The organism is Streptomyces odonnellii (assembly GCF_000981895.1).
In the GTDB taxonomy this organism is placed as follows: Bacteria; Actinomycetota; Actinomycetes; order Streptomycetales; family Streptomycetaceae; genus Streptomyces; species Streptomyces odonnellii.
In genome coordinates this window covers 1-50,484 of record NZ_LATD01000053.1, presented here as the reverse complement: position 1 = coordinate 50,484, position 50,484 = coordinate 1, and the positions used below count along the sequence as shown (strand labels likewise).

Annotated in this window: 38 protein-coding genes, 1 tRNA gene and 2 pseudogenes; 12 read left to right on the top strand and 29 right to left on the bottom strand. The window is 70.5% G+C overall.

All coding sequences use genetic code 11. The features are described from left to right. The 4 genes and pseudogenes from WH07_RS40925 to WH07_RS07030 form a co-directional block, all read right to left on the bottom strand. Positions 1-341: pseudogene (locus WH07_RS40925) on the bottom strand (plasmid mobilization relaxosome protein MobC); the annotation flags it as partial. Positions 342-513: 172 nt separating this feature from the next. Continuing rightward, complete coding sequence (locus tag WH07_RS07040) at positions 514-1,377, bottom strand: DUF2637 domain-containing protein (protein ID WP_046496631.1); 864 nt, start codon at positions 1,375-1,377, stop codon at positions 514-516. Between the two features lie 497 nt (positions 1,378-1,874). After that, entirely contained in the window at positions 1,875-3,188 is a 1,314-nt protein-coding gene (locus WH07_RS07035) for a DUF3631 domain-containing protein (RefSeq protein ID WP_046496629.1), read from the bottom strand. 230 nt (positions 3,189-3,418) lie between these two features. Continuing rightward, positions 3,419-3,664, bottom strand: a complete 246-nt coding sequence (locus WH07_RS07030; RefSeq protein ID WP_198533739.1) for a hypothetical protein — start codon at positions 3,662-3,664, stop codon at positions 3,419-3,421. A gap of 79 nt (positions 3,665-3,743) precedes the next feature. Between WH07_RS07030 and WH07_RS07025 the strand changes: the two genes are divergently transcribed. Beyond that, entirely contained in the window at positions 3,744-4,439 is a 696-nt protein-coding gene (locus tag WH07_RS07025) for a helix-turn-helix domain-containing protein (RefSeq protein ID WP_046496628.1), read from the top strand. Then, positions 4,436-6,049 carry a tyrosine-type recombinase/integrase gene (locus tag WH07_RS07020; RefSeq protein ID WP_046496626.1) on the top strand — a complete coding sequence of 538 codons (1,614 nt, stop codon included), beginning with the start codon at positions 4,436-4,438 and terminating at the stop codon, positions 6,047-6,049. The genes WH07_RS07025 and WH07_RS07020 overlap by 4 nt, the downstream gene beginning before the upstream one ends. A 127-nt stretch (positions 6,050-6,176) precedes the next feature. Here the strand turns inward: WH07_RS07020 and WH07_RS07015 are convergent. From WH07_RS07015 to WH07_RS06965, 11 genes are all read right to left on the bottom strand, one after another. After that, positions 6,177-6,250 (bottom strand) — tRNA-Thr (locus WH07_RS07015). Between the two features lie 97 nt (positions 6,251-6,347). Then, a complete protein-coding gene (locus WH07_RS07010) occupies positions 6,348-7,889 on the bottom strand; it encodes an alpha/beta hydrolase (protein WP_046496623.1) in 1,542 nt (513 codons plus the stop codon). Between the two features lie 133 nt (positions 7,890-8,022). Beyond that, entirely contained in the window at positions 8,023-9,228 is a 1,206-nt protein-coding gene (locus tag WH07_RS07005) for a DNA polymerase III subunit delta' (RefSeq protein WP_046496621.1), read from the bottom strand. Positions 9,229-9,466: 238 nt separating this feature from the next. Further along, the gene (gene tmk, locus WH07_RS07000; protein WP_079023009.1) at positions 9,467-12,913 is read right to left on the bottom strand and encodes a dTMP kinase; all 3,447 of its coding nucleotides are present in this window, start codon (positions 12,911-12,913) and stop codon (positions 9,467-9,469) included. A 296-nt stretch (positions 12,914-13,209) separates the two neighbouring features. Continuing rightward, positions 13,210-16,038, bottom strand: coding sequence for a type I DNA topoisomerase (topA, locus tag WH07_RS06995; RefSeq protein ID WP_046496617.1), 2,829 nt, complete (start codon positions 16,036-16,038; stop codon positions 13,210-13,212). 376 nt (positions 16,039-16,414) lie between these two features. Further along, positions 16,415-16,612 carry a hypothetical protein gene (locus tag WH07_RS06990; RefSeq protein ID WP_046496615.1) on the bottom strand — a complete coding sequence of 66 codons (198 nt, stop codon included), beginning with the start codon at positions 16,610-16,612 and terminating at the stop codon, positions 16,415-16,417. Positions 16,613-17,185: 573 nt separating this feature from the next. Next, the gene (locus tag WH07_RS06985) at positions 17,186-18,691 is read right to left on the bottom strand and encodes a DUF7059 domain-containing protein (RefSeq protein ID WP_046496613.1); all 1,506 of its coding nucleotides are present in this window, start codon (positions 18,689-18,691) and stop codon (positions 17,186-17,188) included. Between the two features lie 284 nt (positions 18,692-18,975). Further along, a complete protein-coding gene (locus WH07_RS06980; RefSeq protein WP_046496611.1) occupies positions 18,976-19,563 on the bottom strand; it encodes a hypothetical protein in 588 nt (195 codons plus the stop codon). A gap of 256 nt (positions 19,564-19,819) precedes the next feature. Then, positions 19,820-22,231, bottom strand: a complete 2,412-nt coding sequence (locus WH07_RS06975) for a sodium-translocating pyrophosphatase (RefSeq protein ID WP_046496609.1) — start codon at positions 22,229-22,231, stop codon at positions 19,820-19,822. 259 nt (positions 22,232-22,490) lie between these two features. Next, on the bottom strand, positions 22,491-22,949 hold the full coding sequence (locus WH07_RS06970; protein ID WP_046496607.1) for an ATP-binding protein: 459 nt from the start codon (positions 22,947-22,949) through the stop codon (positions 22,491-22,493). A gap of 99 nt (positions 22,950-23,048) precedes the next feature. Next, positions 23,049-23,402, bottom strand: coding sequence for an STAS domain-containing protein (locus WH07_RS06965; protein WP_003967428.1), 354 nt, complete (start codon positions 23,400-23,402; stop codon positions 23,049-23,051). 79 nt (positions 23,403-23,481) lie between these two features. Here WH07_RS06965 and WH07_RS06960 point away from each other — a divergent pair, with 79 nt between their 5' ends. Further along, positions 23,482-25,983: a DEAD/DEAH box helicase gene (locus WH07_RS06960; protein ID WP_079023008.1), complete on the top strand. Its 2,502-nt coding sequence runs from the start codon at positions 23,482-23,484 to the stop codon at positions 25,981-25,983. Between the two features lie 28 nt (positions 25,984-26,011). Here the strand turns inward: WH07_RS06960 and WH07_RS06955 are convergent, their stop codons facing one another. From WH07_RS06955 to ssd, 7 genes are all read right to left on the bottom strand, one after another. Further along, entirely contained in the window at positions 26,012-26,377 is a 366-nt protein-coding gene (locus WH07_RS06955) for an Rv3654c family TadE-like protein (RefSeq protein ID WP_046496594.1), read from the bottom strand. Beyond that, entirely contained in the window at positions 26,374-26,781 is a 408-nt protein-coding gene (locus WH07_RS06950; RefSeq protein ID WP_079023007.1) for a TadE family type IV pilus minor pilin, read from the bottom strand. Before WH07_RS06950 ends, WH07_RS06955 begins: the two co-directional genes overlap by 4 nt. After that, positions 26,768-26,905 carry a DUF4244 domain-containing protein gene (locus WH07_RS06945; RefSeq protein ID WP_408645812.1) on the bottom strand — a complete coding sequence of 46 codons (138 nt, stop codon included), beginning with the start codon at positions 26,903-26,905 and terminating at the stop codon, positions 26,768-26,770. The genes WH07_RS06950 and WH07_RS06945 overlap by 14 nt, the downstream gene beginning before the upstream one ends. A 171-nt stretch (positions 26,906-27,076) precedes the next feature. Next, positions 27,077-27,847 carry a type II secretion system F family protein gene (locus tag WH07_RS06940; RefSeq protein ID WP_079023010.1) on the bottom strand — a complete coding sequence of 257 codons (771 nt, stop codon included), beginning with the start codon at positions 27,845-27,847 and terminating at the stop codon, positions 27,077-27,079. Beyond that, a complete protein-coding gene (locus WH07_RS06935) occupies positions 27,844-28,713 on the bottom strand; it encodes a type II secretion system F family protein (RefSeq protein WP_232788751.1) in 870 nt (289 codons plus the stop codon). Before WH07_RS06935 ends, WH07_RS06940 begins: the two co-directional genes overlap by 4 nt. Positions 28,714-28,718: 5 nt before the next feature. Beyond that, entirely contained in the window at positions 28,719-29,882 is a 1,164-nt protein-coding gene (locus WH07_RS06930) for a TadA family conjugal transfer-associated ATPase (protein ID WP_046496588.1), read from the bottom strand. Next, positions 29,879-30,976 (bottom strand): septum site-determining protein Ssd, encoded by a 1,098-nt coding sequence (ssd, locus tag WH07_RS06925; RefSeq protein ID WP_046496586.1) that lies wholly within the window; start codon positions 30,974-30,976, stop codon positions 29,879-29,881. Before ssd ends, WH07_RS06930 begins: the two co-directional genes overlap by 4 nt. Positions 30,977-31,487: 511 nt before the next feature. Here ssd and WH07_RS06920 point away from each other — a divergent pair. Beyond that, positions 31,488-32,324, top strand: coding sequence for an HAD family hydrolase (locus WH07_RS06920; RefSeq protein ID WP_046496584.1), 837 nt, complete (start codon positions 31,488-31,490; stop codon positions 32,322-32,324). A gap of 368 nt (positions 32,325-32,692) precedes the next feature. Here the strand turns inward: WH07_RS06920 and WH07_RS06915 are convergent, their stop codons facing one another. Beyond that, positions 32,693-33,580, bottom strand: coding sequence for a Fic family protein (locus WH07_RS06915; protein ID WP_046496582.1), 888 nt, complete (start codon positions 33,578-33,580; stop codon positions 32,693-32,695). A 102-nt stretch (positions 33,581-33,682) separates the two neighbouring features. Between WH07_RS06915 and WH07_RS06910 the strand changes: the two genes are divergently transcribed. Continuing rightward, on the top strand, positions 33,683-34,669 hold the full coding sequence (locus tag WH07_RS06910; protein ID WP_046496580.1) for an ATP-binding protein: 987 nt from the start codon (positions 33,683-33,685) through the stop codon (positions 34,667-34,669). Between the two features lie 61 nt (positions 34,670-34,730). Here WH07_RS06910 and WH07_RS06905 read toward each other — a convergent pair whose 3' ends face one another. After that, on the bottom strand, positions 34,731-36,011 hold the full coding sequence (locus WH07_RS06905; protein WP_046496578.1) for a polysaccharide deacetylase family protein: 1,281 nt from the start codon (positions 36,009-36,011) through the stop codon (positions 34,731-34,733). Between the two features lie 304 nt (positions 36,012-36,315). On the opposite strand from WH07_RS06905, the gene WH07_RS06900 reads away from it, so the two are divergent. The 6 genes from WH07_RS06900 (at position 36,316) to WH07_RS40920 (ending at position 44,700) form a co-directional block, all read left to right on the top strand. After that, positions 36,316-39,027 carry a bifunctional SulP family inorganic anion transporter/carbonic anhydrase gene (locus WH07_RS06900; RefSeq protein ID WP_106409520.1) on the top strand — a complete coding sequence of 904 codons (2,712 nt, stop codon included), beginning with the start codon at positions 36,316-36,318 and terminating at the stop codon, positions 39,025-39,027. A 205-nt stretch (positions 39,028-39,232) separates the two neighbouring features. Continuing rightward, on the top strand, positions 39,233-41,188 hold the full coding sequence (gene acs / locus WH07_RS06895; RefSeq protein ID WP_046496576.1) for an acetate--CoA ligase: 1,956 nt from the start codon (positions 39,233-39,235) through the stop codon (positions 41,186-41,188). Positions 41,189-41,460: 272 nt separating this feature from the next. Continuing rightward, positions 41,461-42,858 (top strand): Na+/H+ antiporter NhaA, encoded by a 1,398-nt coding sequence (nhaA, locus tag WH07_RS06890; protein WP_198533737.1) that lies wholly within the window; start codon positions 41,461-41,463, stop codon positions 42,856-42,858. 45 nt (positions 42,859-42,903) lie between these two features. Next, positions 42,904-43,398, top strand: coding sequence for a phage holin family protein (locus WH07_RS06885; protein ID WP_079023005.1), 495 nt, complete (start codon positions 42,904-42,906; stop codon positions 43,396-43,398). Beyond that, positions 43,395-44,321 carry an alpha/beta fold hydrolase gene (locus WH07_RS06880; RefSeq protein ID WP_046496574.1) on the top strand — a complete coding sequence of 309 codons (927 nt, stop codon included), beginning with the start codon at positions 43,395-43,397 and terminating at the stop codon, positions 44,319-44,321. The genes WH07_RS06885 and WH07_RS06880 overlap by 4 nt, the downstream gene beginning before the upstream one ends. Positions 44,322-44,520: 199 nt before the next feature. Continuing rightward, positions 44,521-44,700 (top strand): hypothetical protein, encoded by a 180-nt coding sequence (locus WH07_RS40920; protein ID WP_079023004.1) that lies wholly within the window; start codon positions 44,521-44,523, stop codon positions 44,698-44,700. Between the two features lie 137 nt (positions 44,701-44,837). Here WH07_RS40920 and WH07_RS06875 read toward each other — a convergent pair whose 3' ends face one another. From WH07_RS06875 to nth, 3 genes are all read right to left on the bottom strand, one after another. Beyond that, positions 44,838-46,037: a MarP family serine protease gene (locus WH07_RS06875; protein WP_046496572.1), complete on the bottom strand. Its 1,200-nt coding sequence runs from the start codon at positions 46,035-46,037 to the stop codon at positions 44,838-44,840. A 207-nt stretch (positions 46,038-46,244) separates the two neighbouring features. Beyond that, a complete protein-coding gene (locus WH07_RS06870; protein WP_046496569.1) occupies positions 46,245-46,949 on the bottom strand; it encodes an NUDIX hydrolase in 705 nt (234 codons plus the stop codon). A gap of 248 nt (positions 46,950-47,197) precedes the next feature. Next, positions 47,198-48,199 (bottom strand): endonuclease III, encoded by a 1,002-nt coding sequence (gene nth, locus WH07_RS06865; RefSeq protein WP_079023003.1) that lies wholly within the window; start codon positions 48,197-48,199, stop codon positions 47,198-47,200. 284 nt (positions 48,200-48,483) lie between these two features. Between nth and WH07_RS06860 the strand changes: the two genes are divergently transcribed. Further along, the gene (locus WH07_RS06860; protein ID WP_015034542.1) at positions 48,484-49,158 is read left to right on the top strand and encodes a Crp/Fnr family transcriptional regulator; all 675 of its coding nucleotides are present in this window, start codon (positions 48,484-48,486) and stop codon (positions 49,156-49,158) included. Positions 49,159-49,358: 200 nt separating this feature from the next. On the opposite strand, the gene WH07_RS06855 is transcribed toward WH07_RS06860, so the two are convergent. After that, positions 49,359-50,189 carry an MBL fold metallo-hydrolase gene (locus WH07_RS06855; RefSeq protein WP_046496565.1) on the bottom strand — a complete coding sequence of 277 codons (831 nt, stop codon included), beginning with the start codon at positions 50,187-50,189 and terminating at the stop codon, positions 49,359-49,361. Beyond that, positions 50,186-50,484 (bottom strand): annotated as a pseudogene (locus tag WH07_RS40915) (hypothetical protein); the annotation flags it as partial. The gene WH07_RS06855 and the pseudogene WH07_RS40915, both read right to left, overlap by 4 nt.

Below are 50,484 nucleotides of genomic sequence, written 5' to 3'. Positions count from 1 at the left end.
ATCGTGGGCTGCGCGCTCTTCACGGCGGGTTCGCCGGCGGCGGCAACGTCTTCGCGCACGGGGCGGAGGATCTCGCGCTGAACGACGTGGAGCATGTCCTGGTCGGGGCCGCCCTCGGCCCCGACCCCCCGGCCCGGCGCCCCCTGGCGCTGGGTCTCCTCCGCCACCCCCGGGGCGGAGATCCCCGAAAACCGGCCGTGAGTCGGACTCGGGGTACTACTGGCTCCGCCAAGGGCAGCCCGCCCGAACGCACGGCGCCAACGATCCATCAGCGTAGGGGACTTCATCAGCGGCAGCGGCTCGTCGGGGGCGTTCTCGGGGCGGAGCGGATCGTGCGTCATGGGCGGTTCTCCGGAGAGGGGCGGGGAGTGCCTGCGGGTCAACAGGAAAGTCAGATGGAGTTCGGACACTCACCGCCTCATCCACAGGTGTGGACGATCACGAGATGTCTGGGGCGGTGACTGGCAGGCCGGGTGATCGGAAAGGGTTCCGGTCACCCGGCAGGGGTTCCGGTCAGCCGCTGGCCGGATCGGTCTCGGCGGAGGCTTCACGCTCGGCCCGGAGGATGTCCATCACCTCGGTCAGCCGCTTACTGCCGATCGTCAGCCCCTTGTCCTCAACTGCCGTTCGGACGACGGCCCGGGTGAGCTTGTCCTGCTCAGCGGCAGCTGCCCGGCCGATCTCCACGAGTGCCTCAAGCGGGGCGCCGGGTGGACGGCCACCGCGCGGCTTGCCCTCTGCAGCGCCGGAGGACGAATCCGGCGACTGGACGGATACGGCGGCCGGTCGCTCAGTGGCCTGACCGGGCTCAACCAGTAGCTCGGCGGGCCGGACGAGCTCGACCGGAGCCTCCGCAGGCTGGCCGACTGCCGTGGTCGACGGCTCGGTGGTCTGGACGGATGTGGTGGCCGATGGTTCCGGCACCTGCTTGGAGCGTGGGACCGAGTGGTCGACAGGCCGCTCGATGAGCTGGTGGATCTGCCGCATCAGCACGCCGAAGGCGACCATCGCGGCGGCCGGAGGAACCGCGGCGACCACATAGTCAAGGAACGGGACGGTGCTGGCGTTGCCCGTGCCGCTAACCCCGGCGACGTTCAGCGCGATGGAGCCAACCGAACCGATGGCGGTCACGACGATGGCCCATCGGTCGGTGACGCGGCGCAGGCCCGCGCGGAGCATGAGCAGCTCACCCGCGACGATGAACGCATCCAGGGTTGCTGGCCACGCCCAGCGGCGGATCGGTGACGCTCCCAGCCCGTGCTGGCCGGCGACGTCGGCCAGGTGCGCGTAGGAGAGCCAGAACGCTCCGCCGGTCAGGGCGACGATGACCAGGCCAGCCATGATGAGCACGTACCGCTCGGCATCATGCTTCGTCATCGTCGGCCGCCCCTTGCCGGGCCGGTCACTCGGCGGCTGGTGGTGCGGTGGATCAGAGACGGGGAGGGTCCTCAAGCGGGGTACTCCTGTGGTTTCGGTGTGGTGCGTCTTTGCCGTCTTGGCCGTTGCAAGCGCAGGTCGGGGCGGGTACGGCAGCGGCCTCGGTCTTCCGTCTTGGCGGGTGCTGTCGGCGTCTTCGGCCCGGTCGCGAGGGGGCTCAGGCGGTTCGCTGGGCCTGAGCCCGTCTCGGGGTGGCTGCGCCCGAGTCGAGACGGTGGCGTTGCGTCTTCCGTCTCGGCGAGCAGGGCTGTGACCTGAGCTGATACGGCAAGGACGCCTAGGACGTCGCAAGACGGATCGGGACAGCGTCTCGAGCGGGCAACACGCTGGTCATGATCGCGTTGCCGTCTCGGACCCGGTTGCCGTCTTGTCTGTAGGCCGTGTGACCTGCGAGATCACGGCAGGGACGGCACGGACGGCAACCAGGGGCGGCGGGGTCAGCCCTCGCCGGGAGCGGGGTCGGCGTCGACGGGGTGGACGGTGGGGCAGTACCGGCGCCAGGCGTCGAGGAACTTGTTGCGCATGTAGCCCTTGCGCTGGGTCCGGTCGGCCATGCGGACGTTGCCGGATGTAATGCCGAACTCTCGCAACATCCTGCCCAGCTCACGGGCGGTCAGCCCGCTGCGTCCCCACTCGGCCCACGGGCTTTCGGGGTCCTGGCGCAGGTGGTGGAGGAGTTCCTCGGTGGACAGACTGTCCACCTCGCGCTGGGCGACAAAGACCCGACGAATGTCGGCGAGGATCCGCGCACCACTCGGGTGATCCTCCTCGGCCGCCGCCTCTGCGGCGACCATCCGCGCACACGCGACCCGCGCCAACCGGGGCCAGTGCCCACCTACCAGGTCGGCGACGATGACCAGGGGCTCCCAGGTGTCCGCAGCACGGTCCTCGACCGGCATGTCCGGCTCCAAGTTCGCGGCCTCGTCCAGCAGGGGCCAGGCCCACGCGGCGATGCGGTCGCGCAGATCGTGCAGGGCCGGGATGTCGCGGCGGGAGCGGAAGGGCTTGACCTTCTCGCCCTCGGCCCGGCGCCGCATCCGGATCACCACCGCCCGGTCCATGATCGTGTCGGGCAGGTCACCGATTCCCGCGATCGCCGCCATGGCGAAGGTGGCGAACCGGTGTGGGGTGTGGTCGTTGCCGACCACCCGGGTCACGTAGCGGTTGCGCTGGTGACCGGCGTTGAGCAGGCCGCGCATCTCCTCGTTCTTCTCCGCCATCTTCGGCGTACCGAAGATGGTGTCCGCCTCGTCCACCAGCAGAGTGGGCGGCTGCTCCTCGGTTATCGAGCGGAAGATCGCCGCGGGTGTGGTGTTGATGGTCAGCATCGGATCGTGGACCGTCTCGGTCAGCACGTCCAGCAGCCGCGACTTGCCGCACCGCTTCGCCGGTCCCACCACCGCCAGGCGCGGGGCGTGCTGCCAAGCGGACTGCAGGTGCGTCGCCATCACCCACAAGGTGATCGCGTCCAGAGCCTCCTGTGAGGGTGGGATCACGAACTGGGCGAGCTGCGCGCGCAGTTCGCCCAGCAGCTGGGAGCCGTGCGTTGGCTCCGCATCGGGTATCTCCTCCAACCCGCGCGGCGCCTCCGCCTCGTCGGCGCTGCGGGCGTCCACATCGCCGCTCAGACCCGGATCGGCACTGTCAGCCTGTGCGGCGCGCAGGTGGGCGCCGGGCTGGCCGGGGATGGCCGCTGCGGGCCAAATCGCCTGGGCGGGGGCGGAATAGGACTCGGGGTTCTCGGGTTGCACTCGGCGGCTCCTCTGGCGGTTGCGGGCTCGCACGCCCTGGCCGCCGGGTCGGTTCACATGGGACTGGTGGGGCGTCATCGGGCCTCCGGCGTTGCACCGCCGGGGGCTCTCCCCCTTCTCGCGAGCGTTCGGGTACCGCGAGGGAACACGGACAGTACGTCCACGCCCCGCCACAGTCCAGCGTTTCTGTGTCAGCTCAGCGCAGAAGCGTCTGCTACGTACGCGTCTCCTCATGCAGCCAGCCCCAGCAGGGCCAACAGGTCCGCGGTCACCACCCGGTAGGCGTTGCCCAGCCGCAGCACCCTGCACGGGTACTGGCCGCGCTTCGCCAGCTCGTACCCCTTGCTCCGTCCGAGCCCCAACGCCCGATTGCCGGTCTCCAGGTCAACAGCAGCAGGAAGCTCCAACAGCTCCTCGCGACTCATGCCCCTCGCCCGGCCGGCGGGTTCGCTCTCACGCACACGTGCTCCATCCATGACTGAGCCCTCGGCGAACGTGACGATCACGCCCGGCTCCAGGCCACTAAATCCAGGATGGCGAAGCTAATGTGTCCTCATGACACAACACATTCTCGATGCTGGATACGACGACGAGGACGACGTCCCTGAGTGGGCCGACCACGTCATGGCCACCGTGGCCGCTGAGGTCCGACGCCGAAGGAAGGAGTTGCGCATGAGCGCCCAGGACCTCGCCGACCAGTGCGAGGAGCTTGGCCACCCGATCCCCCGCAACGTCATCGCCAATATGGAATCCGGCCGCCGCGCCAACCTGCCCCTGGTCGACGTCATGGTCCTGGCCAAGGCACTGCACACGAACCCGATCTGCCTCATCTACCCAATCGGTTACATCGCCGAGGTCCAGCGGCTCCCGTACGAGCACCGCATTGCTCCGTGGGAGGCCATGTGCTGGTTCACCGCTCAGGACAGCGGCTCCCTGGCCGACCGCGACATGCTCCGCTATCAGCGCGAGCACATCGAGGCCCTCGGCGAGGCGCGCTCCGCGATGGCCAGCGAGAGCTACGCGCAGTACGCCGTCAAGCGGGCCACCAGTGCCACAGGACGGGCGGAGGCCCTGCGCGACCAGGCCGCCTGCCTGGAGCGCATCGACATGGCTAAGCAACGCCTCCGCGTAGCCCGCTCCTTCATCCGCCGCGACCGCGGCCTCCTCCCCTACCTGCCACCCGAACTCGCCGACGTCGACCCACCCGAACCAGGCAGCGACGCCAACTCCACTGAGGAGAATGATCTTTGAAGGGCTCCACCTACCGCCGCTGTTCCTGCCGCGACCCGAAGACCGGCAAGGAACTCGGCACGTCCTGCCCCAAGCGCAACAGCAGGAACCACTGCACCTACTCCATACGCCAGGAGCTGCCGCCGCGTGAGGACGGCAGCCGCAGGTCCTTCGCCCGTGGCGGCTACGACAGCCGCAAGGCCGCCCAGGCCGACCTCGACCACGTCCGCGCTCTTCTGGGCCTGGCCGAGTCCGACGACCCCGAGGGCACGGAACTGATCGCCGCCATGCTGGCGGAAGTCAGCAGCGAGAAGGCTCCCCTGCCCGACGTCGAGGAGACGAGGCGACGCCTCAACGCCGGCCAGGACCTCATCGGCAGCCTGACCGTCGCCGCGTGGCTCGACCGCTGGCTGGCGGGCAAGCGCATACGCAAGTCCGGCCTGAACCGCTACGAGACCGATATCCGCGTGCACTTGAAGCCGCACATCGGGAACCGGCGCCTCGACCGGCTGCGCGTCAGCCACCTCAGCGACATGTTCACCGCCATCCGCGACGCCAACGCCCAGATCCTGGAGGACAACGCCCAACGGCGAGCCGCGATCGACGAGTTGGCGACCGTGCCGTGGAAGGGCACGGAGAACCGTGCCCGCCGCAAGGCGATGAAGGCCGCGATCGACGAGATGCCGCCCTTCCGCCGCATCACCGGTCCCGCCACACGCCTGCACGTCAAGGCCACCCTCCGCGCGGCCCTGAACGACGCGATCGGGCAGCAGGTCATCACGTTCAACCCGGCCGCTCACGTCGAGATCGACCCCGTGCGCAAGCCGAAGGCGCTGGTGTGGACGGACGAGCGGGTCGCCAAGTGGGAGCAGACGGGCGAGAAGCCGTCGCCGGTGATGGTCTGGACGCCCGCACAGACCGGTGCCTTCCTCGACTTCGTCGCCGAGGACCGGCTGTACGCGATGTGGCACCTGATCGCCTTCCGGGGTTTGCGCCGCGGAGAGGCGTGCGGGCAGCCGTGGTCGGAGACGAACCTCGACACTCACTCCCTCACGGTTTCCTCCCAACTCGTGCAGGACGGCTGGGAGATCGAGGCATCCGATCCCAAGACCGACAGCGGCTACCGCGTCGTCGCGCTCGACGACGACACCGTCAACGTCCTGAAGCGGCACCGCGAACAGCAGGACACCGACCGCACGGAGTGGGGCTCGGCCTGGGTCGAGACCGGCCATGTCTTCACCCAGGAAGACGGCTCCTGGCTCCACCCCGGCAAGGTCACCGACCTCTTCGAGCGGCTCGTCGCCGCCTCCGGCCTCCCGCCGATCCGGCTGCACGACCTGCGCCACGGCGCTGCCACCCTCATGCTCGCCGCCGACATCGACATCAAGATCGTGTCGGACACGCTCGGGCACAGCGACACCCGCATCACGCGGGACATTTACCAGAGCGTCTTGCCTCAGGTCGGTAAGAACGCCGCCGAGGCCACCGCCAAGCTGGTTCCGCTCCAGCGCAAGGTGGAAGCCGAAAAGGCCACACGCAAGGCGGAGAAAGCCCGGAAGAAGGCCAAGCGAGCCAAGAAGGCCGAGGCCAAGGGCACGAAGAAGGACCGGCGGAAGAGGCCCAAGAAGTAGGGCCGATCCCCCTCCGCTCACGCACCGCTCACGCAAGCCATCCCACAGCACCCCAGCCGTGTGCCGCGCCATGCCCCGAGCAACAGAAAACCCCAGGTCACGGGCTATGTGACCTGGGGTTTTTCTGAGCCGCCTTCGGGATTCGAACCCGAGACCTACGCATTACGAGTGCGTTGCTCTGGCCAACTGAGCTAAGGCGGCAGGCCGTGTGGACCATAGTGTGGTCTGCGGCGCCGCCAAGTCTACACAGTTTCCGGGGGTGCTCCGTACACCCCTGGGGTGGGGGTCTTTGTGCAGGTCAGGAGCACTTCTTGGCGGGAGGCGGCGGGGTGCCCTCCAGGAGGTACGTGTTGATCGCCGTGTCGATGCAGTCGCTGCCGCGGCCGTAGGCCGTGTGGCCGTCGCCGTCGTAGGTGAGCAGGGTGCCGGAGGAGAGCTGGGTGGCGAGGGACTGGGCCCATTTGTAAGGGGTGGCCGGGTCGCGGGTGGTGCCGACGACGACGATCGGGGCCGCGCCCTTCGCCTCGATGCGGTGGGGGGTGCCGGTGGGCTTGGTGGGCCAGTAGGCGCAGTTCAGGGATGCCCAGGCGAGGCCCTTGCCAAAGACCGGGGAGGCCTGCTCGAAGGCGGGGAGGGCCTGGGTGACCTCTTCGGGGGTGGTGAAGGCGGGCGGGAGGTCCAGGCAGTTCACGGCGGAGTTGGCGTACATCAGATTGGCGTATGAGCCATCGCTTTCGCGCTCGTAGTACGAATCGGCGAGTGCCAGGAGAGCGGAACCGTCGCCTTCCATGGCCGAGGCGAGGGCTTCGCGGAGCTGGGGCCAGGCGGACTCGTCGTACATCGCGGCGATCACACCAGTCGTGGCGAGGGACTCGCCCAGTGGGCGGCTCTCGCCGGTGGGCACCGGTTTGGCGTCCAGCGTCAGGAAGAAGGCCTTCATCCGGGCCGAGACCTCGGCCGCGGTGGTGCTGCCGAGAGGGCAGTCCGGCTGCTGGACGCAGTCCTGGGCGAAGGACTGGAAGGCGGTCTCGAAGCCGGCCGTCTGGTCACGGTTCAGGTCGCGGGCCGGCAGAGATGGGTCCATCGCGCCGTCGAGGACCAGGCGGCCGGCGCGCTGCGGGAACAGTTCGGCGTAGGTCGCGCCCAGGAACGTGCCGTACGAGGCGCCCACGTACGACAGCTTTTCGTCGCCCAGCACGGCGCGGAAGATGTCCATGTCACGGGCGGCCTCGACCGTGGAGACATGCGACAGGATCCCGGAGGACCGCTTCTCACAGCCCTGCGCGAACTTCTTGAACGACGCGGCGAGCAGCCCGCTCTCGGCCTGGTCGTCGGGAGTCTGGTCCACCTGCGTGTACGCGTCCATCTCCGGGCCGGTGAGGCACTCGATGGGTTCGCTGCGGGCGACACCGCGCGGGTCGATGGCCGCCATGTCGTACTGGGCGCGGACCGGGGCCGGGTAGCCGATGCCCGCGTACCCCTGGAGGTATCCGATCGCCGAGCCGCCGGGGCCGCCCGGGTTGACCAGGAGGGAGCCGAGGCGCTTGCCGGGGCCGGTGGCCTTCTTGCGGGAAACGGCCAGTTGGATCTCGGTGCCGTCCGGCTTCGCATAGTCGAGCGGGGCTTTCATCGTGGCGCACTGGAATCCCGGGACCCCGCACGAACGCCACTTCAGCTTCTGGTCGTAGAACTTCTTGAGCGCCGTCGAATCCAGCGCCGAAGAACCCGGGCCACTCGAATCCGGGGCCGACGAGCCCGGGGCCGGAGTGCAGCCGAAGATCAGTAGACCGGCTGCGGCCAACGCGGTGGCGGTGGCACGGAACAGACGCCTGTTGTCCATTCCGGGAGCCTAGCCGCCGGATGGCGTACGCCGCCTGTCGGTACTCGTACGGGTGAATAGACCGCTCATCGGCCCGCGTGCCCCGTCACATGCCCTGCCGGCTCCGCACGCCCCCGCTGCCTCCCGTGCCCCATCAGCCCGCGCGCAGCGACACCGCCATCGCCTCCACCGCCAGCAGCGGCGCCACATTGCGGTCCAGCGCCTCGCGGCAGGCCGCGATCGCCTCTATCCGGCGCAGGGTCCGCTCCGGCGTCGAGGCGCGGGCGACCCGGTCCAGCGCGTCCTGTATGTCCCCGTTGGCGAGCGCGATCCGCGAGCCGAACTGGAGCGCCAGCACATCGCGGTAGAACCCGGTCAGCTCGGTGAGGGCGAGATCGAGACTGTCCCGCTGCGTACGGGTGGAGCGCCGCTTCTGGCGGTCGGCCAGCTCCTTCATCACCCCCGCCGTGCCCCGGGGCATCCGGCCGCCCGCCGAGGCGCCGAGTGCGGCCTTCATGTCCTCGGTCTCCTTGGCGTCCACATCCTCGGCGACCTGCTTGGCGTCCTCCGTCGCGGAGTCGATCAGCTCCTGCGCCGCCTTGAGGCAGCCGCCCATGTCGTCCACGCGCAGCGGCAGCTTGAGAACGGCGGCGCGGCGGGCGCGGGCCCGTTCGTCGGTGGCGAGCCGACGGGCGCGGCCGATGTGTCCCTGGGTGGCACGGGCGGCGGCATGGGCCGCTTCGGGCTCGATGCCGTCGCGCCGTATCAGGACATCGGCGACGGCTTCCACCGGTGGGGTACGCAGTGTGAGATGACGGCAGCGCGAGCGGATGGTGGGCAGCACGTCCTCCAGCGAGGGCGCGCAGAGCAGCCAGACCGTACGGGGCGCCGGCTCCTCCACCGCCTTCAGCAGCACATTGCCCGCGCCCTCGGTGAGGCGGTCGGCGTCCTCCAGCACGATGACCTGCCAGCGGCCCACGGCCGGGGAGAGCTGGGCGCGGCGCACCAGCTCGCGGGTTTCCTTGACGCCGATGGACAGCAGGTCGGTACGGATCACCTCGACGTCGGCGTGCGTGCCGATCAGGCTCGTGTGACACCCGTCGCAGAACCCGCAGCCCGGCTCACCACCCAGCGCACGGTCCGGGCTCACGCACTGGAGAGCTGCGGCGAAGGCGCGGGCCGCGGTGGAACGGCCCGACCCCGGCGGTCCGGTGAACAGCCACGCGTGCGTCATCTTCGACGCCTCCGGCGGAGGGGTGCCCGAGGCGTCCGCGGTCACGAGCGCGTCCGCGTCACGGGCGGCGGCGGACAGCGCCGCGTGAACGCGGTCCTGCCCGACCAGGTCTTCCCATACGGTCATACGCCGTCACCGCCTCCTTACCGTCTGCTGCCCTGCTGTTCTGCGCGTACGGCCGTTCTGCGCGTACGGATCGGAATCCATTGTGGGGCCGGGGTCTGACAGCCCGGCCCCACCGGCGCGAACACGCCACTCGAACACTCAGCACCGAGCCGCGGCCACACCACCCGAATCCAGCAGGGCCGGCCGGAGCCAGCACGGACCAGCCGGCTGGCATCGACCTACCCCGGCCGGCATCGACCTACCGGCGACGGCGCCTGCTGTCGGGCTCGTCGTCGTCCTCGCGCGGGCCGAGCAGTTCGTCCGCCAGGCTCGGAAGATCGTCGAGCGGTGTCTCCTCCGCCCAGTCCGAACGCCGACGCGGGCGCTCCGACGGCGGCTCCGGCTCCCGTACCGCACTGTCCTGCGGGTCGAACTGCGGCAGCTCCCGCGTACGTTCATTGCCGCCGTCCCCGCGCGGAGCGGGTTCGTCCTCACGGAAGAATCCCTGCGGCACCCGGTCGGCCGGATCGGCGTCCCGTACGGGCTGCTCGGGCTGGACCGCCGGAAGCACCGCCGTCTCGTCGGCCTTACGTGCCCAGCTAGGCACTTCGGGCCGCTCGGGACGCTCGGGCCGCTCCGGCACCTGCGGGATGACCGCCGTCTCCTCGGCGTCCGGCACATCCCTTTTCCACAGATCCGGCGGCCGTACCGCCGGAACTTCCTGCGTCACGTCGTCCGAGGCAAGCGGCTGCTTCACGAGGCGCGTGGGCACCGTGATCTCATTCGGCGAAATCGGCGAAATCCCGGAGCCGGCAGACGCACCCGAAGCCCCGGCGCTCCCGGCGGCCGCACCAGGCCCACCGGTTCCGCCACCTCCAGCGCCACCACTACCTCCGGCGCCCCCGGCCGACGAAGCCTCTGCCTCCTCCGCCAGCCTCCGTGCCTCCTCGGCCCGGAGCAGCGACTCCTCCGCCCTGCGCTGCTTCTCACGGCGCCGCTCCTCGGCCTCCGCGCGCAGCCTCGCCTCTTCCTGGGCCTGCCGCCTGAGACGCGCCTGCTCCGCTTCGTACGCCCGCTCCTCGGCCTCCCGCCGCTTGCGCTCCTCCTCGGCCAGCCGCCGCGCCTCCTCGGCACGCTGCCTGGCCTCCTCCGCCTGCCGCTCGGCCTCGCGCTGCCGCTCCTCCTCCAGCTCGCGGCGCTTGCGCTCCTCCTCCTCGGCGCGGAGCTTGGCGAGCTGCGCCTGGCGTTCGCGCTCCAGCCGCTCCTCCTCGGCCTTGCGCGCGGCCTCTTCCTCCGCCCTGCGCCGGGCCTCCTCGATGGCGGCCTTCCGCGCCTCCTCCTGGGCCTTCACCTCGGCCTCGGAGAGCGGCAGCATCTGGTCGAGCCGGTGCCGTACGACCGTGGTGACCGCCTCGGGCTCCTGAGCGGCGTCGACGACCAGATACCGACCCGGGTCGGCGGCGGCCAGGGTCAGGAAACCCGACCGTACCCGCTGGTGGAACTCGGCCGGCTCGGACTCCAGCCGGTCCGGCGCCTCCGTGAACCGCTCGCGTGCCGTTTCCGGCGAGACATCGAGCAGCACGGTCAGGTGCGGTACGAGCCCGTCCGTCGCCCAGCGCGAGATACGGGCGATCTCGGTCGGCGAGAGATCGCGCCCCGCGCCCTGATACGCCACGGACGAGTCGATATAGCGGTCCGAGATGACGATCGCGCCGCGCTCCAGGGCGGGGCGCACGACGGAGTCGACATGCTCGGCGCGGTCGGCCGCGTACAGCAGCGCCTCCGCGCGGTTCGACAGACCTCCGCTCGACACATCCAGCAGGATCGAGCGCAGGCGCTTGCCGACGGGCGTGGCTCCTGGCTCGCGGGTGACCACCACTTCGTGGCCCTTGGCACGGATCCATTCCGCCAGCGCCTCGACCTGGGTCGACTTGCCGGCGCCGTCTCCTCCCTCGACCGCGAGGAAGAAGCCGCTCTTGGCGGGAGCCTGCGCCGGATCGGCGCCACCGCGCAGCGCGTCGCGGAGGTCACGACGCAGCGGCACCCCTGAACGGTCGTCCGTCTTGGCCAGGACGACCGCCGCGACCGGGAGCAACAGCGCGCCTACCAGCATCAGCGTGAAGGCCGCGCCGTCGTGCGCGAAGACAAAGGTTCCATTGGCGAGGCGGTGCGGGCCGATGGCCGCGGCGACGAGGGGGGCGACAACCACGCCGAGTGCGACAAAGACCCTTACGACGGCTTGCAGGTGTTCGGTGACTCGATTACGACGGTACTCCTCCGCCTCCAGGTCGATAAGCGCGTGGCCAGTACTCGCCACGACCCCGGCCGTGATGCCCGCGAACAGCGCGAGGAACACCACAGTCGCCGTGTCCGGCACCAGCCCCATGGCCAGCAACGCGATACCGGTGACCGCGATCGCCAGCGCGAACAGACGCCGCCGCGACAGCGAGGGCAGCACCTTCGCGGCGCCGCGGATGCCCAGTGCCGTACCACCGGTCAGGGCGAGGACCAGCAGAGCGAAGGCGACAGGACCGCCGCCGAGGTCCTTGGCGTGCAGTACGGCGACGGCCACGGCGGACGCGATGGCCGCCGCGATCGCGCCGCAGGCGAGGACCAGCAGAGGCAGCGCTCCCGTACGCCCCTTGTCCCGGCCGCCACCACTGCCGCCGGCGCCACCAGCACCGCCGCCGTCAGCACCGTCGGCGCCCGCGCCGACACCCGTACCGGCACCGGCACCGCCCACCGCGGACGGCCGCCGCAGCCCTTCGAGCGGCGACCGCGGCCGGGGCGTATGCCCGTCCGGCAGCTCCAGGAAGTACAGCGTGGACACGGACGCGGCGAACAGCCCCGCCGCGACATACGAGCCGAGCGCCGCCTGATGCAGCGAGAACCAGTCGACGCCCGCGCCGATCAGGCCGGCGACCAGCGTGGCCACCAGCAGGACCGCCGCCGCGACGGGCACCGAGGCGAACGTCGTACGGAGGGAGAGCCGGCGCAGCGCGTCGAGGTGGTCGGGCAGCGGCCGTACCGCGGCGCCTTCCAGCGGCGGGGCCGGCAGCAGGGCCGGCGCGGCGCTCTCCTTGGAGACCGTCCAGAACCGCTCGGCGACCCCCAGCACGAAGACGGTACTGAGAAGGATCGGGAGCGCGCGGTCCGGCGACCAGTCGAGCCACAGCGGCGCGATGATGAGCAGCACAAGGCGGAGCACATCCGCGACGATCATCGTCCAGCGGCGGTCCAGCGGCCCACCGTCCTTGGCCTGCTTGGCCTGCTTGGCCCGCTTCTTGGGCGCGTCACCCGCCCCGCCGGCCGCCTCGTCCACAGGCGCTGCCACGGCCTTGGGCGCAGACCGTGCGGACCGTACGCCACTGCCCGGCTCGACCAGCGACGACAGCGGCCCGAGCAGGACCGCCCCGAACAGCAGCGTCGCGAGAACCCGGGCGCCGAACACCGCCGCGACGGCGAACGCCGCGCCCCGGTATCCCGCTCCGAACGAGCCCTCGGCGATCGCCGCCTGCAACGACAGCAGCAGAAGCACGAGTACGGCGAGTACGTCGCCGACGCCGCCGGCGAACTGCGCGCCCCACAACCGCCTCAGCGGAGGAAGGCGCAGCAGAGATCGCACGGCACGCTCTCGTGAGTCTGCGGCAAGTGCGTCGGAGTCGGAGGTGGGGCTCACGACCGTTGGCTGCTCGGCTCGCGTCATTCGGCCAGCCTATCGGGAGCTGTTGACTCCCTGGTGTCCCCGTCCGAACATGCGGGCGCCCATCGCGCCCGGCAACCCGGAACAACGCGGACCGCCCGCCGCCGACCAGGCTCCCGCACGAACCGCGCCGTGCCGCCCCATGAACGAACCGCACCGTGAACGAACCGCACCGTGAACGAACCGCACCGTGAACGAACCGCACCGTGAACGAACCGCACCGCGGTCAGCCGCACCGCGGCCAACCAGCCACCCACGCACCGCAATCAGCCGGCGCGCGCCCTACCGTTCCCGGTCCGTCACTCGTCCGTCTTCGCCGACGCCGCCGCCTTCGAGGACGCCGTCTTCTTGGCCGCCGACGCGGTCTTCGACGCCGTCGTCTTCGCGGCGGCCTTCTTCGCCGTCGTCGCCTTCTTGACCGGAGCCTTCTTCGCCGCAGTCTTGGCCGTCTTCTTCGCGGTCTTCTTGGCCGGCCCCTTGGCGCGCTTCTCCGCGAGCAGTTCGTACCCGCGCTCCGGAGTGATCTCCTCGACGCTGTCTCCGGTCCGCAAGGTCGCGTTCGTCTCGCCGTCGGTGACGTACGGCCCGAAACGCCCGTCCTTCACCACCACCGGCCGCTCGCTCACCGGGTCCGTACCCAGCTCCTTCAGCGGCGGCTTGGCCGCGGCCCGCCCGCGCTGCTTCGGCTGCGCGTAGATCGCCAGCGCCTCGTCCAGCGTGATGCCGAAGAGCTGGTCCTCGGTCTCCAGCGACCGCGAGTCGGTGCCCTTCTTGAGATACGGGCCGTACCGCCCGTTCTGCGCGGTGATCTCAACGCCCTCGGCGTCCTTGCCGACCACCCGCGGGAGCGACATCAGCCTGAGCGCGTCGTCGAGCGTGACCGTATCCAGGGACATGGACTTGAAGAGCGAGGCGGTACGCGGCTTGACCGCGTTCTTGCCGGTCTTCGGGGTGCCGTCCGGGAGGATCTCGGTGACATACGGCCCGTACCGGCCGTCCTTCGCCACGATCTGATGGCCCGTCACCGGATCCGCGCCCAGTTCGAAATCGCCGCTCGGCTTGGCCAGCAGCTCCTCCGCGTACTGGACGGTCAGCTCGTCGGGCGCCAGGTCCTCCGGCACATCGGCTCGCTGATGGCCCTCTTCGTCCTTGTCGCCGCGCTCGACATACGGCCCGTACCGGCCGACGCGCAGCATGATGCCCTCGCCGACGGGGAAGGACGAGATCTCGCGCGCGTCGATCGCGCCGAGGTCCGTGACCAGCTCCTTGAGACCGCCGAGGTGGTCTCCGTCGCCGTTGCCCGCGCCCGACGCGAGCCCCGCGTTGTCGTCGCCCTCGCCGAAGTAGAACCGCTTCAGCCACGGCACGGCCTGGGCCTCGCCCCGCGCGATGCGGTCGAGGTCGTCCTCCATCTTGGCCGTGAAGTCGTAGTCGACCAGCCGGCCGAAGTGCTTCTCCAGCAGATTGACCACGGCGAAGGACAGGAAGGACGGGACGAGCGCGGTGCCCTTCTTGAAGACATAGCCGCGGTCGAGGATGGTGCCGATGATCGAGGCGTATGTCGACGGACGACCGATCTCGCGCTCTTCCAGCTCCTTGACCAGCGACGCTTCGGTATAGCGGGCCGGAGGCTTGGTCGCGTGACCGTCGACGGACAGCTCTTCGGCGGTGAGCGCGTCGCCCTCGGCCACCTGCGGCAGCCGGCGCTCGCGGTCGTCCAGCTCGGCGTTCGGGTCGTCCGCGCCCTCCACGTACGCCTTCATGAAGCCGTGGAAGGTGATCGTCTTGCCGGAGGCGGAGAATTCCACGTCCCGGCCGTCGCTCGACGTACCGCCGATCTTGACGGTGACGCTGTTGCCGACCGCGTCCTTCATCTGGGAGGCGACGGTCCGCTTCCAGATCAGCTCGTACAGCTTGAACTGGTCGCCGGTCAGACCCGTCTCCGCGGGTGTACGGAAACGGTCGCCCGAGGGCCGGATCGCCTCGTGCGCCTCCTGCGCGTTCTTGACCTTGCCGGCGTACGTGCGCGGCCTGTCCGGCAGATAGCTCGCCCCGTACAACTGCGTGACCTGCGCACGAGCAGCCGAGACCGCCGTGTCGGAGAGGGTCGTGGAGTCCGTACGCATATAGGTGATGAAGCCGTTCTCGTACAGCTTCTGCGCGACCTGCATCGTGGACTTCGCCCCGAAGCCCAGCTTGCGCGAGGCCTCCTGCTGGAGGGTCGTCGTACGGAACGGGGCGTACGGGGAGCGGCGGTACGGCTTGGACTCGACCGAGCGGACCGAGAAGGAGGCGTTCTCCAGGGCGGCGGCGAGCGCGCGTGCGTTGGCCTCGTCGAGGTGCAGCGCCTGGGGGGTCTTGAGCTGTCCGTCCGGGCCGAAGTCCCGGCCCTGGGCGACACGCCGGCCGTCGACCGCGTTCAGCCGGGCGACCAGCGAGGACGGGTCGGAGGCGTCTCCGGCGCGGCCGGTGGAGAACGTACCGGTCAGGTCCCAGTACTCCGCGGAGCGGAACGCGATGCGCTCGCGCTCCCGCTCGACGACGAGCCGGGTGGCGACGGACTGCACCCGGCCGGCGGAGAGGCCGCGCATGACCTTTTTCCACAGGACCGGCGAGACCTCGTAGCCGTACAGCCTGTCGAGGATGCGGCGGGTCTCCTGCGCGTCGACCATGCGCGAGTTCAGCTCACGCGGGTTGGCGACGGCGGCCCTGATCGCGTCCTTGGTGATCTCGTGGAAGACCATCCGCTTGACGGGGACCTTGGGCTTGAGGACTTCCTGGAGGTGCCATGCGATGGCTTCGCCCTCGCGGTCCTCATCGGTGGCGAGGTACAGCTCGTCGGACTCGGCCAGCAGCTCCTTGAGCTTTCTGACCTGAGCCCGCTTGTCGGCGTTGACCACATAGATCGGCTGGAAGTCATGTTCGACGTCCACACCGAGGCGGCGCACCTCGCCGGTGTACTTCTCGGGCACCTCCGCGGCGCCGTTCGGGAGGTCGCGGATGTGCCCGACGCTCGCCTCGACGACATAGCCGGGGCCGAGGTAGCCCTTGATCGTCTTCGCCTTGGCAGGCGACTCGACGATGACGAGTCGGCGGCCGCCGTGTGCGGTCTCGCTGGTCGGGGACAACTTCGCTCTTCTCTCCGGTCGACGCTCGGTGGGCCCGTACGGCACCGTACGGGCGTACGGCACGGCCGGGCGCGGACGGCCCAGCGGTGACGCTGCTTCGCTGCGGAGTGTGACGGTACAACCCGCCCCCGTGTCAAACGGCAAAAGCCCGCAACGGCCACTCGAACGGTAACCCGACTCCAGCCATTCCTGCCGCCCGGACCCCCGGGCCCGTCGCGTCGGGAACCGGTGGCCAGGGTTCCGCCGGGGTGCTTCAAGCTGCCCCGGTCGCGGGGCTCCGAAACCCGTCCGGTGCAGGTCGAGCCGCCTGGCGGCGGTCTGCGCGCACCTGTTCGATCATGGCCCGGAGGTTCCGGTCCGGCTCGGAGAACCGGGATCAGACACGACCGAAGCACCACACGCCGAGAGCGAGAAAGACCACGCCCGAGAGTGTCGCGAGCGTGATGGAGGCCGCAGGCCGTATTCCGTGGGCGACGGGTGCGCGATGGAGCACGCGTACCCCGGTCCACAGCAGCAGCCCGGCGCCGAACAGCGCGAATGTCGCCCCCGCGAAGATCGCCGGCCCACTTTCCATGCCCGTACCTCACTCCTTGCGCGATGCCGCCCCGTAAGGCGACGAGGGTCCAGGAGGCCGAGGCTGGCACCTCGGGGCGTCAGCGGTACGAATTCCGGGTGAACGCCCCGCACGCGTTCCCCCGGCCCGCTCCGGCCGGTACGCGGGTGCCGCCCGGCAGGCCACAGCACCGGCTGGGAGCCACGGCGCGCCCGGGGCCGGTCCCGTCGGCCTCGGCAGTCGGCCGGCCGCCGCCGGACGGCCCAGCGCGGCGTTCCGGACAGGGCCGGTCAAGCCCTGTGCAAGCCAGATCGAGCCGGACCGAGTCAGATCGAGCGGGGTCAGACTCGGCCGGATCGGACCGTCTCAAGGCGCCCCTGGGCCCGCAACGGCCCCTGGGGCATCGCCCCGCCGCGCGCCCACGCGCCTACGCATCCGACCGCCCGGCCGATCCCGGGGAGCCCTTGGCCCACACGCCGATCATGTACGTACCAGCCGACCATGTGCGTACCGACCGAGCGCGCACGACGGCCCGAGCACGCACGATGCCCGCCCCGCCCGGCGCCCCGCGCCGCCCGCCCGTCGTGTCCGCCGTCAGACAGAAGTCGGTGCCGGTTCCAGAAAGCCCTCCTCCACCAGGAGACGGATCGCCTGCGGCGTACGGTCACGGAGCAGCACCGGATCCTCCTGCATGAGCTGAGCGATCGCGTCGACGATCCGCCCTGCGCTCAGCCTCCCGTCACAGACCCCCGCGAATCCGGCCGCGACCGCGTCGACCTTCGTCGCCCGCCGCATGCCCCGGTGCTGCCGCAGCACCACATGCTCCGGATCCTCGGCGCCTGGCAGCCCCACCTGCTCCTGGACGACCTCGGGCGCCAGGACGAAGTGCCCGGTGAGCAGCCCCGCGTCGTCGTGCGCGCGCAGATAGTCCTGCCGCTCGAAGTGCGCGCGTACGGTCTCGCCGAGCGGCTGCTCGACCGGGTGCGGCCACTCCTCCACGACAACGGACTGCCGCTCCGCGCCCGACTTCCTGAGCGTGATCCAGCCGAAGCCGACGGCCTTGGTCTTAAGGGTCTCGAACTCGTCCAGCCACGCTTCGTACCGCGCGGCGTACTCCTCCGTATCCTCCCGGTGGTCGCCGCTGTCCCGCAGCCACAACTCGGCGTACTGCGTGACGTCCTGGACCTCGCGCTGCACGATCCAGGCGTCACAGCCGGCCGGCACCCATGAGCGCAGCCGCTGCTCCCACTCCTCCCCCTCCACGTGCTGCCAGTTGGCGAGGAAGTGCGCGAAGCCGCCCTCGCGCAGCCGCTCCCCCGCCTGCTGAACGAGCGTCCGGCACAGATCGTCCCCGCTCATCCCGCCGTCCCGGTAAGTCAGCCTGGCGCCGGGCGAGATGACGAACGGTGGGTTCGACACGATCAGGTCGTACGTCTCGTCCCCGACCGGCTCGAACAGCGACCCCTCGCGCAACTCGGCGGCCGGCGCGCCGGACAGAGCCAGCGTCAGGCGGGTGAAGCCGAGCGCTCGCGGATTGAGATCGGTGGCCGTGACCCGTGTGGCGTGCTGGGTCGCGTGCAGCGCCTGGATACCGCAGCCGGTGCCGAGATCGAGCGCCTTCTCGACAGGAGTACGTACGGTGATCCCGGCCAGGGTCGTCGAGGCGCCGCCGACGCCGAGCACCACCCCCTCGTCATGGCCGCTCGCTCCTGAGGCGCCCCCGACCGCGAGCCCCAGGTCGGAGACGATGAACCAGTCCTGCCCCGCCGGCCCGCCGTACGGCCGCACATCCACCGTCGCGCGGACCTCCGCCCCGTCCCGTACCAGCCAGCCGTCCGCCAGCGCCTCGTCCAGCGGCAGCGCGGCCGCCGCGCGCTCCCCCGGGACCGGCCTCTGGAGAAGAAAGAGCCGTACGAGCGTTTCGAGCGGCGTGTCGCCACGGGTGGCGCGCAGCGCGGGCACGGTCTCGCTGCGGGCCAGCGCGGCGTACGCGGGCGCGCCGAGCAGGTCGAGGAGGCCGTCGACGGTGAAGTCCGCGGCCAGCAGAGCCGCACGGAGTCGGGTCGAGTGGTCGGGCGTGGGAAGGCTGGTCGTACTCACCCGCCCATTGTGGCGGCTGCCACTGACAACGGCCCGCGGCCCGGTCCCTCCGTTCGGGGGACCGGGCCGCGGTGCGGTGTTCGAGAGCGGGAGTTGCGGGGTTCACAGGAGGTACGGGGGTACGGGGTACGAGGCACAGGCGTACGACGTACGGGCCGCGACGCGAACGGGACACGGGGCGAAGGCGCGCTGCCCAACCCTGGCAGCGCGCCACCGCCGTCACGCCCGTACGGCCTGGTGCCTGTCGGGCCGGTCGGAGCCTAGGCTCTGACCGGCGGACCGGGTCAGCTGCCGTCGGCGGGCGCGCCGGTGCCGCCGGCATTCGCCGCCGGGGTCTTCTGGCAGCCGGACTGCTTCGCCATCGCCGCGCCGACAGCGCCGGACTGGAGCTGCCGGAGCGCCTGGTCACCGCTCTTGCTGAGCTTGTCCAGCTCGTCCGCGACGTCCTTGAGGCCGTCGGCGAAGTCCGCCTGGTCCTTCGTGTCCAGCCCGTCGACCTTCTTCTGGAGGCTCGCGTACGCCGCGGAGGTGGCGTTGAGTTCCTTGACGGCCTCCTGCTGAGTCTTCTCGCCGTCGGCGACGGGCGGGGCGCCCGCGCTGTTCACGGCGGAACCCAGCGCCTTGTAGGCGCCGGAGATGGACTGGAAGGCCGCGGAGTCGGTCTTCTGGACATCCGCGGGCTTGGTGCTGTCCGAGGTCGCCTGCTGGATGGAGGTGTTGGCGGCCCCGATCTTGCTCAGCTCGGGCTGAACCTGGTCGCAGACCTTCTTGGCCCAGTCGTTCACCTTGCTCTCGCTGTCGTCACTGCAACCGGACAGCGCCATGAGCAGTACCGCACCGCCGGACAGCGCGGCCACAAGCTTCTTGTTCACCGGATGGTCCCTTCCAAGGCTCTCGGCCCCGGAACATACACGCCATGTGGGCGACAACCGCGCCCCAGTAGCCCAGTCTGTGTGCTATTGCAGCCATTTGCACCAAGGGAGAGAACCCTCACGCTCACCACGCGTTCCCGGTGGTGCCCACAGGCGGGCGGCGCGTCCCTTCCGCGCCGCCCGCCCGCCGCCGCTCCGGTACGGTCATGGACCTGCCGGTACGGTCACGGGCCCCGGTCGGACCTCCGGCCGGCCATCAGGAAGCCACCGCCGGATCGGGCGACTTCTCGCTCCCGCCGCCGGAACCCTCGCCGCCGCTGCCGTCCCCGTCGCCCACCGCCACGGAACGACGCTTGGAGACGTACACGGCCCCGACGATGACTGCGATGGCGAGGACCGCCACCACGGCGCGGATCCCCGCGCTGGCGTCGCTCCCGTAGCTGAACTGCACGACCGCCGGCGCGATGAGCAGCGCCACCAGGTTCATCACCTTCAGCAGCGGGTTGATCGCCGGACCCGCAGTGTCCTTGAACGGGTCGCCGACCGTGTCGCCGATCACCGTCGCGGCGTGGGCGTCGCTGCCCTTGCCGCCGTGGTGGCCGTCCTCGACGAGCTTCTTGGCGTTGTCCCAGGCACCGCCCGAGTTGGCCAGGAAGACGGCCATGAGGATGCCGGTGCCGATCGCGCCGGCCAGGAAGGAGCCGAGCGCCCCGACCCCGAGCGAGAAGCCCACGGCGATCGGGGTGAGGACGGCGAGCAGCCCCGGCGTGGCCAGCTCGCGCAGCGCGTCCTTCGTACAGATGTCGACGACGCGCCCGTACTCCGGCTTCTCGGTGTAGTCCATGATCCCGGGGTGCTCGCGGAACTGCCGCCGCACCTCGTACACCACCGAACCGGCCGACCGCGACACCGCGTTGATCGCCAGTCCTGAGAACAGGAAGACGACCGCGGCGCCGAGGATCAGGCCCACCAGATTGTTGGGCTGGGAGATGTCCAGGCTGAGGGTCAGCCCGCCCGCCGTGGCACCCACATCCGCGACGGCCGTGGCGATGGCGTCGCGGTACGAGCCGAAGAGCGCCGCCGCGGCGAGTACGGCCGTGGCGATGGCGATGCCTTTTGTGATCGCCTTCGTGGTGTTGCCGACGGCGTCCAGGTCGGTGAGCACCTGGGCGCCCGCGCCCTCGACGTCGCCGGACATCTCGGCGATGCCCTGGGCGTTGTCGGAGACCGGGCCGAAGGTGTCCATGGCGACGATGACGCCGACGGTGGTGAGCAGTCCGGTGCCGGCCAGCGCCACCGCGAAGAGGGCGAGCATGATCGACGTACCGCCGAGCAGGAACGCCCCGTACACCGCGAGACCGATCAGCAGCGCTGTGTAGACGGCCGATTCCAGGCCGATGGCGATCCCCGCGAGCACCACGGTGGCGGGGCCGGTCAGGGCGGACTTGCCGATGTCCTTGACCGGGCGCCTGGTGGTCTCGGTGAAATAGCCGGTGAGCTGCTGGATCAGCGCGGCGAGCACGATGCCGATGGCGACCGCGACCAGGGCGAGCACGCGCGGGTCGCCGGAGTGCGTCAGGATCGCCTGGTCGTCCACTCCGTCCAGCCCGGCGTACGAGGACGGCAGGTAGACGAAGACCGCGACGGCCACCAGGGCGAGCGAGATCACCGCGGAGATGAAGAAGCCGCGGTTGATGGCGCTCATTCCGCTGCGGTCGGCGCGGCGCGGGGCGACCGCGAAGATGCCGATCATCGCCGTGATCACGCCGATCGCCGGAACGATCAGCGGGAAGGCGAGCCCGAAGTCCCCGAACGCCGCCTTGCCGAGGATCAGCGCGGCGACGAGCGTCACGGCGTACGACTCGAAGAGGTCGGCGGCCATGCCCGCGCAGTCCCCGACGTTGTCGCCCACGTTGTCGGCGATGGTCGCGGCATTGCGCGGATCGTCCTCGGGAATGCCCTTCTCGACCTTGCCGACCAGGTCGGCGCCGACGTCGGCCGCCTTGGTGAAGATACCGCCGCCGACACGCATGAACATGGCGATCAGCGCGGCGCCGAGCCCGAAGCCCTCCAGCACCTTGGGCGCGTCGGCGGCGTAGACGAGGACCACGCAGGAGGCACCGAGCAGGCCGAGGCCCACCGTGAACATGCCGACCACACCGCCCGTACGGAATGCGATCTTCATAGCCGTGTGCGAAACGGCCGTGAGATCTTTTTGCGGCTCGCCCTCCGCCGGGGTCGCCTCGCGCGCGGCGGCGGCGACGCGCACATTGCTGCGTACGGCGAGCCGCATGCCGATGTAACCGGTGGCCGCCGAGAAAAGCGCACCCACCAGGAAGAACAGCGAACGTCCCGCGCGCTGCGACCAGTTGTCGGCCGGAAGCAGCATCAGCAGGAAGAACACCACGACGGCGAAGACGCCGAGGGTGCGCAACTGCCGGGCCAGATAGGCATTCGCGCCTTCCTGTACGGCCGCCGCGATCTCTTTCATCGAATCGGTGCCCTCGCCGGCCGCCAGGACCTGCCGGACCAGTAGCTGGGCGACAAACAGCGCCGCCAGCGCGACCACCGCGATGACGATCACGATGAGCCGGTTGTCGTCCGTGAGTATCGCAGCCGCGAGAGAAGTGGGGTATTCGGACAGTTGTGGATGGAAGTGCCCCGCCATTCGTCCTCCTTGACGCTCAGCGTTCAAGATGGACGGATTGTAGGGAGCAGAACCTGATCAAAACAGAGCACGCCACATGTAATTGACCTTGACTTATCCGTAAGCAAATGATCGCAATGAAAATAAGTAATGGGATAAACACATTGATAAAATGATCGACGATCTTCCGGGAAATAGGAAAGGCCCTGCTCAGCAGGGCCTTTCAAGGCAGGACGGCAGAGCCGTCCGATCAAGGGATCGCGGCTCGGAGCATCACGGCTCAGGGCATCGCCACGGCCGGATTCGTCGGCCAGCTCATCCGGATGACGCCACCGTCGTCTCCGGAGGTGACTTCCACATCGTCGACGAGCCCGCTGATCACCGCGAGCCCCATCTCGTCCTCGCCCTCGGCGTCGCCGTCATGGAGATCGCCGGAGGACGCCCCATCGGGCGTGCCCGAGTCCGCGCCTCCGGCACCGCCGCCGGTGCCGGTGACGCCGTCGCCGACCTCGATGGAGAAGTTCTTCTCCTCCTCGGTCAGCACGACCCTCACCGGGGCGGTGATGCCATGGCTGCGATGCAGCCCGACCGCCCGGCTGCATGCTTCACCGACCGCGAGTCTGACCTCGTCCAGGACTGCTTCGTCGACACCGGCCCGGCGCGCCACGGCGGCCGCCACCAGGCGGGCCGTCCTGACATGTTCGGGCTGGGCGCTGAAACGCAGTTCAACGGTGGCCATGCGATCCCCCTCGAACGTACGAGCGTGCGAACTCACGAGCGAGGGCATCCGGGCGGAACGCCCGGTGCCTCTGCCCTCTTCCGGAAGCTGCGGCCGGCCTCAGTCGGTGGCCGCCACGGCCTCGTCGACCGTGGTGTGGATCGGGAACACCTTGGTGAGGCCGGTGATCCGGAAGATCTTGAGAATGCGCTCCTGGTTGCACACGAGACGCAGCGAGCCCTCATGGGCGCGCACACGCTTGAGGCCACCCACGAGCACGCCGAGACCGGTCGAGTCGAGGAAGTCCACGCCCTCCATGTCGACAACCAGGTGGTAGCTGCCGTCGTTCACCAACTCGACCAACTGCTCGCGCAGCTTGGGCGCGGTATACACATCAATCTCGCCACCGACCTCGACGACCGTACGGTCGCCACCAGGGCCGGACACATTGCGAGTCGACAGGGACAGGTCCACGGATCCTCCAGCACCTTGCTATCGAGCGGTCGCCCCTCGGGTCTCCCCGACGGAGCCAGGGGACGTATCGCCAGCCGCGATGGCATTCAATCACTTACCAGCAGTCGCGCACGACGCCTTGAGCCCATTGTCCGTCACACCAGTGACACACTCGATCCCGATGGCCAGGAATCTCCACCCCAGTGGGCCCCCAGCGAGCGGGGGCGACCGGCCCTCCCCGGCCACGGTCCTCGACCGGCTCACCGCGGGGGCGGACCGTGCTACGCGCATCACCCATACGGAGCACCTGCCCCCGCGCCCGGGCCGTCATGCGGTCTGGCCCGACCGCATCAGGCCCGAAGTGATCAACGCCATTCTGCGGGCCGGGATCGACCACCCGTGGGCCCACCAGGCGGCCGCCGCCGAGCACGCCCTGGACGGCGAGTCCGTCGTCATCGCCACCGGCACCGCCTCGGGCAAGTCGCTCGCGTATCTCGCGCCCGTACTCACCACGCTCCTCGACGGGGCCGAGGCCGCCAACGGCCGGGGCACCACCGCGCTGTATCTCGCCCCGACCAAGGCGCTCGCAGCCGACCAGCGCCGGGCCGTACGGACGCTGGCGGACCCGCTCGGCAACCGTGTGCGCCCCGCCGTGTACGACGGCGACACCCCCGTCGAAGAGCGCGAATGGGTCCGGCAGTACGCCAACTACGTGCTCACCAATCCGGACATGCTGCACCGGGGCATACTCCCGTCCCACCCCCGCTGGTCCTCCTTCCTGCGCTCCCTGCGCTATGTCGTCATCGACGAGTGCCACATCTACCGCGGTGTCTTCGGCTCGCATGTGGCCCAGGTGCTGCGCCGGCTCCGCCGCGTATGCGCCCGCTACGGTGCGAATCCGGTCTTCCTGCTCGCCTCGGCCACCGCCGCGGAACCCGCCGTGGCCGCCGGACGGCTGACCGGCCTGGCCGTACGGGAGGTCGCCGACGACGCCTCGCCGCGGGGCGAACTGGTCTTCGCCCTCTGGGAGCCCCCGCTCACCGATCTGCACGGCGAGAAGGGGGCTCCCGTCCGCCGTACCGCCACCGCCGAGACCGCCGACCTGCTCACCGACCTCACCGTCCAGGGCGCCCGCACCGTGGCCTTCGTACGGTCCCGCCGGGGCGCCGAACTCATCGCCGTGATCGCCCAGGAACGCCTCGCCGAGGTGGACCGCTCCCTGGCCCGCCGGGTCGCCGCCTACCGGGGCGGTTATCTGCCCGAGGAGCGCCGCGCCCTGGAGAACGCGCTGCACTCCGGCGAGCTTCTCGGCCTCTCCGCCACCACCGCCCTGGAACTCGGCATCGACGTCTCGGGACTGGACGCCGTCGTCATCGCCGGCTACCCCGGGACCCGCGCCTCGCTGTGGCAGCAGGCGGGCCGCGCCGGGCGGTCCGGGGAAGGGGCGCTGGCCATCCTGGTCGCCCGGGACGACCCACTGGACACCTTCCTCGTCCACCACCCCGAGGCGCTGTTCCAGCAGCCCGTCGAGTCCACCGTCCTCGACCCCGACAATCCGTATGTACTCGCCCCCCATCTGTGTGCCGCGGCATCGGAACTTCCGCTCACCGACGACGATCTGACGCTCTTCGGCCCGGCCGCCCCCGGTCTGCTCCCGCAACTGGAGACCGCGGGCCTGCTGCGCCGCCGCGCCTCGGGCTGGTACTGGACCCGCCGCGAGCGGGCCGCCGACCTCGCCGACATCCGGGGCGAGGGCGGTCGTCCCGTCCAGATCGTCGAGGCGGCGTCCGGCCGGCTGCTGGGCACGGTCGACGAGGCGGCCGCCCACACCTCCGTCCACGACGGCGCCGTCCATCTCCACCAGGGCCGCACCTATCTGGTGAGGCAACTCGATCTCGCGGACTCGGTCGCCCTGGTCGAGGAGGCGTCCCCGCCGTACTCCACCACCGCCCGCGACACCACCGCCATCTCCGTGCTCGAAACCGAGACCGAGGTGCCGTGGGGCGACGGACGCCTCTGCTACGGCTCCGTCGAGGTCACCAACCAGGTCGTCTCCTTTCTGCGCCGCCGGCTCATCACCGGCGAGGTGCTCGGCGAGAGCAAGCTCGATCTCCCGCCACGGACGCTCCGGACCCGAGCCGTCTGGTGGACGGTGACCGAGGACCAGCTCGACCGGGCCCGGGTCAATCCGGAGCAGCTCGGCGGCGCGCTGCACGCCGCCGAACACGCCTCCATCGGGATGCTCCCGCTCTTCGCCACCTGCGACCGCTGGGACATCGGCGGAGTCTCCGTGCCGCTCCACCCGGACACCCTGCTGCCGACGGTCTTCGTGTACGACGGCCATCCCGGCGGCGCGGGATTCGCGGAGCGGGCCTTCCGGACGGCCCGCGAGTGGCTCGCGGCCACCCGCGAGGCCATCGCCTCCTGCGAGTGCGACGCCGGCTGCCCGTCCTGCATCCAGTCCCCCAAGTGCGGCAACGGCAACGACCCCCTCCACAAGCGAGGCGCCGTACGCCTCCTCACCGAACTGCTGAGATCGGCTCCGAACCCGGCCGCCGTGGAAACCCCGGAGGCCGAGCCGGTCGGGCCCGCCGTGGAGTAGTGCCACTGTGCGGCGCCGCGCTGTCATCTCATGGCACGGCCTCCCCGCCTCCGGGCGGCAGCGTCGTCAGCGGCGGGCCCGCGCGGGCCCTGACCGTCGGGGCGTACGGTCCGAAGGCGGCCCGGGCGGTCACATCCGCGATGCCCCCGCTCAGCGCGCACCTCACCACCTCCGCCCCCTGCGCCGACGCCACATCGACCGCTCTCCGGCAGGCGTCCGCCGACCCCAGCAGCGCGTGGTCGGCAGCGGCGAGGGCCGCCAGATCCGCCGCCGCTGCCGCCCGGTGGCGGGCGACCACCGCTTGCCCCATGGCGAGCACCGCCGCGAACACCACGCATATCGTGGTGGCCGCCATCGCCACCCACAGACTCGCCGAACCCCGGTCCCTGGTCATGACGCCGCCTCCCCCGGTCCCGGGCCTTTCACGCCGTCGTCTGAGGCCCCCACGGTGTCCTCAGCCGACGCGGCGGCCTCGGCCGTGAGCGTCAGGCCCAGGGCGCCCGGCCCCGGCGTCGGAGCCTCCACCCGCGCCCGCCACAGACCGCCCGTAAGCCCCAGCGTGACCTCGGCGCCCTCCGGGGCGGCCGAACGCGCGGCCTCCAGTGCCACGGCCCGTGGCTCGGACCGGGCGGCGGCCCGCGCCGCCGCCCGTGCCGCGTCCACGCACTGGATCTGGGCGGAGGCCGCCATCAGGGCCCAGACCAGGGCCATCGCGAACACGACCAGCACCGGAACCGCCACGGCCGCCTCCGCCGTCACCGACCCGCGCTCCGAACGGACGGCCTCAGATCTGCGCATTGAGCGCCTTCCCGATCACCGACTGGAGCGCGGCCGAGACCGTCGAGCTCGTGACCACCTTGTAGAGCACCGCCGCGAGCGCACAGGCCGCGATGGTCGCCACGGCGTACTCGGAAGTGGCCATTCCGCTGTCGGTACGGAGCCGACGCGCCCACAGCCACCTCGTCCGACGCATCCGGCCCACCTGACCCGCACGAACCATCCGTCGCATGGTCAACCACATGTCTGCCTCCCTGTAGGAATCACTGATTGGAAACTGAAGAGAAATCCCGGCCCAAGAGCCGGGCCGAAGGGCTCAGTTGCCCTTCAGCAGCCCGGTCGCGAGACCGATGACAACCGGGGCCACGCCCACCGCCAGAAACGCGGGCAGGAAGCAGAGCCCCACCGGAGCGGTGATCAGCACCTGGGCACGCTGGGCCCTGGCCAGGGCGGTGCGCGACCGCTCCGCCCTGAGGCCGTCGGCCAGCCGCGACACCGGCTCCGCCGCCGGGGCTCCCGTGGCCCCCGCCCGCTCCAGGCAGCGGGCCAGTCCCGCCGCGCCCGGTATCGCACCGAACCGCCCCCACGCCTCGGCCGGTTCACCGCCGAGCCGCAGCTCCGCCGCCGTGCGCGCCAACTGGTCGCCCACAGGTCCGCCCAGCGACTCGCCGACCGCCTCCGCCGCCTCGCGCGGCCCCGCTCCGGACGCCACACAGGCGGCCAGCAGATCGGCGGCGAGGGGTAGCTGACAGGCCGCCTCCTCGGCCCGGGGACGGTCGTCCGGCTTCCTGGTACGCAGCCATCTCCGCACCCCGTACGCCCCTGCCAGCCCCACCAGCCAGCCGGGCACACCGCCGACCAGGACCCAGCCGCTGATCACCGCGCAGAGCGGCGCGCCCCAGCGCCTCACCCACGCCGCCGTCGCCGGTTTTGGCCGCCGCCGTCGGTTCTCGACCGCCAGCAGGGCCACGAGCCGCCCCCGCACCCGCCGTTCGCGCCGCAGGGCCACCACCGCCAGAGCCGCGCATCCGAGGGCGACGAGCACCGGGAGCGTCCCCCACAGCCTGTGGACGAAGTCCTGGCTCATGGCGCCTCCCCGGCCCGTACGATCCGGCCGGCCCACCACAGGCCCACGCCCTCCAGCGCTCCGCCCACCAGCAACAGGCCCCAGCCCGCCGGGGTGTGCAGCAGCACCCGGAGTGGATCCGCGCCCAGCGCCGAGCCCAGCAGCAGACCCACCACCGGAAGCAGCGCGAGCAGCACGACCGTCGACCAGGCGCCCGCCAACTGCGCGCGCAGCGCGTCTCGTTGCTCCCGCTCGGCCCGCAGCGCGGCCTCCAGCCGGTCCAGCCCGGCCGCGAGCCCCGCCCCGCCGTCGACAGCCACCCGCCAGCAGGCGGCGAGCCCCACAAGGCCGCCAGCGCCCGGCTCACCCGCCGCCTGCCGCAGAGCGCGCGGTACGTCACCGCCGAAGCGCGCAGCGGCCAGTACGGCGGCCTCGGCGCCCGCCAGCCCGCCCGTGGCCGCCGAGGCGGCCAGCAGGGCCTGTACGGGCTGGAGGCCGGCCCTCAGCTCACCCGCCGCGGTGCCGCACAGCGCGACGATCCCGTCGGCCCGGCGCTCCCGCGCCCGCTTCCGCTCCCTGGCCCGCAGCCGCCGCCTCGTCAGCGGCACCGCCAGCGCCCCCGCGATCAGCGGCAGCACCGACTCCCCCAGCACAGCGAGCACCACCGCCGACGGAAGACAGAGCCATTCCCGGCCCAGCATTCCCGTCCACGCACGGGCCTCCAACTTCCAGCGCCCCCGGAGAGGCCCTGCCAGGGCCCCATCCGGTGCGCCTGTGTCCGCGAGCAGCAGCCTGGCCCGGCGCAGCCCGCGCCCGTACCCGACCGTCAACCGGACCGCGGCTCCCGCGCACAGCGCCGCAGCGCATACGCAGGCGAGCATCCACATGCCCGTCACAGCGCACCCCCGATGAGCTCCCGCAGCCGTGGCCAGCCCCGCTCGTAGGCGAAGCCCTCGGCTCCCCAGCTCAGCGCGGGCACCGGCACCACCAGCCCGGCGCCGTCTCGCTCCAGCACGTGCACCTCGGCGACCCTGCGGTGCCCGTCCCGGTCCCGTACGAGATGGATCACGGCCGAGAGCGCGGCCGCCAACTGGCTGTGCAGCGCCGCCCGGTCAAGGCCCGCGGCCGTCCCCAGGGCCTCCAGCCGAGCGGGAACGTCCGCTGCCGTATTGGCATGGACAGTGCCGCAGCCGCCCTCGTGACCAGTGTTCAAAGCGGCCAGCAGTTCGGTGACTTCATGGCCTCGCACCTCACCGACGACCAGCCGGTCGGGCCGCATCCGCAGCGCCTGCCGGACGAGATCGCGCAGTTCGACCAGGCCCGCGCCCTCCTGGTTGGCCGGCCTGCCCTCCAGCCGCACCACATGCGGATGGTCGGGCCTCAACTCCGCCGAATCCTCGGCCAGTACGATCCGCTCCCGCGCCCCGACCAGGCCCAGCAGTGTCGAGAGCAGCGTTGTCTTTCCCGTACCCGTGCCGCCGCTGATCAGGAACGACAGGCGGGCCTCGATCAGCGCGCGCAGCACGCGCTCGCCACCCGGCGGCACCGTCCCCGCCGCGGTCAACTCCCCCAGGGAGAACGCCTTGGGCCGCACCACCCGCAGCGACAAATACGTCGAGCCGACGGCCACCGGCGGCAGCACCGCGTGCATCCGGGTTCCGTCGGGAAGCCGGGCGTCCACCCAGGGTCTGGCGTCGTCCAGCCGGCGTCCCGCCACCGCGGCGAGCCGCTGAGCGAGCCTTCGTACGGAAGCGGCGTCGGCGAACGACACCGCGGTCAGCTCAAGACCGCCGCCCCGGTCCACCCACACCCGGTCGGGCGCGGAGACCAGCACATCGGTCACCGACGGGTCGGCGAGCAGCGGCTCCAGCGGCCCGGTGCCCACCAGCTCGCACCGCAGCTCCTCGGCGGCGCCCAGCACTTCCGTATCGCCCAGCAACCGCCCCTGTGCCCGTAACGCAGCCGCCACGCGTGCCGGTGTCGGATCCGCCCCGCTCTGCGCGAGCCGCTGCCGTACGGCGTCCAGCAGCCCTCCGGAGTCCGTCCCGGCGGTCATGACGCCACGCTCCCGTCCCCGGCCAGCGCACGCTCCCAGAAGGCCGTACAGAACGCGGCCAGCGGTCCGCGCGCCCGTGACCCCGGCGGCACCCCGCCGTCCTGGGCCTGTGGCAGGCCCGGCTCCAGGGGCACCTCGCCCGCCAGTGGGAGCCGGAGCGCATCGGCGATCCACTGCTCGTCCAGTCCGGCCGCGTACGGACCGCGGACCACCGCCCGGAGGTCCGGGAGCACCATGCTCACCACCGAGGCCACCCGGCGGGCCGCCGCGACGGCCCGCAGCTCGGCGGGGACGACCAGCAGCCCGAGATCGAGCTGGGCCAGCGCCTCCGCCACGGCCTCGTCCACACGGCGCGGCAGATCCACGACCACCACGCCACCGCGTCTGCGGGCGGCGGCGAGCACCGACCGCATCGCCTCCGGCTGGATCACCACCGAGTCCCCCCGGTCCCAGCTCAGCACCCGCAGGGCGTGGAGCCGGGGCAGCGACTCCTCCAGCGCCCCGCCCGCGACCCGCCCCTTGGAAGCCGCGAAATCCGGCCATCGTCTGCCCTCCGCCTGCTCCCCGCCGAGCAGCACATCGAGCCCGCCGCCGAGCGGATCGGCGTCGATGAGCATCGTGCGGCGGCCGGCCCGCGCCGCGGTGACGGCCAGGGCACAAGCCAGCGTCGAGGCCCCGGCACCGCCCCGACCGCCGATGACTCCGACCGTCAGCGCCTGTCGGCCCACGCCCTCGACGGCGTCCGCGATCCGGTCGACGAGCCAGCTCTCCGCGTCGGGCAGCCGCAGCACGCACTCAGCGCCGATCTCCACCGCCCGCCGCCACACGTCGGGGTCGTCCTGGTCCCGCCCGACGAGCATCACGCCCCGCCTGCGGGTGGTGCCCCGGCACCGTGCCGCCGCGTCGTCCCCGACGAGCACCATCGGGGCCTCTTCCCAGATCTCCTTGCGCTCCGGCACCGAATGGTGCACCTGCGGCTCGGCGCCCGCCGCGGCGCACAGCCGCAGCAGATCGTCGAGCAACCCCATGTCCTCGGTGACGATCAGCGGTCCCGCCCCGCGTCCTTCGGCCACCTCCGACCGATCGGATGTCATGGATCCAGCCACGATCTCCGCCCCTATCTATCTCCGTCCCGATCCGGATCTGCGAACGCTCTCTTGCGATCTCGCACTCATCCGGTATCGGCGATTCCGGCTTCCGCGAACTTCGCGACAGGAATCACCGTGCGGCGGAACGGAAAATCGTGTGGATCTTGCTCGAAAACTGTGGACAACTCACCAGTTGTGAATATCCCGCTCGCTCATACCGGTGACTTCCGGAGAGCAGCGCACCGACTACGCACCGTGACGCGTATACATGGAGAGAGGCCGCCGCACACAGCCACCGAGGAGAGGAGGACGGCGTGATGGAGAGTCCAAAACGCGTCCGGACATGCGACGACCCCCGCCGGGGGGGAGAGCGGGGGTCGTCCCCACGGCCGACTCGGGGGGGGAGGAGCCGGACCGGGTTAGCACGGTCGCGAACGATCCGTGACTTCCATGGTGTACCCGAGAGCCTTCTCAGGCAAACCCACGCGCCCGAGCTTACGCCGAATGGTGGGCGCATATGCTCATGCCCGTGGAAAACCACTCCTTGCCGCGCACAGCAGCCTTCTTTGACCTGGACAAGACGGTCATTGCGAAGTCATCGACGCTGACCTTCAGCAAGTCCTTCTACCAAGGCGGTCTGATCAACCGCCGCGCCGTACTGCGTACCGCATACGCGCAGTTCGTCTTCCTCGCCGGAGGAGCCGATCACGACCAGATGGAGCGGATGCGGGAGTACCTCTCCGCGCTCTGCAAGGGCTGGAACGTCCAGCAGGTCAAGGAGATCGTCGCCGAGACACTGCACGATCTCATCGACCCGATCATCTACGACGAGGCAGCGTCCCTCATCGAGGACCATCACACCGCCGGCCGCGATGTGGTGATCGTCTCCACCTCCGGCGCGGAGGTCGTCGAGCCCATCGGCGAGCTGCTCGGAGCCGACCGGGTCGTGGCCACCCGCATGGTCGTCGGCGCCGACGGCTGTTTCACGGGCGAGGTGGAGTACTACGCGTACGGCCCCACCAAGGCCGAGGCGATCGAGGCGCTCGCCGAGTCCGAGGGGTACGACCTGTCCCGCTGTTACGCCTACAGCGATTCCTTCACCGACGTACCGATGCTCCAGTCGGTCGGCCACCCCTACGCCGTCAATCCGGACCGCGCGCTCCGCCGCGAGGCGCTGGCGCGAGACTGGCCGATTCTGGTCTTCAACCGGCCCGTCCGGCTCAAGCAGCGGCTGCCCGCGTTCTCCATGCCGCCCCGCCCGGCACTGGTCGCGGCAGCGGCCGTCGGCACCGCCGCGGCCACGGCCGGACTGGTCTGGTACGCCAGCCGGCGACGCCAGTCCACACCTGCCTGACCGGAAATCGACGCATCCGACAGAAAGCCATCAACACATGACCGTTTCGCGCTTATTTGAAGCTAAAAGTAAAGAAGTGCGGGTAAGGGTTCCGCATTACCGCAGGCTGGAGTACAAAGGATTCAACGGCCCGCGAGACCAAGGACATCCGAGAGGATCACCAGTTAACGCATAAGGCCCCACGGACCGAAGTATGAAAACGGAGTACCCACGCGACGTCGACCCGTCGAATACGGGCCAGCCGCACCAGGCGACGGGCAAAGCACCCGACCTGATGGGCAACTTCTCGAGGACGCTTGGTAACCCCGTGGACATGCGAGCGGCGGCGCCAACTGGGTGCCGCCGCAACCCCGTTCGGGCAGGGCCGATCAGGCAGCGCCCCGCTGAAGCGCCTCGCAGACGGCGATCGATTCCCTGACACCCAGCTCCACCGCGCGTCCGCAGTGGGTGATCCACGCCACCATGCCGCCGGGGGTTCCCGAGAGATAGCCCTCGAAGGCGGCGGCGTACGCCGCGCGCCCCAGCTCCGCGTGGCCGACCTCCGCCGGGCAGACCGATTTGGGGTCGAGACCGCTGCCGACCAGTACGACCCGCTCGGCCGCCCGCGCCACCAGGCCGTTGTACGAGCCGAAGGGACGCAGCGCAAGCAGTTCGCCGTGCACCACCGAGGCAGTCACCAGGGCCGGGGCGGGGCTCGCGGCGACGATCAGCTCGGACAGCCCCTCCAGCCGTCCCGCGACCTCGTCCGCGGCGGGCAGCGGAGCCTCGGCCAGGGGCCCGCCCGTCCCGGGTGTCTCGCTCCCGGGCACCTCGGCCACCGGTTCGCCCGCCAGCCGTGGCCGGCCCACCGTACGGTCCGGGACGCCGGCGCCACCCGCGGCCACCAGATGCAGCCGGGCCAGGACGCGCAGCGGCGACTGCGCCCAGATGGAAAGGAGTTGACCGGCCTCCGCGTTGAGCCGCAGGGCCGCGCCGACCGTACGCGCCTCGGCATCCGAGCCGAAGTCACTGCGTCGGCGTACCTCTTCGAGCGCCCAGTCGGCGCCGGACAGCGCCGCGGAGCCGCGTGCGGCGCGCAGGGCCGCCTCCGAGGTGACTTCATTGCTGCGGCGCCGCATCACACGGTGGCTGTAGACGCGGTCGACCGCCGCGCGTACGGATTCCACCGCGCCGGGGACCCCAGGGAGGGCGGCCAGCGCGGCCAGGGGATCCTCCGGCCGCGGCGCGAAGAAGGCGTCAGAGGCTGTCGTACTCATAAGTAGGGAGGCTACGCGCCCATGGCGTGCGCCCCACCTTGGAGTGGTCTTCGTCACGCCAATTTGTCACCGTGAGCGAGATCACCACTACCCTATGTGAACATGAAGATCGCTTTCGTAGGCAAGGGCGGCAGCGGCAAGACGACGCTGTCCTCGCTCTTCATCCGCCATCTCACCGCCAACGAGGCCCCCGTCATCGCGGTGGACGCCGATATCAACCAGCATCTCGGGGCCGCGCTCGGCCTCGACGAGAGGGAGGCCGCCGCGCTGCCCGCGATGGGAGCACACCTTCCGCTGATCAAGGAGTATCTGCGCGGCAGCAATCCGCGGATCGCCTCCGCCGAGGCGATGATCAAGACCACTCCGCCGGGCGAGGGCTCGCGGCTGCTGCGGGTCCTCGAGAACAACCCGGTGTACGACGCGTGCGCCCGGCCCGTCCCGCTCGACGGCGGCGAGATCCGGCTGATGGCCACGGGGCCGTTCACGGAATCCGATCTGGGGGTGGCCTGCTACCACTCCAAGGTCGGCGCGGTGGAGCTGTGCCTCAACCATCTGGTCGACGGCCCCGAGGAGTACGTGGTCGTCGACATGACAGCCGGTTCGGACTCGTTCGCCTCCGGGATGTTCACCCGGTTCGACATGACGTTCCTGGTGGCCGAGCCGACCTGCAAGGGGGTGTCCGTCTACCGCCAGTACAAGGAGTACGCCCGGGACTTCGGTGTCTCGCTGGCAGTCGTCGGCAACAAGGTGCAGGGCGAGGACGACCTGGAATTCCTGCGTACGGAGGTGGGCGACGACCTGCTGATCACGGTGGGGCACTCGGACTGGGTCCGGGCCATGGAGAAGGGCAGGCCGGCCCCGTTCGATCTGCTGGAGGCGGACAACCGCTGCGCGCTCCAGACGCTCCAGGACGCGGCGGAGGATTCGTACGAGCGCCGCGACTGGGAGCGGTACACGCAGCAGATGGTCCACTTCCATCTCAAGAACGCCAAGAGCTGGGGCAACGCGAAGACGGGCATCGACCTGGCCGCCCAGATCGACCCGGCCTTCGTGCTCGGCGAGAGCCTCTCCGTGCCCCAGCCGTCGTAATACGGCCCCAGCCCTCCGCGGAGCGGCCCCGGTCCCACGCGGCCGGGGCCGCCGCGGGCCGTCAGTGCTTCTCGGCGTGGGCGGACGGCTGGGACGACGGGCCGCCGCTGCCCTTCGGGCCCGCGGCCGCCGTGGCCAGGAAGGACTCCCACCCGCCCTTCGGAGCCTGGCCGACGCGGAGCGTGCGCAGCTTGGCCAGTTGTGCCGGGTCCTGTACGTCCAGCCAGTCGGCGAGCTGACGGAAGGACACGCACCGTACGTCCTTCTGCACACAGATCTTCTTGATCGACTGCTCGACGGCGCGCATGTACGTACCGCCGTTCCAGGACTCGAAGTGGTTGCCGATGATCAGCGGGGCCCGGTTGCCCTTGTAGGCGCGGTCGAAGGCCTGGAGCAGACCGTCCCTCATCTGGTTGCCCCAGTAGGTGTGCTGTGACGGGTCGCCGAAGACCGTACCCGACTGGTTCCACATGAAGTTGTAGTCCATCGAGAGGGTCTCGAAGTCCCGGCCCGGTACGGGTACGAGCTGGAGCGGGACGTCCCACATGCCCTCGGTCTTCTTGGGCCAGACCTGGTTGCTGATCCCGCTGGAGTCGTAGCGGAAGCCCATCGTCCGTGCCGCCTTCATCATGTTCTTCTGCCCTTCCAGGCAGGGCGTGCGGCCGCCGACCATCTCCTTGTCGTAGTCGAACGGCAGCGGGGCCTCGGTCTTCAGCCCGGCATTGGTCTTCCAGTTCTTCACGAAGGACATGGCCTGCTTGATCTCGCTCTTCCACTCCTCGACGGACCAGGTGCCGACGCCGCCGTCGTCGCCGCAGAAGTGGCCGTTGAAGTGGGTGCCGATCTCGTTGCCGTCGTTCCAGGCGGCGCGCAGCTCGCGCAGGGTGGCCTTGATCCCCTTGATGTCGTTGAAGCCGATGTCCGAACTGCCGGGCGAGTGCTGGGGCGGCTTGTACTGCTCCGCCTTCTCCTCCGGCAGCAGGTAGACGCCGCTCAGGAAGTACGTCATGGTCACGTTGTACTTCTTGCCCAGCTCACGGAAGTGGGAGAAGAGTTTCTGGCTGTCCTCGCCGGCCCCGTCCCACGAGAACACCACGAACTGGGGGGGCTTCTCCCCCGGTTTGAGCCGCTCGGGCTTGGCCAGATTGGGCTGGGCGCCGGTGAACGCGGTCGAGCCGTCGCCGATGAGCTTGACGATCGCCTTGGGGGCGCCGGGTCCCTTCTTGGCCGCGGGGGCGTCTTTCCGGGCTTCCTCCGCTTCCGGCCCGGCGCATCCGGCCACGCCCACGACCAGCGCCGTGACGGCGGCGCCGAAGGCGGTTCTCCTAGTAACGGCCAGCATCCGCCCACCCTCTTCCTTCAGGTTTCAGTACCGAAGTGCCGAGCGGCGACTGCCGACACGGCGCCGAGCGTGGACACCGTCGCATCGGGGCCGACGAGACGAAGAAACGACAAGCCGTACAAAATCACTAATCACCGATATCGGTGAATGGTTGCACCATTTGCCCGGAAAATCCTGCCGCAATCTTTACTCTCCATTACGATCCGTTTACCAAGAGTTGAGCTGCGCATTCCGCTGCTGCACGCCGTGCCTCACGGCCGCGCCCATGCCCGCGACCGCGCCGCCCCCGGAGGAGACGGAGAACATGTCCAGTTGCGTCAGCACCCGTACCGATCACGCCTCGCAGACGAGCCGCACCACGGCCAGATCCCGATTTCGCCGGATCTCACGCTTCGGGAGACCCCACAGCCCGCCTCCGGGCGGGCGCCGCTTCCGGATCGCCGGGGCGGATCTGTCCGCCTCGATCTCCGTCTTCCTGATCGCGCTGCCGCTCTCCCTGGGCATCGCGCTCGCCACCGGCGCACCGCTCCAGGCCGGTCTGGTCGCGGCCGCGGTCGGCGGGCTGGTCGTCGGCCGGCTGGGCGGCGCACCGCTCCAGGTCAGCGGGCCCGCGGCCGGACTCACCGTCGTGACGGCCGATCTGATCCAGCGTTACGGCTGGCGCACCACCTGCGCCATCACCATCGGCGCCGGGCTCGCGCAACTCGCCCTCTCGGCGCTGCGGGTGGCCCGGTCGGCGCTGGCGGTCAGCCCGGCGATCGTGCACGGCATGCTCGCGGGCATCGGCGTCACCATCGCCCTCGCCCAGCTCCATATCGTGCTCGGCGGTTCGCCCCAGAGCTCGGCCGTCGCCAATGTGCTGGGGCTGCCCGCCCAGTTGGCCAATCTGCATCCGGGCGCGTTGTCCGTGAGTGCCCTGACCATCGCGGTGCTGCTCGTGTGGCCGCGGATTCCGGGCCGCGTGGGCCGGATCGTACGGAAGGTTCCGGCCGCGCTCGCCACAGTGGCCGTGGCGACGACCGCGGCCGCCCTGGCCGGGCTCAGTCTGGAGCGCGTCGATCTGCCCTCCTGGCGGAGCCACGCCATGCCCGAACTGCCCGAGGGGCCGGTGCTGGGGCTGCTCGCGGCCGTACTCACCGTCACGATCGTCGGAAGCGTCGAGTCGCTGCTCTCCGCTGTCGCCGTGGACAAGCTGGTGGCCGGACGCAAGGCACCGCGCGTCCATATCCCGCCGGCCCGTCTTGACCGGGAGCTGGCCGGTCAGGGCGCGGGCAATGTCGTATCCGGCGCGCTCGGCGGACTGCCCATCACCGGGGTCGCCGTGCGCAGCGCCGCCAATGTGGCGGCCGGGAGCGTCAGCAGGAATTCGACCATGCTGCACGGCCTGTGGATCGCGGTCGCGGCCCTGCTGCTGGTGCCCGTGCTCGATCTGATCCCGCTGGCAGCCCTGGCGGCGCTGGTGATGTTCGTCGGAATCCAGATGGTGAACCTCACGCACATGCGGAACGTGCGGCGGAACCGCGAGCTGCTGGTGTACGTGGCGACGCTGGCCGCGGTCGTGTTCACCGGTGTGCTGGAAGGCGTGGTCATCGGGATCGCGGTGGCGGTCGCGCTGTCGCTGCACCGCCTGACCAGGACGCGGATCACGACGGAGGAGCAGAGCGGTGTGCACCGTATCCATGCGCGCGGGCAGTTGACGTTCCTCGCCGTGCCGAGGCTCAGCCGGATGCTGCAACAGGTGCCGGACGGAGCGGACTGTGTCATCGAGCTGGACGGGTCCTTCATGGACCACGCGGCGCATGAGGCTCTGTACGACTGGCGGGCCGCGCATATCGCCCGGGGCGGTACGGCCGAGTTCACCGGCGGCGCGGGGGCGCGGCTCGAACCCGCCGTCGAGTTCCATGCCTGCTGCCGGCCCTGGACGTCCTGGCGCAACCACCACTGCGGCCGGCATCCCACGGATGAGCACGCAGCGTCGGAGCAGACAGCCGCCGCGAGGTCCAAGGAGCCCAGCTACGCCGGGGTGGGGGAAGCGGGGCAGGAGCACGCGGCCAACGGCCGGACCGGAGGCGGGGCTTCGGCCGACTTCCGGCCGCGCCACGACCAGCCCGACGGCGCCGAGCCCAATGCCACCGGGGCCAACGCTGCCGGGGCCAACGCTGCCGAGGTCAACGCCATCGAGGCCAGTAGCACTGTCAATGGCGTTGGATCCGGCGGCGATCCGTGGGACGAGACCCACCGGCCCGGTCAAGCCCAGTCGGACGGGCAGGAAGGAGCTGGGGGCCAGGGCCGTACGCCGGGCATCCGTCAACTGGCCAGCGGGCTCAGCTCTTTCCAGAGAAACACGGCCCCGCTCATGCGCGACGAACTGGCGCGGCTGGCGCGGGAGGGCCAGCAGCCCTCGCAGCTCTTCCTCACCTGCGCCGACTCGCGGCTGGTCACCAGCATGATCACATCAAGCGGCCCGGGCGACCTCTTCACCGTACGGAACGTCGGCAATCTGGTGCCGCTGCCGGGAACGGACGGCGGGGGTACGGACGACTCGGTGGCCGCGGCGATCGAGTACGCGGTCGACGTGCTGCGGGTGGACTCCATCACCATCTGCGGGCACTCGGGGTGCGGTGCGATGCAGGCCCTGCTCAACGCGCCCGCCGACGCGGACGACGGGCCTCCGACACCCCTGCGGCGCTGGCTGCGCCATGGGCTGCCCAGCCTGGAGCGGATGAGAAGCCCGCATCACTCCTGGGCCCGGATCGCCGGACGGCTGCCGGCCGACGCGGTCGAGCAGCTCTGTCTCACCAATGTGGTCCAGCAGCTGGAGCATCTGCGGGCCCAGGAATCGGTGGCCCGGAGGCTGGCCGAGGGCACCTTGGAGCTGCACGGTATGTACTTCCATGTCGGCGAGGCCCAGGCCTATCTCCTGGCGGACGGCATCGGCACCGGCCTCGGCGGCGGAGCGGGCGAAGAGGTGTTCAACCGGGTGACCCCGACCACGCTGGAGGAGTCGCGCGCCTGAACCCGGCCCCTGCCCCATCCGTGAGAGTGTGTGGCCCCCTTCCTCATTTGTTCCGGGAGGGGGCCGCCCAGCACCGTACGGAACGCCGCAGCGGGGCAGGCGCCGCATAGGTCTAAACCAATTTCCGGAACACCCTTGTCACCCGGGCATCCGCCTGATGAGCTAGGCCCGGGACACATAGGACGCCCTGGGAAAGGGAGATGTCGTGAGCAACGAAAGCCTGGCCAATCTGCTCAAGGAGGAGCGGCGGTTCGCGCCGCCGGCCGAGCTGGCCGCGCACGCCAATGTGACGGCGGAGGCGTACGAGCGGGCCGAGGCGGACAGGCTTGGCTTCTGGGCCGAGCAGGCGAGGCGGCTCACCTGGGTCACCGAGCCGACCGAGACGCTGGACTGGTCGAACCCGCCGTTCGCGAAGTGGTTCGCGGACGGCGAGCTGAATGTCGCGTACAACTGCGTCGACCGCCATGTGGAGGCCGGCCACGGCGACCGGGTCGCGATCCATTTCGAGGGCGAGCCGGGCGACAGCCGCGCGATCACCTACGCGGAGCTGAAGGACGAGGTGTCCCGCGCCGCCAACGCCCTCACCGAGCTGGGGGTGCGCAAGGGCGACCGGGTCGCGGTCTATCTGCCGATGATCCCCGAGGCCGCCGTCGCGATGCTGGCCTGCGCGCGGATCGGGGCAGCGCACTCCGTGGTCTTCGGCGGCTTCTCCGCCGAAGCGGTCGCCTCCCGTATCCAGGACGCCGACGCCAAGCTGGTGATCACCGCCGACGGCGGCTACCGCCGGGGCAAGCCGAGCGCGCTCAAGCCCGCCATCGACGAGGCCGTGACCAGGTGTCCGCAGGTCGAGCATGTGCTGGTGGTACGGCGTACGGGCCAGGACACCGCCTTTGACGACACCCGTGATGTGTGGTGGCACGACATCGTGGGCCGCCAGTCCGCGGAGCACACCCCGGAGGCGTTCGGCGCGGAGCACCCGCTGTTCATCCTCTACACCTCGGGCACGACGGGTAAGCCGAAGGGCATTCTGCACACGTCGGGCGGCTATCTCACCCAGGCGTCCTACACCCACCACGCCGTCTTCGACCTCAAGCCGGAGTCGGACGTGTACTGGTGCACCGCCGACATCGGCTGGGTGACCGGCCACTCGTACATCGTCTACGGGCCGCTGGCCAACGGCGCCACCCAGGTCATGTACGAGGGCACGCCCGACACCCCGCACCAGGGCCGCTTCTGGGAGATCGTCCAGAAGTACGGGGTCACGATCCTCTACACGGCGCCGACGGCGATCCGTACGTTCATGAAGTGGGGCGACGACATCCCCGCCAAGTTCGATCTGACCTCCCTGCGCGTCCTGGGGTCGGTCGGCGAGCCGATCAACCCCGAGGCCTGGATCTGGTACCGGGAGAACATCGGCGCGGGCAAGACCCCGATCGTGGACACCTGGTGGCAGACCGAGACCGGCGCCATGATGATTTCGCCGCTTCCCGGGGTCACCGAGACCAAGCCCGGCTCGGCGCAGCGGGCCCTTCCCGGTATCTCCGCGACCGTCGTCGACGACGAGGCCAATGAGGTGCCGGACGGGGGCGGCGGCTATCTGGTCCTGACCGAGCCGTGGCCCTCCATGCTCCGTACGATCTGGGGCGACGACCAGCGGTTCATCGACACCTACTGGTCGCGCTTCGAGGGCAAGTACTTCGCCGGGGACGGCGCCAAGAAGGACGACGACGGCGACATCTGGCTGCTGGGCCGGGTCGACGACGTCATGCTGGTCTCCGGCCACAACATCTCGACCACCGAGGTCGAGTCCGCGCTGGTCTCCCACCCCAAGGTCGCCGAGGCCGCCGTGGTCGGCGCGGCCGACGAGACCACCGGTCAGGCCATCGTGGCGTTTGTGATCCTGCGCGGCAGCGCGACCGTCGACGACGGTCTTGTCGCCGAACTCCGCAACCATGTCAGCACCGCGCTCGGCCCGATCGCCAAGCCGAAGCGGATCCTGCCGGTCGCGGAGCTGCCCAAGACGCGCTCCGGCAAGATCATGCGACGGCTGCTGCGCGATGTCGCCGAGAACCGCCAGCTCGGGGATGTCACCACCCTCACCGACTCCTCCGTCATGGAGCTGATCCAGCGGCAGTTGCCCACCGCGGCGAGCGAGGACTGAGCGGCAGCGGCAGCGGTACGGCGGGGCACGCCCCCGCCACCACGGACAGGCATACGCAGAGCGGGGCGCCCGGCACACCCATCGTGCCGGGCGCCCCGCTCTGTGCCGTACCGCTCCGCGTGAAGATCATCCGATATGCATGCCGCGCACCCCGGGTAAGGTAGGAAGCGCGTCAACAACACAACAAGATTCTGGGTGCGCCGGGAAGTCTGGTCGGCATGCGATCCGTCATGTTCGCCGATCGCACAGAACCGACCCGGAGGTCGAGACCCGTGTCAGCGCCCACGCCCCCCACCCGCAAGTTCCTCGGACGCCTGTCGCTGCCCGAGCGGAACTATCTCGCGGACGCGCTGCGCGCCGAGACCGTCGGCGGTGTGATTCTGCTGGTCGCCGCCGTCGTCGCCCTGATCTGGGCGAACACCCCGCTGAGCGGCGGTTACGTATCCCTGAGCGAATTCCACTTCGGGCCCGCCGCCCTGGGCCTCGATCTCTCCGTACAGCACTGGGCTGCGGACGGTCTGCTGGCCGTCTTCTTCTTTGTCGCCGGTATCGAGCTGAAGCGTGAGCTGGTCGCGGGCGAACTGCGCGATCCCAAGGCCGCCGTGCTCCCCGTGATAGCGGCGCTCTCCGGCATGGCCGTACCCGCGCTGGTGTACGTGCTGGTCAACGTGGTCGGCGACGGGAACCTGGATGGCTGGGCCGTGCCCGTGGCCACCGACATCGCCTTCGCGCTGGCCGTTCTCGCGGTCATCGGCACCTCGCTCCCGTCCGCGCTGCGCGCCTTCCTCCTCACCCTCGCGGTCGTCGACGACCTCTTCGCGATCCTGATCATCGCGATCTTCTTCACCAGCGATCTGAACTTCGCGGCGCTCGGCGGCTCCGTCGTGGCCCTCGCCGTCTTCTGGCTGCTGCTGAGGAAGGGGGTGCGCGGCTGGTACGTGTACGTACCGCTGGCGCTGGTCGTCTGGGGCCTGATGTACAACAGCGGCGTCCACGCCACCATCGCCGGTGTCGCGATGGGCCTGATGCTGCGCTGCCACCGGAGGGAAGACGAGAAGCAGTCGCCGGGCGAGCGGATCGAGCATCTCGTACGGCCGGTCTCGGCGGGTCTGGCCGTACCGCTGTTCGCTCTCTTCTCGGCCGGTGTGCCCGTCTTCGGCGGCGCGCTCGGCGAAGTCTTCACCCAGCCGGAAACCCTCGGGATCGTCCTGGGACTGGTCGTCGGCAAGGCCGTCGGGATCTTCGGCGGCACTTGGCTGGCCGCCCGTTTCACCAGGGCGGAGCTGAACGACGACCTGGCCTGGCCGGATGTCCTGGCCCTCGCCTCGCTCGCCGGGATCGGCTTCACGGTCTCGCTGCTCATCGGCGAGCTGGCCTTCGCCACCGATCCGGTCCTCACCGACGAGGTGAAGACGGCCGTCCTGACCGGTTCGCTGATCGCCGCCGTCATATCCGGTGCTCTCCTCAAGATGCGGGTCCGCACCTACCGTGTGCTGTGCGAGGAGGAAGAACGTGACGAGGACCTCGACGGCATACCCGACATCTATGAGCAGGACGATCCGGCGTACCACCTGCGCATGGCGGCGCTGTACGAGGCGAAGGCCGCGGAGCACCGCAGGCTGGCGGAACACGCGGGGGCGGCGCGCGGCAACGGCAACAGTCCGGCATGATCGGACATCGGATCCGTAGCACAGAAGCGAGAAGAGGGAGTCACGATGAGCGACCCCGGCAAGCATGTCGCCGACGCTGTCCGGACCGGCACAGTGGTCGAGCCCGTCGGCACCGACCGCAGTATCGGTCAGTTGGTCGCCTCGGCGACCGCCGAGATGTCCGCGCTGGTGCACGATGAGATCGCCCTGGCCAAGGCCGAGATCCGACAGGACGTCAGGCGGGGCGCGATGGGCGGCGCCGCGATCAGCATCGCCGGTGTCTTCGCGCTGTTCTCGCTGCCGGTGCTGAGCTTCGCCGCCGCGTACGGGATCCACAATCTGGGGCTCGGGCTCGCCTGGTCGTTCCTGATCGTCGGCGGAGCGTTTCTGGTGCTCGCCGCGCTGGCCGCCGGGCTCGCCCTGCTGAAGTTCAAGAAGGTCAAGCCGCCGGAGAAGAGCATCGCTTCGGCGAAGCAGACCGCCGCGGTGCTGCAGAACGTCAAGCCGCATCCACGCGAGGTGGGGAAGCCCGTCAGGTCTGTGGCACGCTCGTCTGTATGACCGCCGCTGATTCGCCGGCCTCTGCCGTCCGTCTTCCTGGTCCCTGGACACATAGAGATGTGGCGGCCAATGGTGCCCGCTTCCATATCGCCGAGGTGGGCGAGGGGCCGCTGGTCCTGCTGCTGCACGGTTTTCCGCAGTTCTGGTGGACCTGGCGGCATCAGCTCACGGCGCTCGCGGACGCCGGCTACCGGGCGGTGGCCATGGATCTGCGCGGGGTGGGCGGCAGCGACCGTACGCCCAGGGGGTACGACCCCGCCAATCTGGCCCTCGACATCACCGGGGTGGTGCGCTCCCTCGGTGAGCCCGACGCCGCGCTCGTCGGGCATGATCTGGGCGGCTATCTCGCCTGGACCGCGGCCGTGATGCGGCCCAAGCTGGTGCGCAGGCTCGCGGTCTCCTCGATGCCCCATCCGCGGCGGTGGCGCTCGGCGATGCTGTCCGACTTCTCGCAGAGCCGGGCCGGTTCCTATATCTGGGGTTTCCAGCGCCCGTGGCTGCCGGAGCGTCAGCTTGTCGCGGACGACGCGGCGCTGGTGGGACGGCTGATCCGAGAGTGGTCCGGGCCCGGGCTGCCGGACGACGAGTCGATCGAGATCTACCGGCGCGCGATGACGATCCCGTCGACGGCGCACTGCTCGATCGAGCCGTACCGGTGGATGGTGCGGTCGATGGCGCGGCCCGACGGTATCCAGTTCAACCGGCGGATGAAGCGCGCGGTACGGGTGCCCACACTCCAGTTGCACGGGTCGCTGGATCCGGCCATGCGGACGCGCAGCACGGCGGGGTCGGCCGAATATGTGGAAGCGCCCTACCGCTGGAGGCTGTTCGATGGGCTGGGACACTTCCCGCACGAGGAGGATCCGGCGGCGTTCTCCTCGGAACTCATCAACTGGCTCCAGGACCCGGAACCGGATCGCTGACCATATAACCCGAATCACCGACCATCACCCGGACCGGTGATCCGAACGGCTGATCAGCAGGGCCGCACGGCGGCACCCCTGGACCGTTATGGTCCCCTGCTGAACGCTTGTCCTACGAACAGCCAATTGCCTCGCGCATAGGCCAATTGGCCCTCTCCCGTACGGTTACCGACCATGGGGCCCGGGCAGACGTCGGGGTATGGGCTGGACGCACGACTACGGTGACGCAGCACGCAACCGCCGCTCGGCCGCTGGGCCGATCCCCCACAAGAGGGGCGGCGCGGAAGGTCAGGGCCATGATCCACGGCTCGGCATTTCCCTGATTCTCCGCCGGAGGGCGCGCTGGGTCTCGGCCCGACTCCGCCACCAGCGCAGCTAGGCCCTGTCCGGCGGATCGTCGCGGGCCCGCGACGCCCGGCACCGGGCCGGTCCGGCGCCAGACCTGTAGTCCGGCGCCGGACCTGTCCGGCACCGGACTTGCGGCCTGCGGCTGCGACCGGGCTTGGAAGCCTCCGGCTACAGCGCGCACTGGTCGGTGTCGACCTGCTGGTTGGCGGTCCTGCCGAGCGCGATGTCGTCGCGGATCTCATCGGCCGTCAGGGCATAGCCGGTCTGCGGGTCGTCGAGCGACCTGGCGAAGATCACTCCGTACACCTTGCCCTCCGGGGTGAGCAGCGGACCGCCGGAGTTGCCCTGGCGTACGGTCGCGAACAGCGAGTAGACATCGCGCCGCACCTCGCCGCGCCGGTAGATGTCCGGCCCGTTGGCGTTGATACGGGCGCGGACACGCGCGGAGCGTACGTCGTACGCGCCGTTCTCCGGGAAGCCCGCGACGATCGCGCCGTCGCCGGTCACCGCGTCCGAGTCGGTGAACTGGAGCGGCGTGGCCGGCAGATCGGGCACGTCCAGTACGGCGATGTCGCGCCGCCAGTCGTAGAGGACGACCTTGGCGTCGTACAGCTTGCCCTCGCCGCCTATCTGGACGGTGGGCTCCTCCACGCCCCCGACCACATGCGCGTTGGTCATGACCCGGCGTTCGGCGAAGACGAAGCCGGAGCCTTCGAGGACCTTGCCGCAACTCGGCGCCGTACCGACGACCTTGACTATCGAACTCTGGGCGCGGGCCGCGACCGGGCTGCCCGCGAGCGCCGGGTCCGGGGGCCGGACCGCGGTGATCGGCTCATTGTCGAACGGGCTGAAGACCTGCGGGAAACCGTTCTGCGCGAGGACGGACGAGAAGTCCGTGAACCAGGTCGACGCCTGCGCGGGCACCACCCGGGAGACCCCGAGCAGCACCTTGGAGCTGCGGACCTCCTTGCCGAGCGTCGGCAGTGACGTACCCGCGAGGGCCGAGCCGATCAGCCAGGCGACCAGCAGCATGGCCACGACATTGACCAGCGCACCGCCGGTGGCGTCCAGGGCGCGGGCGGGCGACCAAACGATGTGCCTGCGCAGCTTGTTGCCGAGATGGGTGGTGAAGGCCTGGCCCACGGAGGCACAGACGATCACTATGACCACCGCCACCACGGCGGCCGTGGTGGAGACCTCGGAGTCGGCGGTGAGCCTGGCCCAGACCACGGGCAGCAGATAGACCGCGACAAGGCCGCCGCCGAGGAAGCCGATCACGGACAGGATGCCCACGACAAAGCCTTGGCGGTATCCGACGACCGCGAACCATACGGCGGCGAGCAGCAGCAGGATGTCCAGCACGTTCACCGTCAATTGCCTCGCTAGCCTCGCGGATACGTCTCGGTCGCCCGTCCAGGCCGGCGGTACGGGCCGCCGCCCGGCCGGTGGTGGTACGGCCCCCAGTCCCCGTCCGGTCGGCGGCCGGGCCCGGCGAGCCGTGGCGGAATCCGCCACGGTCACAGGGCCCGGAAAGGGTCACCGCCCCCGGAAGGGCACAGCATGAGGGCCAGACTGTCATGTGTGCCAGTCGAGTGGGACCTGCTTCGAGCGGTCCCACGGCCGCTCCCATCCCGCGAAATGCAGAATCCGGTCGATCACCCCGGCCGTAAAGCCCCATACCAGGGCAGAAGCCACCAGGAAGGCCGGGCCGTGATGCCCGCTGGGGTGGCGTGCGATCGCACGGTTGGCCGGGTCCGTGAGATCCGCCACGGGCACGGTGAAGACCCGGGCGGTCTCGGCGGGGTCGACCACGCCGACGGGGGTGGGGCTGCGCCACCAGCCGAGGACCGGTGTCACCACAAAACCGCTCACCGGGATGTAGAGCCTCGGCAGTACGCCGAAGAGCTGGACGCCCGACGGATCGAGGCCGGTCTCCTCCTCGGCCTCGCGCAGCGCCGCCCGCAGCGGTCCGGTCGTGGCGGGATCGCCGTCCTCGGGGTCGAGGGAGCCGCCGGGGAACGAGGGCTGTCCCGGATGCGAACGCAGACTGGTCGACCGCTCCATCAGCAGCAGCTCGGGACCCCGCGGGCCGTCTCCGAAGAGTATGAGCACGGCGGACTGCCGCCCGCGTCCGCTCGCCGGCGGCAGAAAGCGGCTGAGCTGCTCGGGCGCCACGGTCTGCGCGGCGCGCTCGACGGGTGCCAGCCACTCGGGCAGCCCGTCGGCGGTCACGGCGATCCCGGTCGCCGGATCGTCGTAGGTCTTGTCAGCTCGTGTCATAGGCACCCCTGTCGCTCAACGCCTTCCACCGGCCGGATCGTTCCGCCCGGGCGGCCTCGTACCGTAGTCCCCCGCGCGTACGCCGCACCGCCCGAACGGCGCCCGCCGGACACGGACCTCCGGATGCCGCCCGCCGTGGCGGCCCGTAAGGCGGGAACGGCTCGTAAGGCAGGCCTGGCGCGTAAGGGCAGGAGCGGCTCGTAAGGCAGGTGTCGCCGGTGACGCCGACGCGGCCTGTGACGCGCGTCTCATACGGCGCCCATCGGCGCGGCCGCCTTGCCCGGGTAGTCGGGGGGCGGGTTCAGCCGCTGGCCCGGATAGCCGCCCATCTCGTACTTGAGCAGCTTCCGCGCCTTCTCCGGGTCCGTCTCGCCCTCGCCGTACGACGGGCAGAGATGCGCGATCGGACAGGCACCGCAGGCCGGCTTGCGGGAGTGGCAGATACGGCGGCCGTGGAAGATCACCCGGTGCGAGAGCATGGTCCACTCGCTCTTGGGGAAGATGGCCGCGATCTCCGCCTCAACCTTCTCCGGATCCTCCTGCTCGGTCCACTTCCAGCGGCGGACCAGCCGGCCGAAGTGCGTGTCGACGGTGAGGCCGGGGACATCGAAGGCATTGCCCAGAACCACATTCGCCGTCTTGCGGCCCACGCCCGGCAGCGAAACGAGATCGGCCAGCCGGCCCGGGACCTCGCCGTCGAAGCGGTCGCGCAGCGCCGTGGACAGCCCTATCAGGGACTTCGCCTTGGCCCGGAAGAAGCCCGTGGGCCGGATGATCTCCTCCAGCTCCTCCGGCACGGCCGCGGCCATGTCCTCGGGCGTCGGGTACTTCGCGAAGACCGCGGGCGTGGTCTGGTTGACCCGGAGGTCGGTCGTCTGCGCGGACAGGACCGTGGCCACCAGCAGCTCGAACGGGTTCCGGAAGTCCAGCTCGGGATGGGCGTACGGATAGACCTCGGCCAGCTCACGGTTCATCCGGCGGGCGCGGCGGACCATGGCCAGTCGCGACTCGGGCTTGGCACCCGCGCCCCCGGCGCCCTTGGCACCCGCGGCCGGTCCCTTCGAGGTCTCCTTGCCCTGTGCGGGTTCTTTCGCGGAACCCTTCGCGGCCCCCGCACCCTTCACGGGACTCTTCGCGGAAGTCCTGGTGGATCCTTTTGTGGCTTTTTTCGGTTTCGCCGAGGGCTGTTCGCCCACAGCGGAATTTGGCTCCGCTGACACTCTTCCAGCCCCCTTGGCCTGCGCTGTCATCGGCGGATTCGACACTCGGCCAGCCTAAAGCCCCGCACTGACATCCGCCCCGGCCATGGCCGATCACCACCCGAATCGGCACAGCGGGCACCTGAACGTACGTACGTACGTCAAACTTGTGACTGATCGCATGGTTTCGGACAAGCGGAATCCGGCGGAGGGCCGTACGGCCCAGAGATGCCAAGCCACCCGAGAAGAAGCGGCACGTACGGCATCATGGGGACGACGGTTCCCGCGCAGGTGGGGACCACAGTTCCCTGAGCAGGTCGACAAGGAGAGAACACGTGGACGACGTTCTGCGGCGTGCCCCGCTCTTCGCGGCGCTCGATGACGAGCAGGCGGCAGAGCTGCGCGCCTCGATGAGTGAAGCGACGCTCGCGCGTGGTGACGCGCTCTTCCACGAGGGCGATCCCGGCGACCGGCTGTACGTGGTCACGGAGGGCAAGGTCAAGCTGCACCGCACCTCCCCCGACGGCCGCGAGAACATGCTGGCCGTGCTCGGCCCGGGCGAGCTGATCGGTGAGCTGTCCCTCTTCGACCCGGGCCCGCGCACCGCCACCGCGACCGCGCTCACCGAGGTCAAGCTGCTGGGCCTCGGCCACGGCGATCTCCAGCCCTGGCTGAACGCGCGCCCGGAGGTGGCCACAGCCCTGCTCCGCGCCGTCGCCCGGCGGCTGCGCAAGACCAATGACCAGATGTCCGACCTGGTCTTCTCCGATGTCCCTGGCCGGGTGGCGCGCGCGCTCCTCGATCTGTCGCGCCGCTTCGGTGTGCAGTCGGAGGAGGGCATCCATGTCGTCCACGACCTGACGCAGGAAGAGCTGGCCCAGCTTGTCGGTGCCTCCCGCGAGACGGTCAACAAGGCGCTCGCCGACTTCGCGCAGCGGGGGTGGCTGCGGCTGGAGGCGCGCGCGGTGATCCTGCTGGATGTGGAGCGGCTGGCGAAGCGCTCGCGCTGAGTCGCCTCGCGCCGAGTCGCCACGTAGAGGCAGTTCTGCTCGATTCGAAGGGTCTCCTCCGGCCGGAGGAGACCCTTCGGCGTTGCGACCGACCGAAACTGTCCGGTCCGACCCCGGTCCGACGATCGCGTAATCGCTTAGTCGCGCAGGAACTGACCGGAACCGCGCCCGGGTCAGCGCCGGATAGATATAGATAACGCCTAGATCAGCCCGTGCTCGCGCAGATACTGCAACTGCGCCCGTACGGAGAGTTCGGCGGCCGGCCAGAGCGAGCGGTCCACGGCCGCGTACACATGGGCGACCACTTCGGCGGGCGTACGGTAGCCGTTCTCCACGGCCGTCTCGATCTGCGCGAGCCGGCTGGCCCGGTGGGCGAGGTAGAACTCGATCGCGCCCTGGGCATCGTCCAGTACGGGTCCGTGCCCCGGCAGCACCGTACGGACCCCGTCGTCGACCGTCAGCGAGCGCAGTCGGCGCAGTGAGTCGAGATAGTCGCCGAGCCTGCCGTCCGGGTGGGCGACAAGCGTCGTACCGCGGCCGAGGACGGTGTCGCCGGTCAGCACCGCGCGGTCCGCGGGCAGATGGAAGCAGAGCGAGTCGGCGGTGTGGCCGGGGGTGGGGACGACCCGTAGCTCAAGACCGCCGGTGGTGACGACGTCCCCGGCCGCCAGCCCCTCGTCCCCCAGCCGCAGCGCCGGGTCCAGGGCCCGTACATGGGTGCGTGTCAGGGCGGCGAAGCGCGCCGCGCCGGCCGCGTGGTCCGGGTGCCCATGGGTGAGCAGAGTCAGCGTGATCCGCTTCCCGGCGTTCTCGGCGGCGGCGATGACCGCCTTGAGATGTACGTCGTCGAGCGGACCCGGGTCGATGACGACGGCCCGCTCGGAGTCCGGCTCCGAGACGATCCAGGTGTTGGTGCCGTCCAGGGTCATCGGGGAGGCGTTCGGGGCGAGGACATTGACGGCGCGCGCGGTCGCCGCGCCGGACAGCACCCCGCCGCGCGGCTGGCCGGGGAGGGCGGCGGCGTCGGTCATCGGGGGCCTCCGGTCGGGGTGTGGCCGCTGATCGGGTCCTGCGCGCTCAGGCCGGTGCTGGCGGATACGGCCGCACCGGCGGCGGATGTGTCGGCATCGGCGCCGGGTATCGCGGCATCGGGGGATACGGCGTCATCGGTGGCCATGGCATCGGTAGCCATGGCGTCGGAGGGTACGGCGTCGGAGGCACCTCCGGCATCCGACGCGGAGACACCCCCGGCATCCGGCCCGGGCTTCGGATCAGCCGCCTGCCCCGACTCCCGCTCCGGTCCGGACGCCTCCCCCGGCCCCCGCT

What these genes read in the sequence shown, in the direction of transcription:
- WH07_RS07040 (WP_046496631.1), bottom strand. Translation starts at nt 1,377, where the DNA reads ATGACGAAGCATGATGCCGAGCGGTACGTGCTCATCATGGCTGGCCTG.
- WH07_RS07030 (WP_198533739.1), bottom strand. Translation starts at nt 3,664, where the DNA reads ATGGATGGAGCACGTGTGCGTGAGAGCGAACCCGCCGGCCGGGCGAGG.
- WH07_RS07025 (WP_046496628.1), top strand. Translation starts at nt 3,744, where the DNA reads ATGACACAACACATTCTCGATGCTGGATACGACGACGAGGACGACGTC.
- WH07_RS07010 (WP_046496623.1), bottom strand. Translation starts at nt 7,889, where the DNA reads ATGGACAACAGGCGTCTGTTCCGTGCCACCGCCACCGCGTTGGCCGCA.
- WH07_RS07005 (WP_046496621.1), bottom strand. Translation starts at nt 9,228, where the DNA reads ATGACCGTATGGGAAGACCTGGTCGGGCAGGACCGCGTTCACGCGGCG.
- tmk (WP_079023009.1), bottom strand. Translation starts at nt 12,913, where the DNA reads ATGACGCGAGCCGAGCAGCCAACGGTCGTGAGCCCCACCTCCGACTCC.
- WH07_RS06990 (WP_046496615.1), bottom strand. Translation starts at nt 16,612, where the DNA reads ATGGAAAGTGGGCCGGCGATCTTCGCGGGGGCGACATTCGCGCTGTTC.
- WH07_RS06975 (WP_046496609.1), bottom strand. Translation starts at nt 22,231, where the DNA reads ATGGCGGGGCACTTCCATCCACAACTGTCCGAATACCCCACTTCTCTC.
- WH07_RS06970 (WP_046496607.1), bottom strand. Translation starts at nt 22,949, where the DNA reads ATGGCCACCGTTGAACTGCGTTTCAGCGCCCAGCCCGAACATGTCAGG.
- WH07_RS06960 (WP_079023008.1), top strand. Translation starts at nt 23,482, where the DNA reads ATGGCATTCAATCACTTACCAGCAGTCGCGCACGACGCCTTGAGCCCA.
- WH07_RS06955 (WP_046496594.1), bottom strand. Translation starts at nt 26,377, where the DNA reads ATGACCAGGGACCGGGGTTCGGCGAGTCTGTGGGTGGCGATGGCGGCC.
- WH07_RS06950 (WP_079023007.1), bottom strand. Translation starts at nt 26,781, where the DNA reads ATGCGCAGATCTGAGGCCGTCCGTTCGGAGCGCGGGTCGGTGACGGCG.
- WH07_RS06945 (WP_408645812.1), bottom strand. Translation starts at nt 26,905, where the DNA reads ATGGCCACTTCCGAGTACGCCGTGGCGACCATCGCGGCCTGTGCGCTC.
- WH07_RS06940 (WP_079023010.1), bottom strand. Translation starts at nt 27,847, where the DNA reads ATGAGCCAGGACTTCGTCCACAGGCTGTGGGGGACGCTCCCGGTGCTC.
- WH07_RS06935 (WP_232788751.1), bottom strand. Translation starts at nt 28,713, where the DNA reads ATGTGGATGCTCGCCTGCGTATGCGCTGCGGCGCTGTGCGCGGGAGCC.
- WH07_RS06930 (WP_046496588.1), bottom strand. Translation starts at nt 29,882, where the DNA reads ATGACCGCCGGGACGGACTCCGGAGGGCTGCTGGACGCCGTACGGCAG.
- ssd (WP_046496586.1), bottom strand. Translation starts at nt 30,976, where the DNA reads ATGACATCCGATCGGTCGGAGGTGGCCGAAGGACGCGGGGCGGGACCG.
- WH07_RS06920 (WP_046496584.1), top strand. Translation starts at nt 31,488, where the DNA reads ATGCTCATGCCCGTGGAAAACCACTCCTTGCCGCGCACAGCAGCCTTC.
- WH07_RS06915 (WP_046496582.1), bottom strand. Translation starts at nt 33,580, where the DNA reads ATGAGTACGACAGCCTCTGACGCCTTCTTCGCGCCGCGGCCGGAGGAT.
- WH07_RS06910 (WP_046496580.1), top strand. Translation starts at nt 33,683, where the DNA reads ATGAAGATCGCTTTCGTAGGCAAGGGCGGCAGCGGCAAGACGACGCTG.
- WH07_RS06905 (WP_046496578.1), bottom strand. Translation starts at nt 36,011, where the DNA reads ATGCTGGCCGTTACTAGGAGAACCGCCTTCGGCGCCGCCGTCACGGCG.
- WH07_RS06900 (WP_106409520.1), top strand. Translation starts at nt 36,316, where the DNA reads ATGTCCAGTTGCGTCAGCACCCGTACCGATCACGCCTCGCAGACGAGC.
- WH07_RS06885 (WP_079023005.1), top strand. Translation starts at nt 42,904, where the DNA reads ATGAGCGACCCCGGCAAGCATGTCGCCGACGCTGTCCGGACCGGCACA.
- WH07_RS06880 (WP_046496574.1), top strand. Translation starts at nt 43,395, where the DNA reads ATGACCGCCGCTGATTCGCCGGCCTCTGCCGTCCGTCTTCCTGGTCCC.
- WH07_RS40920 (WP_079023004.1), top strand. Translation starts at nt 44,521, where the DNA reads ATGGGCTGGACGCACGACTACGGTGACGCAGCACGCAACCGCCGCTCG.
- WH07_RS06870 (WP_046496569.1), bottom strand. Translation starts at nt 46,949, where the DNA reads ATGACACGAGCTGACAAGACCTACGACGATCCGGCGACCGGGATCGCC.
- nth (WP_079023003.1), bottom strand. Translation starts at nt 48,199, where the DNA reads ATGACAGCGCAGGCCAAGGGGGCTGGAAGAGTGTCAGCGGAGCCAAAT.
- WH07_RS06855 (WP_046496565.1), bottom strand. Translation starts at nt 50,189, where the DNA reads ATGACCGACGCCGCCGCCCTCCCCGGCCAGCCGCGCGGCGGGGTGCTG.